The organism is Aliiroseovarius sp. F20344, assembly GCF_023016155.1.
GTDB lineage: Bacteria > Pseudomonadota > Alphaproteobacteria > Rhodobacterales > Rhodobacteraceae > Aliiroseovarius.
The window spans coordinates 1-54,803 of the sequence record NZ_JALKBG010000003.1 but is presented as its reverse complement, the minus strand read 5'-3'; the positions used below and the strand labels follow the sequence as shown (position 1 = coordinate 54,803).

Below are 54,803 nucleotides of genomic sequence, written 5' to 3'. Positions count from 1 at the left end.
AAGCAGCCTCGCCCCCATCCATCATCTTGCGGCCTACAAGGTCCATGGCCTGAATGCCGTTGGTGCCCTCGTAAATCGCGGTCACACGCACATCGCGGCAGTATTGCGCGGCACCTGTTTCTTCGATGAAGCCCATGCCACCATGGACCTGCACGCCCAGATGGCTGACCAGAATACCGGTTTCAGTCCCATAGGCTTTTACGATGGGCGTCAGAAGTGCCGCGCGGGCTTTCCAGGCGTCGTCACCAGTCGCTGTGGCCATGTCGATCGCCTTCGCAAGCGACAGGGACATCGCGCGCGTGGCGAACAGCTCGCAGCGCATCTGGGTCAGCATCCGGCGCACATCGGCAAAATCGATGATCATGCCAGTGCCCTTATCACCCAGAGGTGTGCGGCCCTGCTTGCGCTCCAGCGCATAAGTCAGTGCTTTTTGATACGCGCCCTCACCAGCGCCCAGCCCTTGAACTCCTACACCCAGACGGGCGTTGTTCATCATGGTAAACATTGCGGCCATGCCCTTGTGTGGCTCGCCGATCATCCAGCCCTTTGCGCCTTCGAATGACATTACCGCCGTCGGGCTGCCATGTAGGCCCATTTTGTGTTCCAGGCTGACAACGCGCAGGTCGTTCTTTTCGCCCGGATTGCCGTCCGCATCTGGGATCAGCTTGGGCACAAGGAAGAGCGAGATGCCCTTCGTGCCGGGTGCGCCATCAGGCAGACGGGCCAGCACAAGATGGCAGACATTTTCGGTGATGTCGTTGTCACCCCAACTGATGAAAATCTTCTGGCCAGTCACCGCATATGTGCCGTCGCCATTATCTTCGGCTTTCGAGGTTAGTGCGCCCACATCGGACCCGGCCTGCGCCTCGGTCAGGTTCATCGTGCCCGCCCATTCGCCAGAAATCAGCTTGGGCAGATAGAGTTCTTTGATCTCGTCCGAGGCATGATGCTCCAGCGCTTCGATCTGGCCTTGGCTCATCAACGGGCAAAGCTGCAAAGATAGATTTGCAGCCGACATCATGTCGTTTACGGCGGTCTGCAGCGTCAGCGGCAGGCCCATGCCGCCATATTCCGGGTCTGCGGCCATGCCGACCCAGCCACCCTCGGCAATCGCGGCGTAGCTGTCTGCGAAACCCGGCGACGTGCGCACAATGCCGTTTTCCAGAACGGCTGGCGTCAAATCGCCATCGCGGTGCGATGGGGCCAGCTTGTCTTCACACATCTTACCCGCTTCGGTCAAAACAGCCATGGCAACATCGCCTGTGGCTTCGGAAAAGCGGTCGGTGTTGGGAAGGTCGTCATAGCCGATGATATGGTCGAACAGGAACTGGAAGTCTTCGGTTGTTGCGCGGTAGGTCATGTTCGATCCTTGGCTTCTGGGCTTTGGCCCGTTAACTGGTCAATGATGATCCCTTACCGAAGGTCAGTAAGGCGGCAAAGGAAAACGCAGCGTCATGGCACAGCGCGAGTTGAAAACCGAGCATCTGAAGGCGGACGCAGCTGGTGTGGCGCGGGCGGCGGAATTGCTGCGTGCGGGCGCCTTGGTGTCCTTCCCGACCGAGACCGTTTACGGGCTAGGCGCGGACGCCACCAATGATACAGCCGTCGCGCGTATATTCGACGCAAAGGGGCGCCCGCATTTCAATCCGCTAATTGTACACGTGCCGTCTATCGTAGCGGTGTCAGATTATGCGGTTCTGGAAGGTAAGGCGCGGGATCTGGCCATGGCCTTTTGGCCCGGCCCTTTGACGCTTGTAATACCTTTGAAGCCAAACGGACCATTGTCGGCGCTTGTCTCGGCGGGGTTGCCTACGGTTGCGATTCGTGTGCCTGAACATCCCTTGGCACACGAACTTTTGACGGCAGTTGGTGTTCCGGTCGCTGCGCCTTCCGCAAATCCATCGGGTCGGATCAGCCCCTCGACCGCGCAACACGTGCTGGACGGGCTATCCGGGCGGATCGAGGCGGTTTTGGATGGCGGCCCCTGCGGTGTTGGCGTTGAAAGCACAATTGTAGGCTTCGATCCAGCACCCACTCTGTTGCGCCCCGGCGGCTTGCCGGTCGAGGCGTTGGAGGCCGCGACAGGCCAAGCGCTTGTCGTGCGGGGCGAAGATGCATCCATTACCGCGCCGGGGCAGTTGACGTCACATTATGCCCCCAATGCGCGCATGCGGCTGAATGCCTCTGAGGCACTTACCAACGAACGAATGCTCGGTTTCGGAGACGTCGAGGCTGATTTGAACCTGTCGCCGTCCGGTGATTTGGTCGAGGCTGCCGCAAATCTGTTTGGCTATCTGCACAAGATGGATGCCGAAGGCGATGCACCGATTGCGGTGTCGCCTATCCCGGATCATGGGTTGGGACGTGCCATTAATGATCGCTTGCGCCGGGCCGCAGCCCCACGGAACTGATCCAGTTCAGGCACTTCCGCCTTCTGCAGACAAAAGCAACGGATCAATGCCAAGTTTTGCCAAAGCAGCGGTCCATTTGCTTTTGTCATCCGCAGCGAACACGATGGCTTTCTCGGCGTCGCAGGTCAGCCACGCGTTTTGTTGGATCTCATCCTCGATCTGCCCCGGTGACCATCCGGCATAACCCAGCGCTGCCAAAGCCTCTTCCGGGCCTTCGCCATGGGCGATGGCCTCAAGAATATCACGCGTTGCCGTCATCGAAAACGCGTCATCCACTTTCAGCGTTGAGTCGTCGTTGTCATATTCGCCGGAATGCAGCACGAACCCACGCCCCCCTTCAACGGGACCGCCAAAGAAGATTTTCCCTGCTTTGGTGATCGAACTTGCATCGATTTCCAGTTGGGACAGAACATCCCCAAGGGACAAATCTTCAGACGGTTTGTTCACGATCAGACCCATCGCCCCTTCGGGCGAATGGGCACACATGAAAACAACGGATTTCTCAAATCTGGGATCCCCCATGCCGGGCATGGCAATCAACAGCTTTCCGCTCAGGTTCATTTCACTGTCATCAATGTCGCTCATACCTAATAGAAAAGCGGTCCGAGGGGTGGTTTGCAAGGGTTGGTCACAACTTATCTAGCATTTGTGATTTCACATGCAGGAATTGCTCACTATGTATTTGGGTATGAAGCTCAAGAATGCCTTTCTTTCTGCCTGCCTAAGTGTGATGGCCTTGGCGACTCCAGCAGTTGCCCAATCCGGCGCGCCCGTATCGCTTGAGGATGTGGCGCAGATTGATGTGTTGCCGGGGTGGCGCGATGCGTCAGGCACACATATGGCTGCGTTGCGTGTGCGCTTGGCCGATGGGTGGAAAACCTATTGGCGCAGCCCGGGCGAGGCCGGCATTCCCCCAAGTCTAGATTGGCGCGGGTCGGGTAATCTGGCAGGAGTAACATTCCATTGGCCGGTGCCCGAGGTCTTTGACACCGCTGGCATGCGAACCATTGGGTATTCCGGTGATCTTGTACTGCCGATGACATTGACCCCCGACATGGTTGGCCAGCCAATCAAGCTGAAAGGCAAGGTCAATCTGGGCGTCTGCAAAGATATCTGCATGCCGATGGATGCGCGGATATCTGTCACCCTTCCGGTTGATATGAAAAGCGCCGCACGCCCCATCAAACGCGCGCTCCGCGCCCGCCCTGATACGGCGTCCGAGGCAGGATTGCGCAGAGCCACTTGTCAGGTGGAACCGATCGCAGATGGATTGCGTCTGACGGCGCGGATCGATATGCCGCGCGTCGGACAGGGCGAGGTTGTGGTGGTTGAAACCGCTGATCCGTCCCTGTGGGTGAACACTCTGTCGACCGAACGTTCCGGTAAAACGCTGACCACCGTTGCCGAACTGGTGCCGACATCCGGCAAGCCCTTCCTGCTGAATCGCTCGGATGTGCGACTGACTGTGCTGGCGGCTGGTCGTGGTGTCGATATTCGCGGCTGCACGGGCGGCTAAAGCCTATTCCATCTACGAGATGTCGTCATTCGGCACTTCGGTGCCGCCTTTCCCATTGCGCTCACCCCGCTCGCTTTCTATAGAAAACCCAACGAAGCCCATAGGGCCAGAGAGGTTGGCTGTCGACGATCGACCCAGATAGGGGATCAGACGCAGCGTCGTTGAAGAAAAGAGGCAGCCTCTTTGCGCCCGCATTTTGCGTGAAAGGATGTCGCATGACCCGTCTTGCACTTGTTCTTCTTGGCCTATTGGCCGGCCCGGCCATCGCCCACCCCAGCCATATCGGAGAGGTCGCAGGACATGACCATATCGGTGCGATCATCTTGATCGGTTTGGCGGCGGGAATTGGACTTTGGGCGGCTTTGAAAGGCCGTAAAGATGACGAGGCCAAAGTCGAAGAGACCGAGGTGGACGAGACTGACAAAGAGCCGCAGGAGGCCTGATCTATGTCGAAAATTGGTGTGATGATTTGCGGGCACGGCTCGCGCAGCCAGGACGCTGTGGATCAGTTCGCAGTCCTAGCTGAAAAACTCCCGGCTTACTTCCCGGACGACTGGATGACCGATTACGGCTATCTGGAATTTGCTAACCCGGTGATCCGCGACGGCTTGGACCGTCTGCGCGAAGCAGGCTGTGACCGCATTCTGGCCGTGCCGGGTATGCTGTTTGCCGCGATGCACACCAAGAACGACATCCCGACGGTTCTGAACTCCTACGCTGAAAAGCATGGAATCGACGTGACCTATGGCCGCGAATTGGGCGTAGACCCCAAGATGATCGCGGCCGCGGGTGCGCGCATTCAGGAAGCCGTCGAAGCGGCGAATTCCGAAAAGGGGGAAGTGCCCTTGGAAGAAACCTGCCTTGTGGTCATTGGCCGTGGTGCCTCGGACCCCGACGCCAACGGCAACGTCGCAAAGGTGGCGCGCCTTTTGCAGGAAGGCATGGGCTTTGGTTGGTTGGAAGTGGGCTATTCCGGCGTGACCTTCCCGCTGGTTGAGCCTTGCCTGAACCACGTGACCAAGCTGGGGTACAAGCGCGTCATCGTCTTCCCGTACTTCCTGTTCTCGGGCATCCTGATCGACCGGATTTATGGCTTCACCGACAAGGTTGCCGCCGAAAACCCTGACATCCATTTCGTCAAAGCTGGCTATCTGAACGATCACCCGAAAGTGTTGGAAACCTTCGCCGAGCGTGTGACCGAGCAGCTGGGCGATGTGCGCCCGCCGAACTGCGGCACCTGTGGCTATCGTACGCAGGTTCTGGCCATGGATGGTGGAGAAGAGAAAACGATCTCGGTCGAGGATCGCGAGAAGCACCCGGCCTTTGCAGACGTCCCACCGCCCACCTGTGTGATGTGCAAATACCGCGTCGAGGTTTTGGGCTTTGAAGCTGAAGTTGGCGCCATTCAGGAAAGCCACCACCACCACGTCGAAGGGCAGGGGGCATCGGCGCCCGGCTCGAACGTGGCGGATTGCAAACTGTGTGACACCTTCTGCACCGGCGAATGCCGCTTGCATATGGGGCATCACCACCATCACCACGATCATGATCACCACGATCATGACCACCACCACGACCATGATCATTCACACGATCACGGGCATCACCATCATCACGGGCATGATCATGACCACGTGCACGCCGAATACCCCCATGCGAAACACCCGCACGGCCCAGAATCGGCACGTTCGAAATGAGCACGGGCCGCCCCCCCTTGCGCTACGAACGTGACCCAATGGCGATCTATGCCGAAAGCTTCGCGACCCTGCGCCGCGAAGCCCGGTTGGAGCGCTTTCCGGGTGGGATGGCGGCCTTGGCGACGCGCGTGATCCACGCCTGCGGTATGGTCGAGGTTGCGGATCGTTTGGCGTTTTCGGCTAATGCTTATGAGGTCGGACATGCCGCGCTCAAATCCGGCGCACCCGTGTTTTGTGACTGCGAAATGGTCGGCGCTGGCATCATCCGTCGCTACCTGCCCGCCGAGAACGAAGTGATCGTCACCCTGAACGACCCGCGCACGCCCCAGCTGGCGAAAGAGATCGGCAACACGCGCTCTGCCGCTGCGGTCGAGCTATGGGCGGACAGGTTGGAAGGTGCAGTTGTCGCCGTCGGCAACGCCCCCACCGCGCTCTTCCACCTGTTAGAGCTGATCGACGCAGGCGGGCCGAAACCCGCCGTGATCCTTGGCTTCCCTGTGGGCTTCGTGGGGGCTGCCGAAAGCAAAGCGGAACTGGCAAACAATCCACGCGGCTGCGAATTCGTTGCCCTGCGCGGACGGCGCGGCGGCTCGGCCATTGCCTCGGCCGCAGTGAACGCGCTGGCGGCGGGTTTGCCGGAGGAAAACGCATGACCCAACCATGGCTGCATATCATCGGCATCGGTGAAGATGGTGTGGACGGGCTGGCCCCGGCGACTCGCGCGGTTCTGGATGCGGCCGAGGTCATCGTGGGTGGTAAGCGTCATCACGATATGCTGGATACGCAGGCCGAGCGGCTGGCGTGGCCTTCACCATTCGACAGTTTGATTGCCGAGCTCGATGCCCGGCGTGGGAAGCGCGTGGCGGTTCTGGCAACAGGCGATCCATTGTGGTTCTCGGTCGGGGCGAAAATCGGACGGCATCTGAACCCGACTGAGATTGTTTATCACCCGCAGGTCGGCGCGTTCCAACTCGCTGCCGCTCGCATGGGCTGGTCGATGGCGGATCTGGAAACCCTGACGGTGCATGGCCGCCCGGTCGAGCAGATGATTGCGTTCATCCAACCTGATGCGCGGCTTCTGGTGCTGACAACGGGGTCCGAAACCCCCGGCCAGATCGCCGCTTTCCTGACGGAACGCGGTTTTGGCAAATCTCGCATGACCGTGCTGGCCCATATGGGCGGCGACAAGGAAGCGCGGTTTGATGGGTTGGCGGAAAGCTGGGACCACGAGGTGCCAGAATTCAACACGCTGGCCGTCGACTGTGTTGCCGCCCCAGACGCCGCCCTTCTGCCCCGCGTGCCGGGATTGGCGGACAAGCTGTTCCAATCCGACGGCACCATGACCAAGCAAGAGGTCCGCGCGATCACTCTGGCAAAGCTGATGCCCATGCGCGGCGCTTTGCTGTGGGATATCGGAACCGGATGTGGCTCGGTCGCGGTCGAGTGGATGCGCGGGGCACGCTATGCCCGCGCCATCGGGATTGAACCGAAGCCTGAACGCCGCGCTATGGCCGCTGCAAACGCACTGGCGCTGGGCGTGCCGCGACTGGAGCTTGTCGACGGCATGGTCCCCGCCGCGCTTGAGGGGTTGGACGCCCCGGACGCTGTGTTCATTGGCGGTGGCTTGACTGAAGAAACCTTCGATGCCGCATGGGCTGCCCTGCGCCCTCTGGGTCGGTTGGTTGCCAACGCAGTCACCATTGAAAGCGAAATGTGCCTGACCACGCTGCACAAGAAGCACGGCGGGCAGCTGGTGAAACTGTCTGTGGAACGCGCCGAAGAGCTGGGATCGATGTCTGGTTGGAAACCGCTGCGTCCCGTCACCCAATGGAGCCTGATCAAAAGATGAACGGAACCCTTTACGGGATCGGCCTTGGCCCGGGAGACCCCGAGCTGATGACGCTGAAGGCCGCGCGCCTGATCGCAGCAGCGAGGGTCATCGCCTATCCGACGCTCGAGAAGGGCGATAGCTTTGCCCGTGCGATTGCAGCTGATCTAATCTGTGATGACGTCGACGAGATCCGTATCCCCATCCCGATGAGCATCGAACGAGCGCCTGCGCAGGCCGCCTATGACGCCGGTGCTGTTGCAATTGCCGAACGTCTGGCCGCTGGCGACGATGTGGTTGTCCTGTGCGAAGGCGACCCGTTCTTCTATGGCTCGTTCATGTATCTGTTTGCCCGCCTCTCGAACCGGTTTGAGTGCGAAATTATCCCGGGCGTGACGTCGATCACCACGGTGGCTGCGCGGGCGAAAAAGCCCTTGGTTGCCCGCAATGAACGCCTGACTGTACTGCCCGGCCCGCTGGACGAGGCTGAACTTCGGTCGCGTATCGAAGGCGCAGAGTCGGTGGCGATTATGAAAGTGGGCCGCCACCTGCCCAAAATCCGCGCAGTCATAGAAGACCTCGGCTTGACGACGAAAGCCACTTATGTGGAGCGCGCCAGCCTGCCGGAAGAGGTCGTGTTGCCCCTGTCCGAAGCGCCTGAAAAGGCCCCTTATTTCTCGATGATCCTGCTTGCGAAAGGAACTGACCCATGGCTGTAACGCCTGTCGTAATTTGCCTGAACTCTTCGGGCGAGGCTTTGGCCCATCGGGTCGCCAAACATCTGGGCGCACAGGTCCATGGCCGTGAAGGCCGTGTCGAAAACGCTGATGCGTTCTTCCCCAACGCGCTGGATCACGTGCGCATGCTGTTTGCAGCAGGCACGCCGATTGTGGGCGTCTGCGCCGCAGGCATCCTAATCCGTGCCGTGGCTCCGATCCTTGCCAACAAACTGGCCGAGCCACCGGTTGTGGCCGTGGCAGATGATGGTTCCGCCGTGTTGCCTCTGCTGGGTGGGCATCGTGGGGCGAACCGTCTTGCCTCGCGGATTGCCACCGAGATCGGTGCGACGGCTGCTGTGACCACGGCCGGCGACGTGTCGATGGGCGTGGCGCTGGACGAGCCACCTGTGGGCTATCGTTTGGCCAATCAGAGCGACGCCAAAGAAGCCATGGCGGAACTCTTGTCTGGCGCTGGCGTGTCCATCGTGGGCGAGAACATTTTTGACATTGAAGACGCAGGCGGTTCGGTCGAATTGGTTGTGTCGGAAGCACCGGTCGACACCGGCTCGACCCGTCTGGCCTATCACCCGCAGCGCTTCGCGCTGGGCGTGGGTTGTGCGCGCAATGCCGACCCCGAAGAGCTGTGGCAGAACGTGTCCGAGCAATTGGCTGCTGCCAACATCGCACCCGAGGCAATTGCCTGCGTCACCTCGCTTGACCTGAAAGCGGACGAACGCGCAATGAACGATTTGGCCCGCCGTTTGGGTGTGCCCTTCCGCGTGTTTACCGCCGAAGAACTGGAAGCCGAGACCGCACGTCTGGGAAACCCCTCGGACGTAGTGTTCGAAGAGGTGGGGTGCCATGGCGTATCGGAAGGCGCGGCTCTGGCGGCAGCCGGACCGGATGCCGAACTGGTTGTCGAGAAGGTCAAAACCGCCAACACCACCTGCGCCATCGCACGTGCACCCCAACCGATCACCGAGATGCGCGGCCGCACCCGTGGCAAGCTGTCCATCGTCTCGATCGGGCCGGGCCAGCACACATGGCGCACACCGGAAGCCAGCCACCTGTTGCAAGAGGCCGAGGAGCTGGTGGGCTATGGCCTCTATATCGACCTAATCGGCCCGTTGGCCGCAGGCAAGACCCGGTCCGACTTCCCGCTGGGCGGCGAGGAAGACCGCTGCCGTTACGCGCTGGAACAGGCGGGCAAAGGCAAGAACGTGGCGCTGGTCTGTTCTGGTGACGCGGGCATCTATGCGATGGGCGCGCTGGTCTATGAACTTCTGGACCGCTCGGAAGACGAGAAGGGCGTGACCGATGCAGCGCGTCGGGTCGAAGTGGTTTCCACACCCGGCGTGTCCGCGCTGCAGGGTGCAGCCGCCCGTGCAGGCGCCCCGTTGGGCCACGACTTCTGCGCCATCTCTCTGTCGGATCTGCTGACCCATCGCGAGGATATCGTGAAGCGTCTGCATGCCGCGGCCGAGGGTGATTTCGTGATTGCCTTCTACAACCCGGTTTCTATGAAGCGCCGTACCCTGTTGGCCGAAGCCCGCGACATCCTGTTGAAGCACCGCCCGGCGGACACGCCTGTCATGCTGGCGTCGAACCTTGGCCGTCCGACCGAAAACATCCGCTATCGCCGTCTGGACGAATTGCAGGTGGATGAAGTCGACATGCTGACCGTCGTGCTGGTCGGATCGTCGAACTCGCGTCTGGCGCAACTGGGCGAAGGCCCCCGTATGTTTACCCCGCGCGGCTATGCCCGTCGCATTGATGGAGACCTGTCATGACCGTCTATTTCATTGGTGCCGGCCCCGGCGATCCCGAGCTTCTGACCTTGAAAGCCCAGCGAGTTATCGGCGAGTGTCCGGTGTGCCTCTACGCGGGGTCTCTGGTCCCGCCGCAGGTTGTCGCCTGTGCACCCGAAGGCGCGAAGGTCATGGACACCGCCGCGATGACGTTGGATGACACCCATGCCGAGATCAAAGCAGCGCATGCGCGTGGCGAAGACGTCGCCCGCGTGCATTCCGGCGACCCGTCGCTTTATGGTGCCATTGCTGAACAGATCCGTCGCTTGAACGCAGATGGCATCGACTATCAAGTCATTCCCGGCGTACCGGCCTATGCGGCTGCGGCTGCGGCTTTGGGACAGGAACTGACCATCCCGGAAATCGCACAGTCCATCGTTCTGACGCGTATGTCGATGCAGTCGACGTCGATGCCCGAGGGCGAAACTTTGGAAAACTTCGCCAAAACCGGCGCGACGTTGGCCATCCATCTGGCGGTGCGTAACATGCGTGAAATCGAGCGGGTGTTGGCGCCGTACTATGGCGAGGATTGCCCGGTCGTCGTCGCCTATCGTGTCGGCTGGTCGGACGAGATGTTCATTCGCGGCACCATCGCGGATATCCGCAAGAAAGTGCGCGCTGAGAAGATCACCCGCACCGCGTTGATTTTGGTTGGACCAGCACTGGATCGTGGTCGCGACTTCAAGGATTCAGCACTTTATGACCCGGCAAAGCCCCACGTGCTGCGTCCAGTGGTTGGGGTTGATCTGGTCGAGGATCACAATACCTGATCTAAATGCGGGGGCGGGACGTATACTCTATGTCCTACCTTTGAGGCCTCCATGAGCACGTCCCGCCCCGCAATCCTACTGTTCCGCAATGATCTGCGCTTGTCAGATCACGCTGCCCTAACCGCTGCAGCGATAGATGGAAAACCCGTCATTTGCCTTTATGTGAACGACCCTGACGCGCCCGACCCGATGGGCGGGGCGCAATTTTGGTGGCTGTTTCATTCTCTGGCCGTACTGGGCCGACAGGTTGCTGATCTTGGCGGGCAGCTTGTGCTGCGGGCGGGTAAGACGCAGGACGTGTTGGATGACGTTATCCGCGCGACAGGAGCGGATGCGGTTCATTGGTCCCGTCGTTATACGCCGAATGCCATCGCGGCGGATACGGCGTTGAAAGCGCATCTGCAAAATAAGAGCATCTTCGCGGAAAGCCATGCGGGAAGGTATTTGTTCGAGCCGTGGCAGGTTAAAACCAAAACGGGCACGCCGTTTCGCGTCTTTTCGCCCTTCTGGCGGGCCTGTCTGACGCAAATGGACATGGTTACGGCTCCATTGCCGGTGCCTAACGTAAAGTTTCTGCGGGATCTGTCTTCGGACGCCTTGGAGGGTTGGGGTTTCTACCCACACGCCCGAATTGGGCTGCAGGATTTGGGCCGCATTGGACGCCGGGCGAAGCCGGTGCAATGGCGCGGTTGGACGGTTTTTTGGAAACGCGCGCGAAGGGCTATGCGCAGGGCCGAGACTTCCCAGCGGCCGAGAACGTGTCGAATCTGTCGCCCCATTTGCAAACGGGTGAAATCACCCCGCGCCAGATCTTGGCAAGCCTACGCCGGGCCGAGGGGCTGGGAGATGTTGGGCAAAGGGACGGTGCTAAATTTCTGGCCGAAGTCGGCTGGCGAGAGTTCGCGGCCTATTTGCTGTTCCACAATCCAACTCTGGCTGCCGATGAATTCCAGCAGAAGTTTACCCCCTTCCCATGGCTTGATGATCCCAAAGATCTGGCCGCGTGGCAGCGGGGGCAGACCGGGTACCCAATCGTGGATGCGGGAATGCGCGAGCTGTGGCAGACCGGCACAATGCACAACCGCGTGCGGATGATCGTCGCCTCGTTCTTAATCAAGCATTTGCGGGTGAACTGGCGCGCGGGGCTTGCGTGGTTCCACGACACATTGTTGGATGCTGACGTGGCATCGAATGCTGCAAGCTGGCAATGGGTGGCGGGCTGCGGGGCGGATGCTGCTCCTTATTTTCGAATTTTCAATCCGATCACGCAGGCAATCAAGTTTGATCCGGATGGCGACTATATCCGCCGCTGGGTGCCTGAATTGGCGGATCTTCCTAACAAATACCTTGGAGCGCCTTGGCAAGCTCCGGGTCCGGTTTTGGACAATGCGAATGTAGCTTTGGGCTTCACCTATCCCCATCCCATTGTCGATCATGCCAGCGCCCGTGCGGCAGCGTTGGCTGCTTTTGAAACGTTGTAGGTCGAGCAGGAAGGCCGGGAAAAACGACACCAAGAATTCTGGCTAACTTGACCGTTACAATTCTTATGGCATGATGAACGCCTGCGATATGGGGATGGATGGATGCTTGAGTTTTTGCCGAAAGAGGTGCGCGAGGGGCTGGAAGCTGCACGCAAGAAAGACCTTAAAAAGAAAAGCCGTTTGCGTATTCGTGTGAACGAAGAAGTGTTTCCGGTGTTGAAGTTCTGGGAAACGGGATTCGCGCTGGACGCTGAACGTGCGCCGCATTTGCGTGGGCTGGTGGACCTGTATGACGGGTCACGGCATCTCTATCAGTGTCTGATCATCGCCTCGGAAGAGGAAGAGGGTCAGATGAAGTACGAATTCAAACGCAAGGCCGAAGCGCATGACGCTGTGCCCCGCGACTATGCCCGTGAAGACAACGCACCCGTTGCATTGATCGAAGGGCAGTAGCTCTGAAATACAAACAAAGGGCCCGCGCGTGCGAAAGCTGCGCGGGCCTTTTGTTTGTTACTGCAAATCCGAAAATGCACGCTGCATGCGGGCGACGGCGTCCTCGACCCGCGCGCCTTGTGTGGCCAGGTTGAAGCGTTGGAAGCCTTCGCCGCCTGTACCGAATGACGGCCCGGGACTCACAGCGATCTTTGCATCGTCGCGGATGCGCGCGATGACTTCATCATGGGTCATGCCGGTGTCCGAGAAATCGACCCACGCCAGATAGGTCGCTTGAAGTGGCATGGATTTAAGGCCCGGTATCGCATTGATGCCTTCATCAAAAATGGCTTTGTTGCGGGCAAGGTGATCCATTTGCGCATCCACCCATTTGGCGCCTTCAGGCGAATAAGCGGCAGTGATCATCGAAACGGCCAGCATGCCCGGCCCGTAGTCCATGGTGTATAGTTTCTTGCGCAATGCTTCACGCAAGGTCTCGTCTTCGATGATTACGTTCCCCGTGCGCTGACCTGCAATGTTGAATGTCTTGGAAGCCGCAGTCAGGGTCACCAAACGAGGCGTCGCCTCGGGTGCGGCGACTGCGGTTGGGATGAATGTATTGCCCGCATACACAAGGTCTTGGTGAATTTCGTCGGACACAAGCAGCAGGTCGTTCTTTTCGGCGAAGGCAGCGACAGCTTTCAGTTCGTCTTTTGTCCAAACGCGGCCTGACGGGTTTTGCGGCGAGCACCAGAGGATGATCTTTTCATTGCCGGTCAGCCGTGACTGGGCATCCTCAAGATCCAGCTCGTAACGATCGTTTTCCAGCTTAAGTGGGCATTCGACAACCTTGCGGTCATTCTTGCCGATCTTCATGGCGAACTCATGATAGACCGGGGTGAAGACAACCACACCCTCCCCCGGTTCGCTCCAAATCTGAATGGACAGTGCGACGGCATTGCCAAGGCCCTGCGTGCTAAGAACCCAGCTTGGATCGACGTCCCAGCCGTGACGTGTTTTCATCCACCATGCAACGGCCTCTTTATAAGCGTCGTATTCCCAGGAATAGCCGAAGACACCGTGATCAATGGCCTTTTGCGCGGCTGCTATGACGCAAGGGGCGGTCTGATAATCGCTATCGGCCGTCCACATCGACAACCCGTCTTTTTGTGACACGCCAAACAACTGTTCCATCTTGTCCCATTTCGACGAATAGGTGCCGCGACGTTCGATGATCTCGTCAAAATTCATAGTGCATTCCTTAAGGCCTGATCTTTCGCGCAGGTTAGCGGCTTTGCCCGCAGGTGCAAGCGGACCATTGCACCAGGCGAAAGCATGTCCTACATGCTGCACATGACCATCAAACCGATCCTTATTCACCCTGACCCGCGCCTGAAAAAGGTGGCTGAAGCTGTGCCTGACTTGTCTGACGACTTGCGGGTGCTGGCTGATGACATGTTGGAAACCATGTATGACGCACCGGGTATTGGCCTGGCCGCGCCGCAGATTGGCGTTCTGAAGCGGTTGATTGTGCTGGATTGCGTGCGCGACGAAAACGAACCACCGCAGCCCATGATCATGTTCAATCCCGAGGTCATTCAGTCCTCGGACGACCTGAATGTATACGAGGAAGGGTGCCTATCGATCCCGGAACAATTCGCAGAAGTGACCCGCCCGAAAGAGGTGAGCGTGCGCTGGCTGGATCGCGATGGGAACGTTCAGGAACGGGAATTCGATGGGTTGTGGGCCACCTGTGTGCAGCACGAGATCGACCACCTGAATGGCAAGCTGTTCATTGACTATCTGAAGCCACTGAAGCGCCAGATGATCACCCGCAAAATGCAAAAGCTGAAACGCGAGCTGGCGCGGTCGTGACCCACCGTCCTTATGTGAAATATCCGCACAAGTGTCTGCGCACCGCTGCCGAACCGGTTGAGGCCGTGACGGACGAAACTCGTGCCATTTGGGATGAGATGATCGAGGCAATGGACACCATGCCCGGCGTTGGTCTTGCGGCTCCGCAGCTTGGGATCATGCAGCGCCTTTGCGTTGTTGACGCTTCTGAAGAACGGGGGCAGGCCATCTGCATGGCAAACCCAGAGATTTTGCATGCCTCCACACAGGTGCGAGAGCATCAAGAGGCCAGCCCGAATCTTCCCGGAGTGTCGGCGGTCATCGAACGCCCTCGCGCTGTCACGGTGCGCTTTCTAAACGAACAAGGCGACGTTGAAGAGCGTGATTTCGTGAACATCTGGGCCACGTCCGTGCAGCACCAAATCGACCATCTGAACGGCAAAGTGTTTGTTGATCACCTGTCGCGTACCAAGCGCGAAATGCTGGTGAAAAAAGCAAGGAAGCTCAACCGATGAGACTTGTGTTCATGGGCTCTCCTGATTTCTCGGTCCCGGTGTTGGAAGCACTTGTCGAGGCTGGACATGATATCGCCGCCGTTTATTGCCAGCCCCCACGCCCTGCGGGTCGCGGCAAGAAAGATCGCCCCGGACCTGTGCACGCGCGTGCTCTGGAGCTGGGGCTGGACGTGCGTCATCCAGTGTCACTGAAGGGCGCGGAGGAACAATCCGCCTTCGCTGATCTGAACGCAGATGCGGCGGTGGTGGTGGCCTATGGCTTGATCCTACCCCAAGCCGTTCTAGATGCTCCGAAACATGGGTGTCTGAACATTCATGCCTCTCTTCTGCCGCGCTGGCGCGGGGCGGCTCCTATCCATCGTGCGATTATGGCCGGGGATGCGGAAACCGGGATCTGCATCATGCAGATGGAGGCCGGGTTGGACACTGGACCAGTCTTGCTGCGCGAAGTGACGCCGATTGGCGCCGAAGAAACCACAGCCCTGTTGCATGACCGCTTGTCCGCCATGGGTGCGCGTATGATCGTCGAGGCTTTGGCCAGACTGCCAGAGCTTTCTCCAGAAGTGCAGCCGGAAGATGGGGTCACCTATGCCCATAAGATCGACAAGGCTGAGGCCCAGATCGATTGGGCCCGCCCGGCGGTCGAGGTCGATCGCCTTATCCGTGGCCTATCGCCCTTTCCCGGCGCGAAATGCGTCATGGTAGGCGAGCAGGTGAAGCTTCTTGCCTCTCGCCTAGTGCAAGGGGACGGCGCGCCGGGACAGGTGTTGTCAGGTCTGACCATTGCTTGCGGCGAAGGAGCAGTTGAAGTGTTGCGCGCACAACGCCCCGGCAAAAGGGCAATGGATGCCGAAGACTTCCTACGTGGGTTTGAGATGCCAAATCAGGTCAGTTGACCCTTTCAATTCATCGGGTCTGACCCCATATTGATGCCATGCCGTTTTTGTTACTGATCATAGTTGGTGCTGCCGCGGGTTTTCTTGCCACGCGCATCATGGATGTACGAACTGACGTTCCTACAACGATTGCCATTGGTGTCGGCGGGGCATTGATCAGCGGGGTGCTGATGCGGTTCCTACTGGCCATCGGCAGCTTTGCATTCGGAGCCATTGGTGCCCTGCTAGGGGCGATTTTTGTCATCTGGCTGTGGCAGCGGTTTTCCGGGCGCAGTTAAGACACGGTTAACCTTCATTCCGCACAATCAGTTTCATGCGGATACGATGGATCATCCTCTCTTTGCCTTTTCTCAGCGTGACCCCCGTTCAGGCAATGGCTGGGGCATGGCCGCGCGAGAAAGGTGAGGTGTTCGTGTCTGCCATGGCAACGCAGGATACGGACCAGCTGCAAGGCTATCCGATTGGAACGGCCTATGTCGAATATGGGCTTCGCCACAACATCACAGTCGCGGGCAAGATCACTTATGATTTCGCTGTGCTGGAAGCGACCGAATATGAACTGTCGGCCCGATGGCATTTTCCCGACAACGACAAGCCATTGAAGAAAGCGATCAGCCTGACACTGGCCGGACCTGTCGAAGACCCACGGGTCGAACCAAGGTTTCATTTTGGCTACGGGTTTGACTCGCCCTTCGGGGCGGGTTGGGCAGATCTTGAAGTCTACGCGAGCGTTTCAACGCAAGGGCTGGAAACCGACTACGGCGGCTATGGTGTGTTGGGTTTGAAGCCGCATGATCGCTTGATGGCGATGCTTGGCGTGGATGTGATGGTGACGCCCGACAAGACCTTCGTGAAAGCGATACCGTCCGTTGCGTGGGAGCTCAATCCGAACCGTCATCTGACTATGCAATATACACGCGGCTTGCAGGGCATTGAAGAAAGCGAGTTTGGGATGGGGCTTTGGTTGCAGTTCTAAAGGCAAGACACTTCAGTCTTTAAACGGCGCCATTCCTGCCCGGGCCAGCTCATCCGCGCGCTCGTTTTCGGGGTGGCCAGCATGCCCTTTCACCCATTCCCAAGTGACGTGATGGCGGGATTGCGCCTCGTCCAGACGTTGCCAAAGTTCAGCATTTTTCACAGGCTTCTTCGCGGCGGTTCGCCAACCGTTCTTTTTCCATCCATGAATCCAGCCTGTGACGCCGTTCTTCACATAGGTGCTGTCTGTAATCACGGTGATAGCGCAGGGTTTGCCAAGGGTTTCAAGCGCAATGATGGCTGCCATAAGCTCCATCTGGTTGTTGGTGGTCAAAGCCTCGCCACCCTTTAACTCGCGCTCCTTGACGACGGTTTCACCTTCCTTTGCCTGAAGCAAAGTGCCCCAGCCCCCTGGGCCCGGATTGCCGGAACACGCCCCGTCTGTATATGCATAAAACTCAGCCATTCGCGTGCATCCAAATCCCTTGATACGCTTTGCCATCCAGGCCGACAGCATCTTCTGTTTCCCAAGCCTCGGGTGTAAAGCCAGCGGTTTCCAGCAAACCGATCAGCTCGTCAAGCGCGTAGTAGGTGTAATACCGGCCTATCGGATCGCGGGATTCTCCACTTCCCAGTTTCAGACCGATGTGCAGCTTGCCACCGGGCTTTAGGGCAGTGCGCAATCTGGCCAGATTGTCCGGCATATCGCTGCGCGCGGCGTGCAACAAGGAATAGCTGGCCCATATCCCGTCATAGGCATTTACTTGATCGATCTGATCAAACGTGGCTTGGCGCGCGTTGACGCCCAGCTCGCGCGTGAGGGCAACCATCGACGCGCTGGCATCCACGGCGTCAACGGTGAAACCAGCCTTCAGAAAGTGGACAGAGGCGTCGCCGGGGCCACAGCCAAGATCAAGCACATGCCCGCCTTGGCGAAGTTTGGGTGTGAAAACAGTCAGTCCGGGCTCGATGCGGTTTGCACGCCGGGCTGCATATTCTTTCGCTTGGGTGTCATACACCGCAATGGTCTTTGCGTCCAAACGGCTCATAAGCGTTTCAATGCCACGGACAACTGGTCAACCGTAGAGCCTGATGACGTCATGCGGCACCTGATGTCTCGCGCAGCACGCGGGGCACTTTGAACTCAATGTTTTCTTGCGCAGTTTCAACAAGCTCAACAGTCACATCATAGCGATCTTTGAACGCGTCAATGACTTCATCCACCAGCACCTGAGGGGCTGACGCGCCGGCCGTAAGTCCGACGGTGCGGATGCCTTCCAGCGAACGCCAATCAATTTCAGAGGCACGTTGAACAAGCATTGAATAGTCGCACCCGTTTGCGCGGGCGACTTCAACCAAGCGGCGCGAGTTCGAGCTGTTTGGCGCTCCGATTACCAGAAGCGCATCTGACTTCGGCGCAACCGCTTTGACCGCGTGTTGGCGGTTTGTCGTGGCGTAACAGATGTCTTCTTTGTGGGGGCCAACAATGGCGGGGAAGCGTTCGCGAAGGGCCGCGACGATTCCGGCTGTGTCATCCACAGACAAAGTGGTTTGCGTGATATAGGCCAGCTGTTCGGGGTCGCGTGGTGTCAAGGTGGCCACGTCTTCAACCGTTTCGACAAGCAGGACTTCACCGTCGGGCAATTGGCCCATGGTGCCGACTGTCTCGGGGTGGCCGGTATGTCCGATCATGACCATCTGCAGACCGGCTTCGTGGTGCCGTTCAGCCTCGATATGGACCTTTGAGACAAGCGGGCAGGTCGCGTCTACAAAGACCATTTCGCGGCGCGACGCTTCGGCGGGAACCGACTTTGCCACACCATGTGCTGAGAAGATGACCGGGCGGTCATCGGGGCATTCGGTCAGCTCTTCAACAAAAACAGCCCCCTTTTCACGCAAACCATCCACGACAAACTTGTTATGCACAATTTCATGGCGGACATAGATGGGCGCGCCCCATTTCTCGATCGCCATTTCGACAATCTTGATGGCGCGATCAACACCAGCGCAAAAGCCGTTTGGTGCGGCGAGATACAATGTCAGGGCGGGTTTGGTCATAGCGTCCTCCGATCAGCGTCAGAGGTAAGGGTTTTCGATCCGGGCGTCCAGAGCCACCCCAGAAAGGAAACAGGCCGAAGCGGTTGCTTCGGCCTGATCGGGATTAGTCTTGGTCTTCACCGCCATCAAACTCGCGCGGTGGTCGGCCTACAACATCTTTCAGCTCGTCCAGCTCGATGAAGTTATCGGCTTGGCGGCGCAGTTCGTCTGCAATCATCGGAGGCTGGCTGCGAATGGTGGACACGACCGAAACGCGCACACCTTTTCGCTGAAGTGCAGCGACAAGAGGGCGGAAATCGCCATCGCCTGAAAATAGGACCGCGTGGTCGATGTGGTCGGCCAGTTCAAGCGCATCCACGGCCAGTTCGATGTCCATGTTGCCTTTGACTTTCCGGCGCCCCATGGAATCGGTGTATTCCTTGGCGGGCTTCGTTACCATTGAGAAGCCGTTGTAATGCAGCCAGTCCACCAGCGGGCGAATGGGGGAATATTCGTCATTCTCCAGCAAGGCGGTATAGTAGAATGCGCGTAACAGCTTGCCACGCCGCATAAATTCTTGGCGAAGCAGCTTATAATCGATATCAAACCCCAGCGACTTGGCGGCCGCGTAAAGGTTGGATCCATCGATAAAAAGCGCAAGTCGCTCGTCGCGATAGAACATTAATTATCCTTTCTAATTCTCTTCGCCGAGCAATTCCGTGAGTGGTAGGATTGAAATCACTTAACGAAGCAAACACTTAATGCAATCTAGGGAACGCGCGCTGTGCCGCAAGCAAAAAATCCTCAAAAAACCTATACAAAAGCGTTAGTTCTTCTGGGAAGTAACGTAACGTTTGCGCTATCGGATTCTGCGCGTCTTGTACGCGATGCCTTAAATAGTTTTGCAGATCGAGGCCTGAGAATCACCTCCAATAGTAGATATTATAGCACAGCTTGCTTTCCGGCGGGTGCCGGGCCGGATTTCATCAATGTCGCTGCGCTATTAGAGGTGGAAATTTCGGCTGAAATTCTACTGAAAAAGCTGCACGAAATTGAAGATGAGTTTGGGCGGGAAAGACCCTCACGTTGGTCGCAGAGGACGCTGGATATCGATCTCATTGCCTATGAAGAACTGGTCCTGCCGGATCGTGATGCGTTCAGCTATTGGATGAACTTGCCAATTGAAGAGCAAATGAAGCAAGCGCCAGAGCAGTTGATTTTGCCCCATCCGCGCCTTCAAGATCGGGCGTTTGCTCTGATTCCTCTGGCCGAAGTATGGCCGGATTGGCGGCATCCAGTTCTGGGTCAAACCATCAAAGATATGGCAGATGCGCTGTCCGATGCCGCAAAAAGTGAGGTTTCACCCTTTGAATTGACGTGAAATCGGGCGTTTGGGCTTGTCATTGCGTTTTCAGAGTCATAGACAGACGTTTCACATCCCCTTGCAAGGAATAGAGCTGACATGGCCCGTGTGACGGTTGAAGATTGCGTAGATAAAGTGCCGAACCGGTTTGATCTGGTGATGCTGGCATCGCATCGTGCGCGTGAAATTTCGGCAGGTGCCGAGATCACTGTTGATCGCGACAATGATAAGAACCCCGTTGTGGCGCTGCGCGAAATCGCAGATGAAACCCAGACGGCGGACGAGCTGCGCGAACGCATGATCGAAAACCACCAGACTCAGATCGAGGTGGATGAACCCGAAGAAGACAGCATGGCGCTGCTTATGGGTGCTGAATCTGCTGATAAGCCAGCAGACGATGATATGTCGGAAGAAAAGCTGCTGCGTGCGCTGATGGAAGCGCAGGGTCAGGGCTAAGCGAAAGCGAACGGGGGCGTCACGAGTGACGAGCTGGAAAGACGAGCTTGTTGATCTCGATATCGACGGTCTGATCGAACGCATTTCGACCTACAATCCAAAGTCCAACTCGGACCTGCTTATGGCCGCCTTTGAATATGGCGGCCAAATGCATTTTGGGCAGTATCGCCATTCCGGCGATCCCTATTACACGCATCCCTTCGCGGTGGCCGAAATTCTGGCGGATATGCAGTTGGACGACGCAACGATCGTCACTGCCTTTTTGCACGACACGATTGAAGATACCGGGTCGACCTATGGCGAAGTCGCTGAACTGTTTGGCAAAGAGATTGCCGAGCTGGTCGATGGTGTCACCAAGCTAACCAATCTTCAGCTGTCTTCGTCCGAGACGAAACAGGCTGAAAACTTCCGCAAGCTCTTTATGGCCATGTCCAAGGACATGCGCGTGATCTTGGTGAAGCTCGCCGACCGTCTGCACAATATGCGCACGATCAAGGCCATGCGCCCGGACAAGCAAGTGCAGAAATCGCGCGAAACGATGGACATCTACGCCCCTCTTGCTGGTCGCATGGGGATGCAGTGGATGCGGGAAGAGCTGGAGGATTTGGCGTTTCACGTTCTGAACCCGGAAGGGCGCAGTTCAATCATGCGACGCTTTCTTCGCCTTCAGAAGGAAAGCGGTGATGTGATCGAAAAGATCACCGGTGACATTCGGCTGGAGCTTGATAAAGCAGGCATCGAAGCGACGGTGTTTGGGCGTGCGAAAAAGCCCTACTCCATCTGGCGTAAGATGGAGGAGAAAGGGCAGAGCTTCTCGCGCCTGTCTGACACATATGGGTTCCGTGTGATCACCGAAACCAATGCAGATTGCTATCGTGTGCTTGGCGCGATCCACCAACGCTGGCGCGCTGTTCCAGGCCGTTTCAAAGACTACATCAGCCAACCGAAATCCAATGGCTACCGGTCGATCCACACCACAGTGTCTGGCCGCGACGGCAAACGTGTTGAAGTTCAGATCCGTACACGCGAGATGCATGAGGTTGCCGAAACCGGGGTGGCGGCACATTGGTCATACCGCGACGGGATCAGGGTGGAAAACCCGTTTGCCGTTGATCCGGCCAAGTGGATCTCGTCCCTTACCGAACGGTTTGAAGCAGCCGACGACCACGACGAATTCCTCGAGCATGTGAAGCTTGAGATGTACCAAGACCAAGTGTTCTGCTTCACCCCGAAGGGTGAAGTGGTCAAACTGCCGCGCGGAGCGACACCTTTGGACTTCGCCTATGCCATCCACACGCGCATTGGCGACAGTTGCGTTGGTGCCAAAGTCGATGGCATTCGCGTACCACTCTGGACCCGCATCAAGAACGGTCAGTCGGTCGAGATTATGACCGCAGAAGGCCAAAGCCCGCAGGCGACATGGATCGATATTGTTGTGACCGGTCGTGCCAAGGCTGCGATCCGCAAGAAGTTGCGCAACGACGACCGCGAACGCTATGTTCGCTTGGGCCACGAACTTGCGCGCCTAGCGTTTGAACATGTTGGACGGAAAGTGAGCGATAAGGCCCTTTCCACCGCCGCCAAACAGTTGCGACTGAAAGATACGGACGAGCTTTTGGCCCGTCTTGGCTCGGCTGAACTTCAGGCGCGCGATGTTGTCGGCATTCTGTATCCCGAAGCGGATCAGGAAGGTGACGAAATCGACGGTGATGTCGCCGTGGTTGGTCTGGCCGCCGGTCAGGACTTCGCCCCGGCCCAATGCTGCCAACCGGTGCCGGGCGAACGAATTGTCGGTATTTCGTATCGCGGTAAGGGTGTGATGGTGCACACGATCGACTGCGACGCCTTGGCCGAACTTGATGATGACAGCTCGCGCTGGGTGGATCTGCATTGGCATTCGGGCAAGCACCCAGCCATCCACATCGTAAGCATCGAATTAACGATTTCGAATGACGCTGGGGTACTTGGGCGCATCTGCACCTTGATTGGCGAACAGAAGGCCAATATCTCGGACCTACGGTTTGAGGACCGGAAACCGGATTTCTACCGCCTGATCGTCGATGTTCAGCTTAGGGATGTCGAACATTTACATGCCATCATGCTTGCGCTTGAGGCAGACAGCGACGTGGCGACGGTGCAGCGGCATCGGGATATTACACGTAAACCATAATCAACCCGCTAGGGCAGGCCAAAGGAAGCACAGGTGTTTAAACGAAACCCGCGATCGTATTTGCGAATCGTAGCGGAGTTCTTCTATCCGCGCGGCGGGTGGTATCGTGCAGCACAATATGTGATCCATCGGCTTCGACGCCTTCCTGATCCTGCGCATCGGATCTCGCGCGGGATCGCAGCTGGTGTGTTTGCGTCATTCACCCCGTTTTACGGGCTACACTTTCTGACAGCGGCCATTCTGTCATGGCTTTTGCGCGGAAATGTACTCGCTTCACTATTGGCGACCTTCATTGGCAACCCCATCACTTTCCCGCTGATTGCTGAACTGTCGGTCAATCTGGGTCATGCTATGTTGGGGCACGAGGTTACGGTCCATCTTCCTGAAATCGTTTCCAGTTTCGCCGCCGCTACCAATGATTTATGGAGCAACCTCAAAGCGATGTTCACCGAAGCCTCCGCGGATTGGTCAAAGCTGAGCCGCTTTTATGATCGGGTTTTTCTGCCGTATCTGGTGGGCTGTCTAATCCCCGGATTTGTTGCTGGCATTTCCGCCTACATCCTGGCCAATCCTCTGATCCATGCCTATCAGCGCCGCCGGATCAAGAAGCTGAAGGCCCGATATGAAAAACGTATGGCCGAACGGTTTTCCGGGGATGGCGGTCCCACGAAAAACGAGTAACACTTTTCCAAACGGAACTAGTTTAGGAACACGGATATGACTCAGACAGCTGACAAGCTTCGGCTTGGCGTGAACATTGACCACGTGGCGACTGTGCGCAACGCACGTGGGTCAGCTTATCCTGATCCGGTGCGTTCGGCCGAGCTGGCGCAAGAGGCCGGCGCAGATGGCATTACAGCACATCTGCGCGAAGACCGCCGCCATATTCGCGACGAAGACATCGATGGCCTGATGGCCGCCTTGACGGTGCCTTTGAACTTTGAATGTGCCGCAACTGATGAAATGCAGGCGATTGCGCTACGCTACAAACCCCATGCGGTCTGCCTCGTGCCCGAAAAGCGCGAGGAACTGACGACTGAGGGGGGGTTGGACGTTGCACGCAATGACAATCGTTTGGGGGACTATATCGTACCGCTGCGGGACGCTGGGTGCCGTGTGTCCATGTTCATTGATGCAGATGCCGATCAGATCAAGGCCTCGGCCCAGATTGGGGCTGCAGTTGTCGAGCTACACACTGGGGCCTATTGCGATTTCCACGCAGAAGGCGAGTTCGAAAAACGTGACGCAGAACTAGAACGCTTGCGTGAAGGCGCGGCGTTTGCGCATTCACTGGGTCTTGAAGTTCACGCGGGCCACGGCCTGACATATGACACGGTGGCGCCCATCGCGGCCATGCCAGAAGTGGTTGAATTGAACATCGGCCATTTCCTAATTGGCGAATCCATTTTTCGCGGATTGCCCGATGCCATCGCCGAAATGCGCCGCCTGATGGATGAGGCGCGGGGATGAGTGGGTTCGAGCTTGCCATCGTATGGGTCGGATGGGTCTTGGCCGGAGCCTCGCCCGGGCCAGCGACGCTGGGTATTGCAGCGACCTCGATGTCAGAAGGACGGCAACAAGGTGTTGCATTTGCTTTGGGCATCCTAGCTGGCGGCGCTTTCTGGGGAATTACAGCGGCTCTCGGGATGGGAGCGCTGATGCTGTCTTATGGTTGGCTGTTCGCAACCATTAAATATGCAGGCGCTGCCTATCTGCTGTATCTTGCAATCAGGTCCCTGAGGTCCGCATTTACTGTGAATACTATTGATGAAGGTGCCGTCGCCAAAGGATCGCGAGTAGCTGCTTTCAAAAAGGGTGCTCTGGTACATTTGACCAACCCCAAAGCGATTTTGTCGTGGGGGGCGGTTTTCTCAATCATCCTGCCTCCGTCCGCACCGGGAGCGCATATCGCTGGCATGTTTGCCTTTCTTTATACCGGGGGCATTCTGGTTTTCATTGGATACGCATATCTGTTCTCTACCCCAAAAGCTGTCTCGATATACCGTGATGCACGGCGTTGGTTTGAGCTCGCGTTCGCAGCTCTGTTTGGAGCGGCAAGTTTGAAAATACTAACGGTGCGTACCGAATGATCCTTGGCATCGGTACAGACCTTGCGAATATCGAACGGATTCAGGGTACTCTGGAACGCTTCGGCGATCGTTTCCGCAATCGTGTCTTTACCGAACGCGAATTGGCCAAAGCCGCGCGTCGCAAAGATGAAGCTGGAACGCTTGCCAAGCGTTGGGCGGCGAAAGAGGCGTGTTCCAAAGCGCTTGGAACTGGGCTTGCCATGGGGATCAGCTGGCGCGACATGGCGGTTTCAAACCTGCGTTCAGGCCAACCTGTGATGGAGGTGACAGGCTGGGCCAAGGAACGTTTGGACGAGATGACGCCAGACGGGCACGAGGCCGTGATTCACGTCACCCTAACGGATGATCACCCTTGGGCGCAGGCATTTGTGGTGATTGAGGCGCGACCCGCTTAAAACCCCGGCCAAAGCCGCCTAATCGGCGGGCGAAACTTGACTCCTGCCCCCCATCCGCCCATATCGCCCACAACAGATTTCGGCCCCTGTGGCCTGACAGATAAAAGGCAGCTACATGACCGAGAAGCAGAAAGATGGCCTGTGGGAGAACGTTAAGACGATCTTCTGGGCGCTGATCATCGCCGGAATCTTCCGCACGCTGTTTTTTCAACCATTCTGGATCCCCTCGGGGTCGATGAAAGATACCCTGCTGATTGGCGACTTTCTGTTCGTGAACAAAATGGCCTATGGCTATTCCAAGCATTCCTGCCCGTTCTCAAGCTGCCCGATCTCGGGACGCATTTTCGCCGGAGAGCCTGAGCGCGGCGATGTGGTGGTGTTCCGCCATCCGACGCTAAATGTCGATTACGTTAAGCGCGTTATTGGTTTGCCGGGTGACAAGGTCCAAGTGAAAAACGGGGTTGTGTTCGTGAATGGGGAAGAAGCGGTTCAAACACCTGACGGAACTTTCTCGGAGTTGAAGCAGCCCCAGGGGCGATTTGGCAATTATCCACAGTGTCACAATTCCCCGGTTGGCGACGGGGCTGAATGCCTAAAAGAAAAGTCTATCGAAACATTGCCCGGTGGCGTAGAACACTCGGTTCTCAACATCAGAGATCAGTCTTCAGACAACACGAACGTCAGCACTGTGCCAGAAGGACATTATTTCTTTATGGGCGATAACCGGGACAATTCGGTGGACAGCCGAGTTCACCGAAATCGAGGCGGCGTAGGCTTCGTGCCCGCTGAATACCTTCTGGGCCGTGCGGATCGCGTGATGTTTTCGTCTGCCGGCAAAAGATTGGTATATTTCTGGACGTGGCGTTCAGACCGCTTCTTCAAGGAAATCGAGTGAAGCTCTCGGCGGATCTTCAAGCCTTCGCGGCGCGTATCGGGCATGAGTTTTCGAAACCCGACCTGTTGATCCGCGCCCTCACACATGGGTCGATTTCATCGGTCACGCGGCCTGACAACCAACGGCTGGAGTTTCTTGGTGACCGGGTGCTTGGACTGGTTATGTCCGAGAAGCTTTTGGCAGATGATCCAAATGCGCCCGAAGGAACGCTTGCCCCGCGCTACAATGCATTGGTGCGGAAGGAAACCTGTGCAGACGTTGCCCGTCAGGTTGATCTGGGCGATGTGCTGAAACTGGGCCGGTCTGAAATGAAGACCGGCGGGCGGCGCAAGCTGGCGCTGCTTGGGGATGCAATGGAAGCCGTCATCGCTGCGGTCTATCTTGATGGTGGGCTGGATCCTGCCCGCGATATGATCCTTCGCCTCTGGGGTGACCGCATTCACAAGGTTGAAGCAGATGCGCGTGATGCAAAAACCGCGCTTCAGGAATGGGCGCAAGCACGCAAGATGTCGGTGCCGAAATATGTTGAAACTGGGCGCGAAGGCCCGGACCACGCGCCAATGTTCACCATTGAGGTGCAGCTGGCTGATGGGAAATCTGCCACGGCGCAAGCCAATTCGAAACGTGCCGCCGAACAGGCTGCCGCAAAGGCGCTTTTGGCGCAGGTTGAAGGATAAAAAACATGTCAGATGCTCAGACACGCGCGGGATTTGTCGCCCTGATCGGCGAACCCAATGCGGGCAAGTCGACGCTGACCAATCACATGGTTGGGGCCAAGGTCTCGATCGTGACGCATAAGGTTCAAACGACCCGCGCACGCATCCGTGGCGTGGCAATCGAAGGCGATGCACAGATCGTGTTTGTGGACACGCCGGGGCTGTTTCAACCACGTCGCCGGTTGGACCGCGCCATGGTGGCCGCCGCTTGGGGCGGGGCATCTGATGCGGATGTCATCGTCCTGTTGGTTGAAGCGCATCGCGGTGTTACCGACGGCGTGAAGCGTATCCTTGAAGGTTTGGAAGAGATCGGGAAGGGCCGCACCGTGGCGCTTGCGATCAACAAGATCGATAGGGTGCAATCAGAGGCTCTGTTGGCGCTGGCGAAAGACCTGAACGAGCGGTACAATTTTTCTGAGACATTTATGATCTCGGCCGAAAAAGGTCATGGTGTGAAAGACCTTCGCACATGGCTGGCCGATCACTTGCCGGAAGGCCCGTGGCTCTACCCGGAAGACCAGATCGCCGACCTGCCCATGCGCATGATTGCAGCCGAGATGACACGCGAGAAACTGACCCTGCGCCTACATCAGGAACTGCCCTATCAGCTGACGGTTGAGACCGAAAACTGGGAAGAGCGCAAAGATGGATCGGCCCGCGTCGACCAGATCATCTATGTCGCCCGCGATGGCCACAAAGGCATCATTCTGGGAAAGAAGGGCGAGACGATCAAAGCCGTCAGTCAATCCGCCCGTGCCGAGCTAGAAGAGTTTATGGGCCGCAAGATCCATCTGTTTTTGCAGGTGAAGGTTCGTCCCAACTGGCTTGAAGAAAAAGAGCGCTACTCGGAAATGGGGCTAGATTTCCGCGACGGGAATAAGTGATGCGCCTGACCGCGGATGTCTGGGTCTCGGCCTATCTGACGCGTTTGCGTTTGCAAGATATCCCGGCCTTCATCACCCAAAAGGGCGACGCGACTGCCGGGGCCGTTTTGGTCAAGATGAACACCCTCGACGGGCAGGCGGTGGCTTATCAGCGCAGCTTTGACCTAATGACGGGCGAGCGCTGTTGGATGGTACTGTCTGAGGGGGACGAGGCTGACGTCGATGCCGCCCTTACCCGGCAAAAGGGCTTTGATCCTGACCTTTGGGTGATTGAAGTCGAGGACCGCGGAGGCCGCCATTTGCTGGATGAACCGGGCCTTTCCGACTGACCCTACTGCGTCTATGGTCCTTTCAGGAGGATGAGCGATGGATTGGCGGGATCAAGGGGCGCTTTTGTCCGTGCGCAAACACGGCGAAACCTCCGCCATCATTGAGGTGTTCACCAAAGAACACGGGCGTCACGCGGGTGTCGTGCGTGGGGGTGTTAGTCGCAAGATTGCTCCGATCCTACAGCCTGGCGCTCAGCTCGATGTTGCATGGCGCGCGCGTCTTGAAGAGCATATTGGCAGCTACACTGTGGAACCTTTGCGCAGTCGCGCCTTGGTCATGTCTGACCGCACAGCGTTGGCCGGGTTGAATGCGATCACCGCCCTTCTGGGCTTTGCTCTGCCCGAGCGTGAACCCCACCCCGTCCTATACGAACGCACCCAATCCATGCTGGATCTTCTTGGCGTGAACGAAGCGTGGCCCACGGCCTATTTAAAATGGGAACTGGCGTTGCTGGAGGAACTGGGGTTTGGGCTGGACTTGTCCGAATGCGCAGTCACTGGGGGTCGGGATGAATTGGCGTATGTCTCACCCAACACTGGCCGCGCTGTGTCCGCAGAAGGGGCAGGGGAATGGGCAGACAAGCTTTTGCCGTTACCGCCAGAGCTCTTAGGGGCTGGGGATGGTACACTCACGAATGTGCTGGATGGTTTGACAACAACAGGTCACTTCCTGACACACGGGGTGGCGCACGCCTTGGGAGACAGGCCTTTGCCAGAAGCGCGCGCGCGCTTTCTGGACCGCCTAAAACGCGACTCGATCAAGGAAGAGCGGACGTAAACACCATCTCACTCCCTGCCTCGCTGGACAGGATCAGCGTGTTGCCCGAGACCTCGGAAATTTGCATCTGACTTAGGGCTTCGAAGAAAGCGCTCTCAGCCTCAAGATCGGAGCACGCCATCTTTGTCGATGCGATTGGACCCGTTTCAAACCAAGGATAGGGGGCTTTTTGAGCCGTCGAAAAGCTGTTGCAGGGCGCTTTCCCGGCGATGCGGCCTTTTTCTGGAAAGGTGATCGTGGCGCGGGCGGGAAACGTATCCCCATCAAGCTCGACCAGCCGCCATTCTGCATCCGCGTCGGCATATCCCGATATGGTTTCGTCCTTGCAACCCATTAGGGTAGCGGTCGCTGCAATGAATAGAAGTAATCTCATGCGTTTCAAAATGGGGGCAAACCCGGATGTTTTCCAGTCTTAGGCATCACGCAGGGCCAAAAGGGCGGCCAAAAGTGTACTCATCGCGCTTTGATTGTCTGCTCCATCTTTGGCCGACAAGGTGCCCATGCCGATATAGGCCCCGTAAATCATGCGCGTAAAATCGGGATTGGTCAGGCCCAGATCGGACAGAATGCCCGAGAGATACTCCATGCGCTTACGGTCGACACGCTCTACGGCATTCGCTACCGTATGGTTGCTTTGCGCCCATGCGCGAATAGCAGGTTCTACCGCGTCGCCGCCATGTTCTTCATCGGTCGAAGTCGAGATATCACCAAGCATGTAAAGCCTGCGGACTGGATCGGTCTCGGCGTCTAGGAAGTGCGTGATGTCATCAACGGCTCTCTCCTCCCACAGGATAAGCATGGCTTCGTGAAATGCGGGTACATCTTTGAAATGCCAATAAAAAGACCCCTTAGTTGCGCCAACTTCGCGCGCAAGGGGTTCTGCCTTTAAGGCTTGTGGACCGGATCGGGCAAGGGCACGAAACCCGGCAAGGATCCAGCTTTCTGCGCTTAGTTTTTCTTTTGAATTCGCCACTGTTCAAGCTCCATACGCAAGCGTATTGACAACTTAGCAACGACATGCACCATACGCAAGCGTATGTATGTAAGGGAAGGCTGAAATGCAAACGATTCTACTAATTCTCACCTATGCGATATTGATTGGAGCTGCGGGCGTACATGTGCTGTGGGCCTTGGGGGTCTGGTGGCCTGTCCGGGATGAAGCAGCGCTTGCGCGCACAGTGGTTGGCGCGCCGGGGATTACAAGAATGCCGCCGGGCTGGGCATCAGGATTGGTTGCCTTTGCTTTGCTAAATGCTGCGTTGATTTTGTACGGCATCAGCAACGGGTCAGCCATGGCACCAATCTGGCTGCTGAACCTAATGGGTTGGGGATTGGTGGCCGTTTTCGGCCTGCGCGGACTAGTCAGCTATGTACTTCCGTCACTTGGCGTTCGCATGGAAGAGCCGTTTGCACGGCTCAACCTGATTTTCTACAGCCCACTTTGCCTAATTCTGGCCTTGGGTTTCTGGTCTGCGCTTTAGCCCAAAAGGCGTCGTGCGATGACTTGGGCCTGAATTTCTGCAGCACCTTCGAAGATGTTCAGGATACGCGCGTCACACAATACGCGGCTGATTTGGTACTCCAGCGCGAAGCCGTTGCCGCCATGGATCTGAAGCGCGTTGTCCGCACAGGCCCATGCGATACGCGCGCCCAGAAGCTTGGCCATACCAGCTTCAAGGTCACAGCGATGGCCGTGGTCCTTTTCCCAAGCCGAGAAATAGGTCAGCTGACGTGCGACCATGATTTCGACCGCCATCATGGCAAGCTTGTTGGCCACGCGAGGGAAGTTGATCAGCGATTTGCCGAACTGTTTGCGGTCTTCGGCATATTGCATGCCGATTTCCAGCGCGTTCTGAGCCACACCGATCGCACGGGCGGCGGTTTGAATGCGGGCTGCTTCGAAGGTTTTCATCAGCTGCTTGAAGCCCTGACCTTCAACGCCACCCAAAAGGTTCTCACCCTTCACCTTGAAGCCGTCAAAGCCCAGCTCGAATTCCTTCATACCGCGATAGCCCAGAACCTCGATCTCGCCGCCGGTCATACCTTCGGTCGGGAATGGGTTTTCGTCGTCGCCGGGGGTTTTCTCGGCCAGGAACATCGACAGACCGCGGTGGTCTTTGCTGTCTGGGTCGGTGCGCGCCAGCAGCGTCATTACGTGGGTCCGCGCTGCGTGGGTGATCCAGGTCTTGTTGCCAGTCACTTCATAGTCGCCATCAGAATTCTTGACTGCGCGAGTGCGCAGTGAACCAAGGTCCGAGCCAGTGTTGGGTTCAGTGAACACGGCGGTCGGCAGGATTTCTGCGCTGGCCAGCTTGGGCAGCCAGTGTTGCTTTTGTTCCTCGGTACCGCCGGCCTCGACCAGTTCGGCGGCGATTTCCGAGCGGGTGCCCAACGAGCCCACACCGATATAGCCGCGCGACAGCTCTTCCGAGACCACAACCATCGAGGCTTTCGACAGGCCCAGCCCGCCGTATTCCTCGGGGATGGTCAGGCCGAAGACGCCCATCTCGGCCAGCTCTTCCAGAATTTCCAGCGGGATGTATTCGTCCTTCAGGTGCCACTCATGGGCGTTCGGGACAACGCGTTCATCCGCGTAACGACGGAACTGTTCGCGGATCATCTCAAGTTCTTCATCCAGCCCGGTCGCGCCGAAGGTCGCGTGGCCTGCATTGTCTTGCATCAGTTCGACCAGACGGGTGCGGGCAGCTTGATTGTTGCCCTCTGCCACCAACGTGTTGATCGCGTCGGTGTCCAGTGTCGCGCCATCAACGCCCATATCAGCCAGACGCGCCATTTCGTTCTGGCTCATCATCATGCCGCCCTTCATCTGGGCAAGATATTCACCAAAGGCAATCTGCAGGATCAGCTTTTCCATCTCGCCTAAGCGACCATCGTCGTTAAGGCGGCTGGCCCAAGCGTTCATCTGGCGCAGGCTTTCGGCATAGGTGGCAAGCCAAGCCAGAGCGTGCGCCGCGGCTTGGTGTTCTTCCAGCTTGGCACCAGAAACACGGTCGCCATCCGAAACAAGTGCCCGGACATTTTCCTTTGCGGCCTCAAATGTAGCTTCAACCGGGGCAACGGCCGCACCGGTCAGGTCAAGAAGGTTGTCGATCAGGGCGCTGGTCATGGAAAACTCCTGTCACACACGGCCGGGATTCGGCTGCTTATTTTGCGTCTGCAGAGAAATAATCCTTTTGCAGTTGCAGCGCAATAAAAATACAACAATGGACTTCAAATCGAACGAAAGTGACGTTGCGATTTGTTGGGTGCGTCTCAAATACCGCTCTTGTAAAAGAGAGATGTAACAGGAGAAACGCTTTGGGCATACTTGCCGATCTACCCATCTTGACGCTGGTACTTGCATTCAGCGTGACCCTTTTCGGAGGGTTCGTGAAGGGGGTCGTTGGATTTGGAATGCCGTTGATCATGATATCCGGTCTGGCAACGGTCTTGTCTGCCGAGGTTGCGTTGGCGGCACTTATCCTACCGACAGTTCTTAGCAATGGGATGCAAGCGATCCGTCAGGGCACAAGCGCTGTTTGGCACGCCGTCACGAGATTTCGCCTGTTCCTTGTTGTCCTTGTCGTCATGCTTGCTTTAAGCGCGCAGATTGTAAGCTTTGTCCCGACGAATTTGATGTTCATCGCAATCGGGATTTCGGTGGTAGCGTTCTGTTTGATGCAACTTGCCGGCTGGATCCCACGCCTCAAACCTGAAAACCGTGCTCGTGACGAGGGTATCGCAGCAGCGCTGGCAGGGTTCGTTGGTGGCTTTTCGGGGATATGGGGGCCGCCGACGGTGGCTTACCTGACAGCGATTGAGACACCGAAGGCCGAGCAAATGCGCGCGCAAGGGGTGGTCTATGGCATTGGGGCCGTTGTGCTATTTGCAGCGCATATCAAATCCGGCGTCGTGAATCCTTATACAGTCCCATTGTCCCTTGCGATGCTCTTACCAGCCTTCTTAGGCATGATGCTTGGGGGGCGATTGCACGACCAGATGCCGCAGAAATTGTTCAAGCGGGCGACTTTGATTGTGCTGACCATCGCGGGACTGAATCTGATCCGCAAGGGCCTGATCGGCTAGGCGATCAGCGCAGGCCAAACCTTGGCGTTCTCGTGTCGGAAAACGTCAACATGCCCAACTTTTCTCAACCCAAACTGCTGTGGTGTGAGTGCAAGATGCTCTGTATCATTGCCGGGATAAAGCTCTGTCATGCGCTCCACTGCAACCGGCGGAACTGATGTGTCATCTGACATCGACACCGTGCGAACAGGACATGAAAACGCGGCCAGCGGGGCGGCTGGGATCAAGGGGTCCTTTGCAGGGTATCCGCGTGTCGTGCACCAGCGTTTCCATTGTTTGAAAACCGGGCCGGGAATATCTGTGCCCAGGCCCGAGAATTGCTTGGGCACATATCCAAAGGTTGCCGTGGAAAGAGGGCCTACCGCAAACCACAACGCGCGCACCGTGGCTTGAAAGGGCCATGGATGATCCGTGGTGTGGACGGGGCCTGTGCAAACGGTGATTACCCGCGCAATGTCCTTAGTTCGTTCTTGCCGCGCCAGCATAAGCCCACCTAAAGAGTGGCCCATCAGCCAAAGAGGCAAGCCCTTCGCCCGAGTTTCCAGCCAATTACGTGCCGCTTGGGTGTCGTGCAGCCCCCAATCCAGCATCGAAGCTGTTACATCCCGAACCGGGCCGCGCGACGAAGCGCCGAAATCGCGGTAATCGTAGGTTAAACAGGACACGCCCTGTGTCTCGGCCAACCACGCGGCAAAGTGGCGATAGAATCTGTGCGGTACTCCGGTAGCACCGTTCAAGACAGCAAATGCGCGCGGTTGCGTTGCTGCGAAGAAGCTGCCGGTTAATGGCGCGGGGCCGGGTATGGTGACGGTTTCAACCATAGAGACATGCAAGCGCAAACTTGACGTGCGCGTAAAGCATGACCGCGCGTCAGCCAAAACGAAAACGCCCCAGCCTTGGCCAGGGCGTTTGTAAGCTAAAGAGCCGTATTCTTAGCCGATAGCGACAGCTTTCACGTCGTCATCAATGTCGCCTTCGTATTGAACGAAGTTGTCCGAGAACATCTTGACCAGCTTGGCGGCTTGGGCGTCATAGGCTGCGGTGTCCTGCCAGGTGCGGCGCGGGTCAAGCAGCAGATCGGCTACGCCTTCTACCTTCACCGGAACCTCGAAGCCGAAGTTTTCATCCTTGCGGAATTTTGCTTCAGCCAGAGAGCCATCCAGAGCAGCGGTCAGCAGGGCGCGCGTTGCACGGATTGGCATCCGCGAACCTGTGCCGTAAGCGCCGCCAGTCCAACCGGTGTTCACCAGCCAGCAGGTAGCACCGTGCTTTGCGATCTTGTCACGCAGCAACGCACCATACTCGGCCGGGCGGCGCGGCATGAAGGGCGCACCAAAGCAGGTCGAGAAAGTCGGCTCAGGCTCGGTCACACCTTTTTCGGTGCCAGCCACTTTTGAGGTGAAGCCCGACAAGAAGTGATACATCGCCTGCGCAGGTGTCAGGCGCGCGATCGGAGGCAGAACACCAAACGCATCGCAGGTCAGCATGATGATGTTCTTGGGGTGTCCGCCGATGGCGGTGTCCGAAGCGTTGGCAATGTAGTGCAGCGGATAGGCGCAACGCATGTTGGCCGTCAGGCTGTCATCTTCAAAGTCCAGCTCTTTGGTCTCTTCGTCATAGACCATGTTCTCGATCACAGTCGCGAACTTCTGGGTCGTGGCGTAGATTTCGGGCTCGGCTTCAGCTGACAGGTTGATCGTCTTGGCATAGCAGCCGCCTTCGAAGTTGAAGGTGCCGGTGTCTGACCAGCCATGTTCGTCATCACCGATCAGCGTGCGTTCTGGGTCAGCCGACAGAGTGGTCTTACCGGTGCCCGACAGGCCAAAGAAGATGGCAGTGTCGACCGGATTGCCCGTGGCGTGGTTGGCCGAGCAGTGCATCGGCATGATGCCCTTTTCGGGCAGCATGTAGTTCAGAAGCGTAAAGACCGATTTCTTGTTTTCGCCAGCGTATTCAGTGCCGCCGATCAGGATCAGCTTGCGGTCGAAGTTCAGCGCGATCACTGTTTCCGAACGACAGCCATGACGCTTGGCATCGGCCAAGAAGGTCGGGCAGTTGATGATGGTGAACTGCGGGTCAAACTCGTCCAGCTCGTCGCGGTCGGGGCGGCGCAGCAGGTGACGGATGAACAGGTTGTGCCATGCCAGCTCAGACACGACACGTACATCCAAACGGTGCGCAGGATCGGCGCCACCAAAAAGGTCCTGAACGTAATAGTCCTTGCCTTTCATGTGCTCCAGCATGTCTTCGTAGAGAACGTCAAACTTGGCCGGATCCATCGGCGGGTTGTTTTCCCACCAGATGTGTGGCTCGACGCTGGGAGTCTTGACGACAAATTTGTCTTTGGGAGAACGGCCAGTGTGTTTGCCGGTCTCAACCAGGAAGGTGCCGCCTTGTCCAAGCTTGCCTTCGCCGCGGTCCAGTGCGGCTTCGATCAGAGCTGGCTCCATCAGGTTGTAATAGACATTGCCCAGCCCGGTGATGCCTTGATCTTCCAAGCGGCGCGCTGGGTTTACCCGTCCAGTGGTCATTTATATGCTCCTGTCGCCGGTCCGTCTGTTCCCCGGCGTATCTGTTTCACATGAGAGCGCAGAGAAATCCCCGCACGCCAACCCTCATGTGAACGAGGGCCGGTGATCGGCCTATAGCACGACGGTATTCCGATGGAACAGCGCACATTGTCCAGTTAGCGCAACCAAGACCGTGTTTGCGCAATCAAGAGGTTTCGAACCTCTGTCGAAGGCTCGCTATAATCATGTAGAATTCTGGCTTGTGGCGTAAGAAAGCTGCGATGGTGGGGTGCGATTCGTAATTCTCAGTTGATTCGTCGCGGAGAACGCGAGAATATGTTAATAGAATTCGCGAAGTAATATCGCGCGAGCAGTGCGGGGAACTTTCAAAATGTCCAGGATTGCCTTGGTAGATGATGACAGGAACATCCTGACATCAGTATCCATCACCCTCGAAGCAGAAGGCTTTGAGGTTGAAACTTATAATGATGGCCAAAGTGCGCTTGATGCTTTTTCCAAGCGACTACCAGATTTGGCTGTGTTCGACATCAAGATGCCGCGCATGGACGGAATGGATTTGTTGCAGCGCGTTCGGCAAAAGACGTCGACGTTGCCGGTCATTTTCCTGACCTCTAAAGATGACGAAATTGACGAAGTTCTGGGTTTGCGAATGGGGGCGGATGACTACGTCACCAAGCCATTTAGCCAGCGCCTTTTGGTCGAACGCATCCGCGCCTTGTTGCGCCGCAATGAAGTTATTGCGAACGACGATGCCGGCGAAGTCGAAGAAGGCCGCGTATTGGAACGGGGCGAGCTGCGCATGGACCCCTTGCGTCACGCTGTTTCTTGGAAGGGTAACGACGTTTCACTGACAGTGACCGAGTTCCTTCTTTTACAGGCCTTGGCCCAGCGGCCCGGATTCGTAAAAAGCCGCGATCAATTGATGGATGTGGCGTATGATGATCAGGTCTATGTTGATGATCGAACCATCGACAGTCACATCAAGCGCCTTCGCAAGAAAATGCGTACGGCAGATGGGGAATTCTCAGCGATCGAAACGCTTTATGGTATTGGATACCGATACAACGAGGAATGACGCGAGTTTAATGCGTCACGCAGGAAGTAAGAGCGTTTGAGGGCCAGTAAGAAAAAAGCATCGGAAAGCGATGTCGTCCTTGGGGAAGACTGGATGTCTCCTCAGGATGATTTTGATACCGCTTTGCACGATACCCGGGCAAAGCGCGGATTCATTTCAATCAACAGATCGCCACTTGCGCGCAAAATCATCACCTTCAACCTTTTTGGATTGGTGGTTTTGGTGGCAGGTGTTCTGTACCTTAATCCATTTCGAGACAGTCTTTTGTTCCAGCGCGAACGCGGATTGGTGGTCGAAGCCGAATTGATAGCCGATGTTTTTGAGGCACAGCTTGCACAAGCGGAAGAGTCCGCCCGCATCGTTGAAGAGACACTGTCGGAAGCATCAGATAGTGTGTCGCCCAGTGACGTGGCGGCAGAGCAAGAAACAATCGAGACTCTGGAAACAGATCTGGTTGAATCTGCCCCCTCAGAATTTGCCAATACACTTTCGAACCTTCACCTTCCCGTGGGGCTGGAAGTCTTTGTTTTTGATGAGAAAGAAGTTCTGCTGGCCACTTCGGTTGGGCGTGATCGGGGGGAGACCACGCCGGTGGACGGTCTTCAACGGGATGTTGGTTCGACGGTGATCACGGACATGCTCAACTCGGTCTGGGAGTCCGTGTCAGGTTTCGCCAACACAGGTCTTGGAAAAGACCAACCGCTTGATACGGAAAGCATGGCTCGAAGCCTCTATTTCCGCGCTATGCTTGGCGCAACACAGGTTGCCAATGGTGTGGACCCAGACGGCGGAACCGTTTTCACAGTTGCGACTCCCATTTTACTTGATGGTGCGCCGAAAGGTGTGGTCGCAATTACCAGTGCGGCAGGTGAGCTTGATCTTCTTGTACGTGCGGAACGCGAACAGCTGTTGCAGATGTTTGTAATTGCCATTTTGGTGTCCATCGGGCTGAGCTTGGTGTTGGCATCTACGATTGCTAACCCGTTGTCTGATCTGGCGAGAGCGGCTGAACTGAGTGGCGAGAATGACCCACGCAATGTGAAAACGAGGCGCGTCCGTATTCCTGATCTGACAGGACGCCCGGACGAAATCGGCAGGCTTTCCGGTGCATTACGTGGTATGGTGACAGCCTTGTATGATCGCATTGACGCCAATGAACAATTTGCTGCTGACGTCGCGCACGAAATCAAGAACCCTCTTGCCAGTTTGCGGTCTGCGGTGGGAACGTTGCGTTTGGCCAACAAAGAAGAGCAGCGCGAACGACTGTTGGATGTGATCGAACACGACACCCGCAGGCTTGATCGCTTGGTCAGTGATATTTCGAATGCCTCACGTCTGGACAGTGAACTGGTTCGCGAGGACGAAGAAGAATTCGATCTGTTGAAGATGCTGCGTAGCCTGTCTGACTATCTGGGCGGCGAGGCGCAGGAAAAGGGTATCGACTTCATTACGGATCTGCCGGACAGCCCAATCATGACAAGTGGACTTGAGGCGCGGCTGGCGCAGGTCTTTGTGAACCTCATAACAAATGCGCTGAGTTTCTGTGAAAGCGGCGACGCCATTCGCGTTTGGGCCCGTCGGCGCGAAAACCGTGTGTTGGTTGTGGTCGAAGATACTGGCCCCGGCATTCCGGATCAGGCGCTTGGAAAGATCTTTAATCGCTTCTATTCCGAACGCCCTCAGAACCAATTTGGCAACAACTCGGGTTTGGGCTTGGCAATCTCAAAGCAAATTGTTGAAGCGCATGGCGGCGTTATCTGGGCCGAAAACATTCGCCCGACCGATGCTGATCTTATGTCAGAGCCTCTGGGCGCACGTTTCGTGGTTGGACTGCCAGTATGAGCGATACCCCAGTCACCGCACGGTATCATGCAACAACCGTTGCGGTTGACGGTGCGGCGGTGATGATCACAGGCCCATCGGGATCTGGAAAATCTGCTTTGGCGCTGGAGCTGATTGGGTTGGGGGCCAGCCTTGTGGCAGACGATCTAAGCCAAATTGAAATTCAGGATGGCGAACCATATGCAGTTGCGCCCCCAGAAATGGCCGGTGTGATTGAGGCGCGTGGTGTTGGGCTGATCAACGTCTCCCACTGCTCCAAAGCCCACCTGCGACTTGTTGTGGACATGGGGCAGATTGAAACGGCGCGGCTTCCGTCTTCACCCGCAGTCACAGATGTTAACGGATGCGCGATCGAGTGTCTGTTTCGCGTGGATGCACCTTATTTTGCAATTGCCATCGTCAATCTGCTACGAAACGGTCGTCGCGCCATACAAAACTGAAGTGGCTATATGCGGTGTGTCTCGAATGGCAACTTAGATCGCCTGTTCCAAAGGAATGACCATGACGGATAAGAAACCCGAGCCAGAACAGAAGATCGTATTGGTCACCGGTCCTTCCGGGGCAGGTCGGACGACGGCCATCAGGGTGCTTGAGGATATCGGGTATGAAGTCATCGACAACCTGCCTCTGTCCCTCATTGAACGGATGCTGTCCGGGCCGACTTTGACACGCCCCTTGGCGCTGGGCGTTGATGTGCGAAACCGCGATTTCTCGACCGAGATGCTGTTGCAGGTGATCGAGGATCTGCGCGAAGACGAAGCGTTTTCTGTTGAAGTTCTGTATCTGGATTGCTCTCGCGACGTGTTGGTGCGTCGATATTCGGAAACCCGCCGGCGCCACCCGCTTGCGCCTGATGAAACGCCCGAACTGGGCATCACTCGAGAGATAGAGCTGCTGGTCCCAATTCGAGGTCGTGCGGATGTGCTGATTGATACCTCGGAACTGTCTCCACATGATCTGAAGGACGAGATCATGCGATGGCTTTCGGTGTCAGGCGCGGAAGAGCTTGCCGTTTCCGTGCATTCGTTTTCCTACAAGCGCGGAGTGCCACGGGGATTGGACATGGTTTTCGACGCTCGCTTTCTTCGCAACCCGCATTGGGAGCCCGCTTTGCGCGCCCTAGACGGCCGCAACGACGAAGTCTCGGACTACGTTGCAGGGGATTCGCGCTTTGATCAGTTCTTCACCCAGGTGCAGAACTTGGTCGAATTCCTGATCCCTGCCTTCGGCGAAGAAGGAAAAGCACACCTTTCGATTGGGTTTGGGTGCACCGGTGGGCAACATAGGTCGGTTGCCCTAGCGGAAAACTTGGCAAAGTCGCTTGCAACTAAGGGGTGGCAGGTGTCAATTAGGCATCGGGAATTAGAACGCCGCGCCGGGACAGCAGCGGCATCAACATCGAGGGTATAGCGTGATCGGTATCGTGATCGTCGCGCATGGCGGGCTTGCAAAAGAATATCTGGCGGCGGTCGAACATGTGGTCGGCAAGCAGCCCGGCATGCGTGCGATCTCGACCGCAGCGGAATGTGACCGCGAGGATAAGCGGTCCGAAATCAGCCAAGCCGCCGACAGCGTCGATCAAGGGGACGGCGTCGTGATTGTCGTCGACATGTTCGGAGGATCACCTGCCAATCTGTCGCTTCCTGCCTGTTGTAAATCCGATCGTAAAATCCTGTATGGTGCCAATCTTCCCATGCTATTGAAGTTGGCCAAAACCCGACATCTCTCAGTTGAAGCATCGACCCAGAAAGCACTGGCTGCGGGCCGTAAGTATATTGACTGCATTGATGTGAGCGAGGATTGAAAACGTATGAGTACGAACCGCGAGCTTGAAATAATCAATGTGAAGGGCCTGCATGCGCGGGCCTCGGCTAAATTTGTCGATACTGTTGAAAATCATGATGCCCGTGCGCGCGTGTCCAAGGACGGGTTGGATGCAGATGGGGATTCGATTATGGGACTCCTGATGCTTGCTGCGTCGCAAGGAACAAGCATCAAGGTAGAGACTTCTGGGCCACAAGCTGTAGAGTTGATGAATGCGCTCGAAGCGCTGGTTGCCGACAAGTTCGGCGAAGGTATGTAAGCTGGCTCAAGGCTAGAGGTAAGTTCAACGTGACGCATGAAGCGGAAAACCAAATGGCAGAGGCCAATTCTAACGTTGCGGTCCCTCAGCACTATGACCGCCGTAGCCTGACCTATGCCAACTCGTTTAACAATCCGCTCCAGGGATTGATCATTCGCAGTGTCGAATGGGGGACCGGGAAGATCTCGATCCTGCGCATGGTGCGTAATCTTGAACGCCGCGGAGCGCCCAAAGGGCAGGCATTCTGGGGTGCCTGTCTTGATGTGATGGGCGTGAATATCCAAACGCCGGATGATCAGCTGAACAATATTCCAGCCGAAGGACCGGTTGTTGCGGTTGCAAACCATCCGCATGGGTTGACTGATGGCATGGTTCTGGCCGAACTGATTGGCCGCCGCCGAGAGGATTATCGCATTTTGACCCGCTCCATTCTGGACGGATTGGACGAGGTTGCGTCGTCTTACATGATCCCCGTTCCATTCCCACATGACCCTGATGCTCAGGAAAAGATGGTCGAGATGCGGGCGCAAGCGATGGCGCATCTGAAGCAGGGTGGCCTGATAACATTGTTCCCGTCGGGCGTTGTGGCATCCTCAGACAGTCTGATGGGCCCCGCGATCGAACGTGAATGGAACGTGTTTACAGCACAGCTTATTCGGCGCTCGGGCGCGCGGGTCGTGCCGATCTTTTTTCCCGGCGCGAACTCCCGTTGGTATCAGATTGCCAATCGCCTATCTGCCACCATGCGTCAGGCGCTTTTGCTGCATGAGATTGTCAAAAGCTGTAACCGAGACCATTCGCCTGTCGTCGGTAAAGAACTGACAGAGGAACAATTGGCAACAGTGAAATCAGATCCGCGCGGGTTCATGGCTTGGCTTCGCGAGCACACACTGGAGCTGTCAGGCAAGTAAAGAAAAGGCCCGAACGGGGCCTTTCGTGTCTTGTGTTGAGGGACGGCTATTATCGGGTCGGAACGGGTGTTTCCCCGCGATAATCGTAGAACCCGCGTCCAGCTTTACGTCCAACCCACCCGGCCTCGACATATTTCACCAAAAGCGGGCAGGGGCGGTATTTGGTATCCGCCAGCCCGTCATGCAACACGTTCATGATCGCCAAACAGGTGTCCAAACCGATGAAGTCGCCCAGCTCGAGCGGACCCATCGGGTGGTTCGCTCCTAGCTTCATGGAGGCGTCAATGGATGAGACCGAACCAACGCCCTCGTATAGCGCATAGCAGGCTTCGTTGATCATAGGGATCAGGATGCGGTTCACGATGAAAGCCGGATAGTCCTCGGCACTGGCGGCGGTTTTCCCCAGCTTCTCGACGACGCTCAGACAGGCCTGATAGGTGGGCTCGTCCGTGGCAATGCCGCGGATCAGCTCGACCAGCTTCATCAAAGGCACCGGGTTCATGAAATGGAACCCCATGAAACGCTCGGGACGGTCGGTTCCACTGGCTAGGCGAGTGATCGAAATCGATGATGTGTTCGAGGTCAGAATAGTGTCGGGCGAGAGATGCGGCAGAAGCGTATCGAAAATCTGCTTCTTGAGCCCTTCATTTTCCGTCGCGGCTTCGATCACAAGGTCAGATGGGCCAAGATCCGGCAGCGACAATGTGGTGCTGATACGCTTCATCGCGTCACCCATATCTTGCGCCGAAATCAGCTCGCGCGAGACCTGGCGCTCCATGTTCTTGGTGATCCGGGCAATTGCGGTATCCAGACTGTCTTGGCTGATGTCGTTCAGGCGGACTTCGTATCCGGCAAGGGCCAGAACATGTGCAATTCCGTTACCCATCTGCCCGGCGCCTACAACGCCCACTGTCTCGATGCTCATATGTCTTTCCTTCTGGTCACGCCGCCCAGGCATGGCCCCGCGTTACGTTTGGTTATGCCCAGACTATGCGCCGCGTGGTTCCGGGTGCAAGCGTTAAGCAGAAGCTAATGAAACCTCAGGCATTCTAAGTTTAGCATTTTGGCAAGGCTTTGGGCGCACAGTGCTATTCGGGTGAAATAATTGGAGTGGGTGGCATGGCCTATGAGAAACTTGGGAAAGGGTCGTTGGACTATTTCCCGTGCCGTTACAAAACATCGAAAATTCTGTTCCGCGGACCAAAGCGAAGTTTGGACGGCCCCTATGTTGCGGTGCTTGGTGGGACCGAAACGTATGGCCGTTTCAACAAACAACCTTACCCCGATTTACTGGAAGAGCGGATGGGGCGAACGGTGGTGAACTTCGGCTGTCCAAATGCTGGGCTGGACGTGTATCTGCGTGATCCAGCCCTGTTGAAGCTATGTAACAATGCCTCTGAGATTATCGTTCAGCTACCGGGCGCGCAGAACCTTTCAAACAGGTTCTATGCTGTTCACCCGCGCCGCAATGATCGGTTTCTGCGGGCATCCAGCATGCTCAAATACCTGTATCCAGAGATGGATTTCACTGACTATCATTTTACACGCCACCTGCTAGGGGCGCTTCAGTCAACTTGCGAACAGCGCTTCGCCTTTGTGCGTAAAGAGCTGAAAGGAGCCTGGATTGGACGCATGAAGGCACTGCTGTCCCGGTTGGACACGCGAGTCACACTTGTATGGTTGGCGGGTCATGCGATTGCAAGCAGCGCTGCCGATGAAGCGTTTGGGTCGGATCCTTTGTTTGTGGATCAAGATATGGTCGATAATGTTCGTCCCTTTGTCCGTGATTTGGTCGAGGTGGTTGTGACCCCAAACGAGATCGCCAAAGGGCAGGTCGGTTTGATCCACTCGGAAATGGATGCACCGATGGCACAGAAAATGCTGGGAACCGTCGCGCATGAGCGTGTGGCGATGGAACTAGAGCAAGCGCTGTCTTGCAATCATCTTTGACCGCAGCTTCACGTTGATCTGCGCAAATGAAAAGGCCCGCCAACCTGGCGGGCCTTTCGTAGTCTCGTTCTAACGTTCAGATCAAACGGCGTCGGTTAGGGCCGGCACAGCTTCGAACAGGTCAGCAACTAGGCCGAAGTCAGCCACTTGGAAGATCGGAGCCTCTTCGTCTTTGTTGATCGCAACGATGATCTTCGAGTCTTTCATGCCAGCCAAGTGCTGGATGGCGCCCGAGATGCCGATGGCGATATACAGTTCCGGGGCAACAACCTTACCGGTCTGACCCACCTGCAGATCGTTCGGAGCATAGCCCGAGTCAACCGCAGCACGCGACGCACCAACTGCGGCGCCCAGCTTGTCAGCCAGTTTCTCGATCAGAGCGAAGTCCTCTTCCGAACCAACGCCGCGGCCACCCGAAACAACAACGCCAGCCGATGTCAGCTCGGGGCGGTCGCTTGCAGCAACTTTGTCCTCAACCCATTCCGACAGGCCGGGGTTGTCAGCAGCGCCGATTGTCTCAACGCCAGCCGAACCGCCTTCAGCAGCGGCATCAAATGTCGACGTACGGAAGGTGATGACCTTCTTGGCGTCTTTCGACTTAACGGTCTGCATGGCATTGCCGGCATAGATCGGACGCTCAAACGTGTCGCCGTCGACAACTGCGGTCACGTCCGACAGAACCATCACGTCCAGCAGCGCGGCAACGCGCGGCATTACGTTCTTGGCGTCGGTGGTGGCCGGAGCAACGATGTGCTCGTAATCGCCAGCCAGCGATACGATCAGGGCTGCGGTCGGCTCGGCCAGGCGGTGACCCAGCGATGCGTCTTCGGCAACCAGAACCTTGGCCACGCCGTCGATCTTGGCCGCAGCGTCTCCAGCAGCGGCGGCAGATGCGCCAGCGGCCAGAACGGTCACGTCACCTAGTGCTTTCGCAGCAGTGACAGCTTTGGCGGTGGCGTCCATCGCCAGTTCGCCATTGGTGACTTCAGCAAGAAGTAGAACAGCCATTATACAGCCCCCGCTTCCTTGAGTTTCGATACAAGCTCGTCAACCGAGCCAACGATGATGCCAGCGGCGCGTTCGGCCGGCTCCGAGGTCTTCACGATCTCGAGGCGCGGTGTCACATCAACGCCGTAGTCAGCAGCGGTCTTTTCGTCCAGCGGCTTCTTCTTGGCTTTCATGATGTTCGGCAGCGACGCATAGCGCGGCTCGTTCAGGCGCAGGTCAACGGTAATGATGGTTGGCATCGAAACCTTGATGGTCTGCAGGCCGCCGTCCACTTCGCGGGTCACAACGGCGTTGTCGCCATCAATGTCCAGCTCAGACGCAAAGGTGCCTTGCGACCAGCCCAGCAGGGCCGACAGCATCTGGCCGGTGGCGTTCATGTCGTTGTCGATGGCTTGCTTGCCCGCCAGAACGATGCCCGGCTGCTCTTCTTCAACAACTTTTGCCAGGATCTTGGCAACGGCCAGCGGCTCGATGTCTTCGTGGACATCGTCAGCGGCGTTTACCAGGATGGCGCGGTCAGCACCCATGGCCAAAGCCGTGCGCAGGGTTTCCTGAGCCTGCTTCACACCGATGGACACAACGACGATCTCTTCAGCCTTCCCGGCCTCTTTCAGGCGGATGGCCTCTTCGACGGCAATCTCGTCAAATGGGTTCATCGACATTTTTACGTTGGCAAGATCGACACCGCTTCCATCCGCTTTCACACGAACTTTCACGTTATAGTCGATCACGCGCTTTACAGGCACAAGCACCTTCATTGGCGTGTATCTCCCAGTTATGCCCACAAGGGGCGGTAATGCTCTCGCGACACGTTTAACGAAATGCTGCATGTGAAAACAGCGTAAAATCGTCACGTCCTAGCCCACGGACGTCGCGTTCTTTCGTTTTGAGGGGGATTCTTTGCAAGAATGTTGCCGTGTGGCCAGATTGCTTTGGCGGCAGGGGGCGTGCATCCTGAACTGAGAATCACAGGAGAACTGCCATGACACAATCCGAAACCGTCGAATTGGTTCACGCGCCGTCGCGTATAATCGCAGGGCGTTCGGGGCGGTATTCGATGGAAACTCGTAACCAGATCCCGGGCCTTTGGCAGCAGTTCTTTACTGAGCCGCCCGAGATCGAGAACGTGATCGAAGGGGCATTTTACGGCGTATCCTATGGGATGACGTCGGGCGGAGAATTCGACTATGCCGTCGGGCTTGAAGTGCCTTCAACGGGCGAAGCTCTGCCGGAAGGTTGCTGCCATGTCACCTTGTCGGAAGGCGACTATCTGGTACTGCGCACATTCGGACCCGTTGCGGAACTTCCGCAGCAATTTGACCGCGTGTTCAGTGAACTGATCCCCGCAAATTCGCTGGTCCCGCGTGAAGGCGCGGTGTTCGAACGCTATCCGCATGATGAGCGAAACACGCTCGAGGCAATGGCTTACGAGATTTGGGCTCCTGTAAAGGCTACCGCCTAACGATTCGCTCCCGGTACCCACAGCACATCCGCTTTGCCACCGTCATTCGCCACGCGGGCGGCGACAAAGCACCAGTCGGACAGGCGGTTCAGGTATTTCACCGCTACCGGGTTCAAATCTTCAACGGTGGCCAATTCTGTGGCCAGACGTTCGGCGCGCCGTGACACAGTGCGCGACAGGTGCAGGTGGGCTGCAAGGGGCGATCCACCGGGCAGGATGAAGCTGCGGAGCGGTTCCAGCGCTTTGTTCATCGCGTCGATCTCAGTTTCCAACCGATCCACTTGTTCCTGTGCCATGCGCAACGGTGGGTATTCAGCCTCGGCATCTTTCGCCATTTCGGGGCGACAAAGATCAGCGCCAAGGTCAAAGAGGTCGTTCTGAATGCACGCTAAAGCGGCGTCCATATCCCCTTCGGAGTGAAGGCGCGCCAGCCCAATCGTGGAGTTGGTTTCGTCCACAGTCCCATAGGCATCCACCCGCGCGTCATGCTTCGGACGGCGCGATCCATCGCCCAAAGCGGTCTCGCCCTTGTCGCCGGTCCGCGTGTAAATCTTGTTTAAAACAACCATCAGTTTCCTCCGCGCAGCCAGACGAATAGTAAGATCAAGGCGATTGCCACAGCCTGTGCCCCAATCCGCCAGCGCATTAGTTTGTTCGAGTATTTATGGGCAGTTTTGCCACCAACACCAAAAGATCCGATGCCCAGCATCAGGATGACCAAAACGGCAGCGCAAGCCACCACAATGAAAAGGAACAGGGGATCGTCTGCCATAATGTCTCTCACTTCGTGTTGGGTCTGAGATAGACCCATTCCCCCGGTTTTACGAGGGACAATTGAGCGCGCCTATCCCTTTGGCGTGACGCGATCCCCCATGCGTGTTGACAAAAGGCGTCGCCCAATCCCGGCGATATAGGTCGCCGTGGTCACGTAATAACGTGGCTTCGGCTTTGGATGTTCCAACGCGTGGATCAGTTTTTTTGTTACGGCAGAAGCAGGCAACTCGAACGTGTCCAGTTCTCCGCTGTCATCGTAAAGTCGCTCGCGCAATTTGGCATAGAGGTTCCGGCGCGGGCTGTTTTCCCAGTCGATCCAACGTTCAAAATGCGGTTGCGCGTTTTCGCGGATCTTGGTGGTGATCGGGCCGGGTTCGATCAGGATGATATCAATCGGCTGATCGCGCATCTCAAGGCGCAACGTGTCCATCAGCCCTTCCAAGGCAAACTTGGTCGAAGAATAAGCCCCGCGCCACGGCATGGCCGCAAACCCAAGCACAGAAGAGTTGTGGATCACCCGCCCATGGCCTTGCGCGCGCATGATCGGCAGAACCAGACGGGTCATGTGGTGGTATCCGAAGAAGTTAGATTCAAAGATCGTGCGCAGGGCATCCGTGGGCAGGTCTTCAACACCGCCGGGAATCGCATAAGCACCATTGTTAAACAGCGCGTCCAACGTGCCGCCGGTGCGGGTCAGGACTTCGTCCATGGCGGCTTCCATGCTGGCCTCATCGGCATGGTCCAGCAGAAAGCTTTCCAGCCCCTCGCCACGCAGCCGTTCGCAATCCTCTTCCTTGCGACAGGTGGCGAAAACGCGCCAGCCGCGTTTGGCAAGTGTGTGGGCGGCATCATAGCCAATGCCGGAAGAACATCCGGTAATCAGAATGGATTTTTGGGTCATTTATTTCTCCTGCCTCGCGCCCATTTGGGTAAGGGCAGGGGGCTGAGCTGGTCAACAAAAAAAGAGGTGCCACGAATGACACCTCAGTTGATTCTCTTGAAAGGGATGCGCTTGTTAAAGCTGCGGTTTAAGGAATCTTGATGCGATGAAGCCGCGTGCGCCGGTATCGACGACTTTGATCTGGCTCCAACCACTGTCAATTTGCCCGGTTTCGACAACTTCAGTGCCGCGGGTCAAGCGGGCAACGACACCATGCTGGGTCGACGGACCACCGCGCATGTTCACGGTGGTGCCGCTCACAAACAGGGTGGGAAAATCAGTGCTCAGGCTTGTAGGTTGCGCTTCCCCTTCGTCGGAAGGGGCTGGCGCGCTGGCGGCCATCTTGCGCGCTGCAGCCTCGGCCAATGCTGCGGGGCTGGCAACATCGTCTACAGTGGCAGCTGCTTTGACGATGAATGAGGGGGTGCTTTCGGCTATGTCTGCAGAAACAGCGACGACGGGAACGACGGCAGCAGTGTCCGTTTCTTCAACCTTGGCGGACACGGCAACAATGGTGTCCTGCTTTATGGTTGGCTCACGGCCAATGCGGTCTGTTGGCAGATTGTCATCACGGCCATAATGCATCATGGCAGCGCCCATGACGCCAACCGTAAGCAATGACATTCGAATAATACTCATACTATCCCCCTTAATCGTTCACCAGCTAACACTTTGCTTCAAAAATAATCGCGGGGAATGTAATTCGAATTTCCCCCGGAAACTCGCGGTGGCAGCTTTACGCGAGTCGTCCTCAAGGATACACAAAAACCATGAATGATGTAACCGACAATCCCGAGTCAGCGGGCAGCGAACTGGCAGAGCCACTGCGCCGTGCCATCGGCGACCGCTATTTAACCTATGCGCTTTCCACAATTATGCACCGCGCGCTTCCCGATGCGCGTGATGGGTTGAAGCCTGTTCACCGCCGCATCTTGTATGCGATGAGCCGCTTGAAACTGGCATCCGGTGGTAAATTTCTGAAGTCGGCGAAGATTTCGGGCGACACGATGGGGGATTTCCACCCGCATGGGGATGCCGCGATCTATGATGCAATGGCGCGATTGGCGCAGGACTTTGCCGTACGCTATCCGCTTGTCGATGGGCAGGGAAACTTCGGCAACATCGATGGTGATAACCCGGCCGCCAGCCGCTATACGGAAGCGCGCATGACTTTCGTAGCGGAAGCCATGTTGCAAGGCTTGGACGAAAACGCGGTCGATTTCCGGGACAACTATGATGGTCGCCTGACCGAGCCAGTGGTCCTTCCGGCTGAGTTTCCGAACCTTCTGGCCAACGGCTCGTCAGGGATCGCCGTGGGGATGGCGACGAACATTCCGCCACACAATATCTCGGAATTGATCGATGCCTGTCTGCATTTGATCAAGACGCCGGACGCGCGCGACGACACGCTTCTGAATTACGTGCCGGGACCGGACTTCCCGACGGGTGGCGTGATTGTCGAGCCCAAGGAAAACATCGCCAACGCGTATCGCACGGGCCGGGGCTCGTTCCGTCTGCGTTGTAAGTACGAGATCGAGGATATGGGCCGCGGCCAGTGGCAGATCGTTGTGACCGAAATTCCGTACCAGGTTCAGAAGTCAAAACTGATCGAGAAGATTGCCGAGCTGATCCAGACCAAGAAGGTTCCGATTCTGGGTGACATTCGCGATGAGAGTGCCGATGACATCCGTATCGTACTTGAGCCGAAGTCCAAGAACGTCGATCCCGAGCTTCTGATGGGTCTGATGTACCGAAACTCGGACCTTGAAACGCGGTTTAGCCTGAACATGAACGTGCTGATCGACGGCGTGACGCCGAAGGTTTGTTCGATGAAAGAAGTGCTGCGCGCCTTCCTTGATCACCGCCGTGACGTCCTACAACGTCGCTCGCGTTACCGGATGGATAAGATTGATCACCGTCTCGAAGTGCTGGAAGGCTTTATTGTTGCCTTCCTGAACCTCGATCGCGTGATTGATATCATCCGTTACGACGATGACCCCAAAGCCGCCCTGATGCGCGAGGATTGGAGCATCGATCACGTGCGTGCGACGGACGAAAGCGACTATAGCAGCCCTGCCCCAGGTGAGGGTGAGCTGTCCGAGGTTCAAGCCGACGCGATCTTGAATATGCGCCTGCGCAGCTTGCGTCGTCTTGAAGAGATGGAACTGGTGCGTGAACGGGATGAGCTGATGGAAGAACGTGCCTCGCTTGAGGATCTTCTGGACAGCGAAGACCTGCAATGGGGCAAGATCTCGGATCAGCTGCGCGAGTCGAAAAAGCTATTTGGTAAAGACTTTGAGGGCGGTCAGCGTCGTACACAGTTTGCCGAAGTGGGTGAAGTCGAAGACGTGCCGCTTGAGGCGATGATCGAACGTGAACCGATCACCGTGGTCTGCTCGCAAATGGGGTGGATCCGCGCCATGTCGGGCCATATCGACCTTAGCCGCGAGCTGAAGTTCCGCGATGGTGACGGCCCACGTTTCATCTTCCACGCCGAAACGACCGATCGCCTGCTGGCCTTCGATTCTAACGGCAAGTTTTTCACCCTGTCCTGCGCCAATCTGCCCGGCGGGCGCGGCATGGGTGAGCCCCTGCGTCTGATGGTCGATCTGCCGAACGAAGCTGAAATCGTTGATCTGTTCATCCACCAGCCCGACCGAAAGGTTCTGGTCGCCTCGAACGAAGGCAATGGCTTTATCGTGAATGAAAACGATGTGCTGGCGCAGACCAAGAACGGCAAGCAGGTTCTGAATGTTGGTGATGCAACTGCAAAGATCTGTGCTCCGGTCAGCGGGGATCACGTGGCAATCATCTCGGAAAACCGCCGCTTGCTTGTCTTCCCTGTGTCCGAAATCAACGAAATGACACGCGGCAAGGGTGTTCGGTTGCAGAAGTATAACTCGGCCCGTGGAAAGCAAGGTATTCTCGAGCTGGATGGTGGTCTGTCCGATGTGAAGACCTTCAACCTGGAGGAAGGCTTGTCTTGGCCCGCGTCAGGGGATCGAACCCGCACCGAACCCGACATGTCGCCATGGTTGGGGAAACGTGCTGGTGTCGGCAAAGCCCCACCCCATGGGTTCCCCCGCAACAACAAGTTCGAGTGAATTGGTTTGCCCCCTAGCTTCTTAAGCATCTCATATTCTGGCGAGAAGGGACCGATCTTCTGGCTGGCTCTGCGCACCAGTATCCTGACGGTTCTGACCCTTGGCTTCTATCGCTTCTGGGCCAAGACACGGCTGCGGCGGTATTATTGGAGCGCAATTCGACCCGGAGGTGCCCCGCTGGAGTATGTGGGCGATCCGCTTGAAAAACTGCTGGGTTTTCTGGTCGCTGTGGTCTTCATGGCGTTTTACATCGGGATCGTGAACCTGATCCTGATGTATTTCAGCTTTGCCCTGTTCAATGCAAACTATGCGGCATATGGCCTGAGCTTTCTGGGGCTGACACCGATTATCTTTTTCGCCCAATACCGTGCGCGCAGATACATTCTGGCGCGCACCCGTTGGCGCGGTATTCGTTTTGGGCTGGAACCCGGCGCATGGGGGTATTGCTGGCGCGCGATCATCCACTGGATTGTTGCAATTTGCACCTTGGGTCTGTTGTGGCCGCTGACCACCTTGTGGCTCGAGAAGTACCGGGTTTCGCGCACCTATTATGGGGACCAGAGGTTTGTGCAGGGAGGCTCAAAGGGCCTTTTGTTTGGGGCGATGAAGCACGTGTATTACGCAGTTGGTCTTAGCGCCGTCGCCTCGGTCATGCTTGCGCTTTATGAGAATCCCAGCTGGCTTCTGATGTACCTGCTTACTCTGCCTTGGTTGGTCTATGGGCTGGCGTATTGGCGGGCAGAGAGCTTCAAGCGCATGTCTGAGACGAAGGAACTGGGCGACATCCGTTTTACGGCCGCTCCACGCCCTTGGCGGATCATTGGGATCTACGCGCTGGGCGGTTTGATGTTGAACATAGTGATGTCGGGTCTGTTCATGATCGTGTTTATGCTTATCGCCCTGGTGGGCGGAACCGCGGATTTGGAAAACATTGATGTCGACGTGATGGAAGGCGCATTTACAGCACTACTTCCAGCGATAGTACTTGTCTACTTTCTGCTCATTGTTGTGACACGTGCCATGACACAAGCGTGGATCACATTGCCTTTGGCGCAGCACTTTGCGGAAGTGACAAAAATCGTGAACACGCAGAACATCGCGCAAATTGTACAGCGTGATCGCGACGAATTCGCCGAGGCAGAAGGCTTTGCAGAAGCCTTGGATGTGGGGGCCGCGATATGAACGTAACGGCAACTGACTTGCATTTCGCCGATCTTGCACAAGGGGAACGTGCCCACCTGACCCGTGTTGAGGTTGTCGTGGATGCGACCGGCTTGACGCTACGCCTGCCAGATGGCGACGAAACCATCTGGCGCTGGTCAGATATGCGACGAGTGCGTGATCAGGCGGATCGCCGTGTCATGGTTTTGGCGCGCAAGGGCGATCCGGTCACACGCCTATATCTGGCAGACAAATCTACACAAGACTATGTCACGCAGAATGCGAAAGCACTGGGTAAGCGCGATCAAAGCACCCCTCTGTCCAAAGTGGCGTTGTGGGCGGCTGGGGCGGTTGCGTCTGTTGCGGCCATCATCTTTCTGCTCGTGCCGCTTATGGCTTCACAGCTTGCCGAAATTCTGCCGCCGGAAGGTGAAAAAGCGTTGGGCGATACGACGTTCGAACAGATACGAACCGCGCTTTCTGAAACGGGCTTCGAAGACCAACTAAGGATCTGTGATGACCCGGCGGGCAATGAAGCGATGCAGGCCATGTACGCAAGTCTGAACCCCGATGCGGATCTTCCATATGATGTGCAGGTCCATATTTTGGATCACCCCATGGTCAACGCCTTCGCACTTCCAGGGGGACGAATTGTCTTCTTCCGTGGGCTGATTGAGGAAGCGCAAAACCCAGATGAAGTTGCCGCCGTGCTCGCGCATGAGATTGGCCATGTTGTGAACAGGGATCCTACCCGCGACGCGCTGCGTTCCGCCGGTTCGCTTGGGGTGTTGGGGCTGTTGTTTGGTGACTTCGCCGGTGGGACCATTGCGCTGTTCCTGGCCAATCAACTGATTAACGCCTCGTATAGCCAAGCTGCCGAGACCGTAGCGGATGACTATGCACATGGTCTATTGGAAAAGGCCAACATCTCGCCTGTTGCCTTGGGGACGTTCTTTGAACGCCTGCACGAGGAACACGGCGACGCAGAGGGGTTGGTAGCTCATCTGGCATCACATCCGCAGATGACTGATCGCATCGCAGCCGCCAAAGCGGCTGTGGATCTGGAACGTGAATATGACTCGATTCTAGATGACGTTTCTTGGCTCGCGCTCCAGACCGCCTGTGGTGGTGAAAGCAATGTCACGTCGGATATGCAAACCCCCGAAAAGAAGGCGTGGCCCTCGACAGAGTGAAGCCTGAAATCTGTGGGTAATCCAATGAATTTGTTGCGGTTAAGATCCGGGTCGCCGGGTTTCGCGGTTTTCCTTGCGCTGGAGCGCATGCAAGCCTTGATTTTCTTTCACCAAAGCATTAGCTAGCCCGCGATATTGAACCACGGGGTCAGTGACCCCCCCAGACACGAGGCGTAGGGCTCATGGCTAAGGAAAAGTTTGAACGCGGTAAACCGCACGTTAACATCGGCACGATTGGTCACGTTGACCACGGCAAGACCACTCTGACGGCAGCGATCACCAAATTCTTTGGTGACTTCAAAGCATACGACGAGATCGATGGTGCGCCGGAAGAGAAAGCCCGCGGGATCACCATCTCGACTGCTCACGTTGAGTACGAGACTGACAACCGCCACTATGCGCACGTTGACTGCCCCGGCCACGCCGACTACGTCAAGAACATGATCACCGGTGCGGCCCAGATGGACGGCGGCATTCTGGTTGTGAACGCAGCTGATGGCCCCATGCCTCAGACCCGCGAGCACATCCTGCTGGCGCGTCAGGTTGGTGTACCTGCGCTGGTTGTTTTCATGAACAAAGTTGACCAGGTAGACGACGAAGAGCTGCTCGAGCTGGTTGAGATGGAAGTTCGTGAACTGATGAACGAATACGACTTCCCGGGCGACGACATGCCGATCATCGCGGGTTCCGCGCTGGCCGCTATGGAAGATCGTGACCCTGAAATCGGTGAGAACAAAATCCGCGAGCTGATGGCTGCTGTGGACGAGTACATCCCGACCCCGGATCGTCCGGTTGACGGCGACTTCCTGCTGCCGATCGAAGACGTGTTCTCGATTTCGGGCCGCGGTACTGTTGTAACCGGCCGTGTTGAGCGTGGCGTTGTGAATGTTGGCGACGAGATTGAAATCGTTGGCATCAAGGACACTCAGAAAACCACCTGTACCGGTGTTGAAATGTTCCGCAAGCTGCTTGATCGCGGTGAAGCAGGCGACAACGTTGGTGTTCTTCTGCGCGGTATCGACCGTGAAGCTGTTGAGCGTGGCCAGGTTCTGTGTAAGCCGGGTTCGGTTAACCCGCACACCAAGTTCGAAGCCGAGGTCTATATCCTGACCAAGGAAGAGGGTGGCCGTCACACGCCGTTCTTCGCGAACTACCGTCCGCAGTTCTACTTCCGTACGACTGACGTGACCGGCACGGTTGAACTGCCTGCTGGCACCGAGATGGTGATGCCGGGCGACAACCTGAAGTTCAACGTTGAACTGATCGCTCCGATCGCGATGGAAGAGAAACTGCGCTTCGCGATCCGCGAAGGCGGCCGTACCGTTGGTTCGGGCGTTGTCTCGAAAATCATCGACTAAGAACACCCAGCGTTCTTAGGGCGACAGGGTATTCGCGCAATCGCGCGAATGTCCCGAGAGCCAAAGAGACAGAAGATAAGAAAAGGGCTGCCATCAGGCGGCCCTTTTTTGCGTCAGCGAAACGCATTGAGTGGGTGGCAGGTGAATTGCGAAGCAAATCGCCGAGAACCCACCTGCTCACAAACTAAAAAAGGCCCCGCAACACGAAGGGCCTTATCTTTTTGGGCGACAGGTGCATTTACGAAGTCAAATCGCCGAGAGCCAGAGAGAGAAATGAATAGAAAGGGGCGCTCGCAGGAGCGCCCCTTTT

General features: G+C 56.9%; 64 protein-coding genes (1 of these 64 running past the window's edge). 43 read left to right on the top strand and 21 right to left on the bottom strand.

What is annotated here, in order from left to right; translation table 11 throughout:
• Positions 1-1,360, bottom strand: the 5' portion of a protein-coding gene (locus MWU55_RS00835; RefSeq protein WP_246933808.1) for an acyl-CoA dehydrogenase. It extends 362 nt beyond the left edge of the window; 1,360 of the gene's 1,722 nt are visible here — the first part of the coding sequence; it begins with the start codon at positions 1,358-1,360; the stop codon falls past the left edge of the window.
• Between the two features lie 94 nt (positions 1,361-1,454).
• Between MWU55_RS00835 and MWU55_RS00830 the strand changes: the two genes are divergently transcribed.
• A complete protein-coding gene (locus MWU55_RS00830) occupies positions 1,455-2,411 on the top strand; it encodes an L-threonylcarbamoyladenylate synthase (protein WP_246933807.1) in 957 nt (318 codons plus the stop codon).
• A 6-nt stretch (positions 2,412-2,417) separates the two neighbouring features.
• Here MWU55_RS00830 and MWU55_RS00825 read toward each other — a convergent pair whose 3' ends face one another.
• Positions 2,418-2,996, bottom strand: a complete 579-nt coding sequence (locus MWU55_RS00825) for a YqgE/AlgH family protein (protein WP_246933806.1) — start codon at positions 2,994-2,996, stop codon at positions 2,418-2,420.
• A gap of 103 nt (positions 2,997-3,099) precedes the next feature.
• Between MWU55_RS00825 and MWU55_RS00820 the strand changes: the two genes are divergently transcribed.
• A complete protein-coding gene (locus tag MWU55_RS00820; RefSeq protein ID WP_246933805.1) occupies positions 3,100-3,927 on the top strand; it encodes a protein-disulfide reductase DsbD domain-containing protein in 828 nt (275 codons plus the stop codon).
• 12 nt (positions 3,928-3,939) lie between these two features.
• Here the strand turns inward: MWU55_RS00820 and MWU55_RS00815 are convergent, their stop codons facing one another.
• Positions 3,940-4,122 (bottom strand): hypothetical protein, encoded by a 183-nt coding sequence (locus MWU55_RS00815; RefSeq protein ID WP_246933804.1) that lies wholly within the window; start codon positions 4,120-4,122, stop codon positions 3,940-3,942.
• A gap of 20 nt (positions 4,123-4,142) precedes the next feature.
• Here MWU55_RS00815 and MWU55_RS00810 point away from each other — a divergent pair, with 20 nt between their 5' ends.
• Genes MWU55_RS00810 through cobM form a run of 7 tightly spaced genes read left to right on the top strand, consistent with a single transcriptional unit; the run spans position 4,143 to position 10,749 of the window.
• Positions 4,143-4,370 carry a DUF6732 family protein gene (locus MWU55_RS00810; RefSeq protein ID WP_246933803.1) on the top strand — a complete coding sequence of 76 codons (228 nt, stop codon included), beginning with the start codon at positions 4,143-4,145 and terminating at the stop codon, positions 4,368-4,370.
• A 3-nt stretch (positions 4,371-4,373) separates the two neighbouring features.
• A complete protein-coding gene (locus MWU55_RS00805) occupies positions 4,374-5,624 on the top strand; it encodes a sirohydrochlorin chelatase (RefSeq protein WP_246933802.1) in 1,251 nt (416 codons plus the stop codon).
• Positions 5,621-6,277, top strand: a complete 657-nt coding sequence (locus MWU55_RS00800) for a precorrin-8X methylmutase (RefSeq protein ID WP_246933801.1) — start codon at positions 5,621-5,623, stop codon at positions 6,275-6,277. Before MWU55_RS00805 ends, MWU55_RS00800 begins: the two co-directional genes overlap by 4 nt.
• Positions 6,274-7,473, top strand: a complete 1,200-nt coding sequence (gene cbiE, locus MWU55_RS00795; RefSeq protein WP_246933800.1) for a precorrin-6y C5,15-methyltransferase (decarboxylating) subunit CbiE — start codon at positions 6,274-6,276, stop codon at positions 7,471-7,473. Before MWU55_RS00800 ends, cbiE begins: the two co-directional genes overlap by 4 nt.
• On the top strand, positions 7,470-8,171 hold the full coding sequence (gene cobI, locus MWU55_RS00790) for a precorrin-2 C(20)-methyltransferase (RefSeq protein WP_246933799.1): 702 nt from the start codon (positions 7,470-7,472) through the stop codon (positions 8,169-8,171). The genes cbiE and cobI overlap by 4 nt, the downstream gene beginning before the upstream one ends.
• Positions 8,162-9,961 (top strand): precorrin-3B C(17)-methyltransferase, encoded by a 1,800-nt coding sequence (gene cobJ, locus MWU55_RS00785; protein ID WP_246933798.1) that lies wholly within the window; start codon positions 8,162-8,164, stop codon positions 9,959-9,961. Before cobI ends, cobJ begins: the two co-directional genes overlap by 10 nt.
• Entirely contained in the window at positions 9,958-10,749 is a 792-nt protein-coding gene (cobM, locus tag MWU55_RS00780) for a precorrin-4 C(11)-methyltransferase (RefSeq protein WP_246933797.1), read from the top strand. The genes cobJ and cobM overlap by 4 nt, the downstream gene beginning before the upstream one ends.
• 117 nt (positions 10,750-10,866) lie before the next feature.
• Here cobM and MWU55_RS00775 read toward each other — a convergent pair whose 3' ends face one another.
• The gene (locus MWU55_RS00775; protein WP_246933796.1) at positions 10,867-11,181 is read right to left on the bottom strand and encodes a hypothetical protein; all 315 of its coding nucleotides are present in this window, start codon (positions 11,179-11,181) and stop codon (positions 10,867-10,869) included.
• A gap of 173 nt (positions 11,182-11,354) precedes the next feature.
• Between MWU55_RS00775 and MWU55_RS00770 the strand changes: the two genes are divergently transcribed.
• On the top strand, positions 11,355-12,230 hold the full coding sequence (locus tag MWU55_RS00770) for a deoxyribodipyrimidine photo-lyase (RefSeq protein WP_246933795.1): 876 nt from the start codon (positions 11,355-11,357) through the stop codon (positions 12,228-12,230).
• A 102-nt stretch (positions 12,231-12,332) separates the two neighbouring features.
• Positions 12,333-12,683: a hypothetical protein gene (locus MWU55_RS00765; RefSeq protein ID WP_246933794.1), complete on the top strand. Its 351-nt coding sequence runs from the start codon at positions 12,333-12,335 to the stop codon at positions 12,681-12,683.
• A 57-nt stretch (positions 12,684-12,740) separates the two neighbouring features.
• Here MWU55_RS00765 and MWU55_RS00760 read toward each other — a convergent pair whose 3' ends face one another.
• Positions 12,741-13,913: a MalY/PatB family protein gene (locus MWU55_RS00760; RefSeq protein ID WP_246933793.1), complete on the bottom strand. Its 1,173-nt coding sequence runs from the start codon at positions 13,911-13,913 to the stop codon at positions 12,741-12,743.
• A gap of 102 nt (positions 13,914-14,015) precedes the next feature.
• On the opposite strand from MWU55_RS00760, the gene def (MWU55_RS00755) reads away from it, so the two are divergent.
• Genes def (MWU55_RS00755) through MWU55_RS00735 form a run of 5 tightly spaced genes read left to right on the top strand, consistent with a single transcriptional unit; the run spans position 14,016 to position 16,903 of the window.
• A complete protein-coding gene (gene def / locus MWU55_RS00755) occupies positions 14,016-14,537 on the top strand; it encodes a peptide deformylase (RefSeq protein ID WP_246933792.1) in 522 nt (173 codons plus the stop codon).
• Positions 14,534-15,031, top strand: a complete 498-nt coding sequence (gene def, locus MWU55_RS00750; protein WP_246933791.1) for a peptide deformylase — start codon at positions 14,534-14,536, stop codon at positions 15,029-15,031. The genes def (MWU55_RS00755) and def (MWU55_RS00750) overlap by 4 nt, the downstream gene beginning before the upstream one ends.
• Positions 15,028-15,927 (top strand): methionyl-tRNA formyltransferase, encoded by a 900-nt coding sequence (gene fmt / locus MWU55_RS00745; RefSeq protein ID WP_246933790.1) that lies wholly within the window; start codon positions 15,028-15,030, stop codon positions 15,925-15,927. The genes def (MWU55_RS00750) and fmt overlap by 4 nt, the downstream gene beginning before the upstream one ends.
• Positions 15,928-15,965: 38 nt before the next feature.
• Complete coding sequence (locus MWU55_RS00740; protein WP_246933789.1) at positions 15,966-16,205, top strand: GlsB/YeaQ/YmgE family stress response membrane protein; 240 nt, start codon at positions 15,966-15,968, stop codon at positions 16,203-16,205.
• A gap of 35 nt (positions 16,206-16,240) precedes the next feature.
• Positions 16,241-16,903, top strand: coding sequence for a hypothetical protein (locus tag MWU55_RS00735; protein ID WP_246933788.1), 663 nt, complete (start codon positions 16,241-16,243; stop codon positions 16,901-16,903).
• A 12-nt stretch (positions 16,904-16,915) separates the two neighbouring features.
• Here the strand turns inward: MWU55_RS00735 and rnhA are convergent, their stop codons facing one another.
• The 4 genes from rnhA to MWU55_RS00715 form a co-directional block, all read right to left on the bottom strand.
• The gene (gene rnhA, locus MWU55_RS00730; protein ID WP_246933787.1) at positions 16,916-17,368 is read right to left on the bottom strand and encodes a ribonuclease HI; all 453 of its coding nucleotides are present in this window, start codon (positions 17,366-17,368) and stop codon (positions 16,916-16,918) included.
• Positions 17,361-17,951: a class I SAM-dependent methyltransferase gene (locus tag MWU55_RS00725; RefSeq protein WP_246933786.1), complete on the bottom strand. Its 591-nt coding sequence runs from the start codon at positions 17,949-17,951 to the stop codon at positions 17,361-17,363. Before MWU55_RS00725 ends, rnhA begins: the two co-directional genes overlap by 8 nt.
• 49 nt (positions 17,952-18,000) lie before the next feature.
• Positions 18,001-18,960, bottom strand: a complete 960-nt coding sequence (ispH, locus tag MWU55_RS00720; RefSeq protein WP_246933785.1) for a 4-hydroxy-3-methylbut-2-enyl diphosphate reductase — start codon at positions 18,958-18,960, stop codon at positions 18,001-18,003.
• Between the two features lie 103 nt (positions 18,961-19,063).
• Positions 19,064-19,621 (bottom strand): NYN domain-containing protein, encoded by a 558-nt coding sequence (locus MWU55_RS00715; protein ID WP_246933784.1) that lies wholly within the window; start codon positions 19,619-19,621, stop codon positions 19,064-19,066.
• A 102-nt stretch (positions 19,622-19,723) separates the two neighbouring features.
• On the opposite strand from MWU55_RS00715, the gene folK reads away from it, so the two are divergent.
• The 12 genes from folK (at position 19,724) to recO (ending at position 29,015) form a co-directional block, all read left to right on the top strand.
• Positions 19,724-20,320 carry a 2-amino-4-hydroxy-6-hydroxymethyldihydropteridine diphosphokinase gene (gene folK, locus MWU55_RS00710; RefSeq protein WP_246933783.1) on the top strand — a complete coding sequence of 199 codons (597 nt, stop codon included), beginning with the start codon at positions 19,724-19,726 and terminating at the stop codon, positions 20,318-20,320.
• 81 nt (positions 20,321-20,401) lie between these two features.
• Positions 20,402-20,758: a DNA-directed RNA polymerase subunit omega gene (rpoZ, locus tag MWU55_RS00705; protein ID WP_246933782.1), complete on the top strand. Its 357-nt coding sequence runs from the start codon at positions 20,402-20,404 to the stop codon at positions 20,756-20,758.
• 61 nt (positions 20,759-20,819) lie between these two features.
• Entirely contained in the window at positions 20,820-22,928 is a 2,109-nt protein-coding gene (locus MWU55_RS00700; RefSeq protein WP_246934461.1) for a bifunctional (p)ppGpp synthetase/guanosine-3',5'-bis(diphosphate) 3'-pyrophosphohydrolase, read from the top strand.
• A gap of 33 nt (positions 22,929-22,961) precedes the next feature.
• Positions 22,962-23,609 (top strand): DUF2062 domain-containing protein, encoded by a 648-nt coding sequence (locus MWU55_RS00695; RefSeq protein WP_246933781.1) that lies wholly within the window; start codon positions 22,962-22,964, stop codon positions 23,607-23,609.
• Positions 23,610-23,645: 36 nt separating this feature from the next.
• Positions 23,646-24,398 carry a pyridoxine 5'-phosphate synthase gene (locus tag MWU55_RS00690; RefSeq protein WP_246933780.1) on the top strand — a complete coding sequence of 251 codons (753 nt, stop codon included), beginning with the start codon at positions 23,646-23,648 and terminating at the stop codon, positions 24,396-24,398.
• Positions 24,395-25,018 (top strand): LysE family translocator, encoded by a 624-nt coding sequence (locus MWU55_RS00685; RefSeq protein WP_246933779.1) that lies wholly within the window; start codon positions 24,395-24,397, stop codon positions 25,016-25,018. The genes MWU55_RS00690 and MWU55_RS00685 overlap by 4 nt, the downstream gene beginning before the upstream one ends.
• On the top strand, positions 25,015-25,413 hold the full coding sequence (gene acpS, locus MWU55_RS00680; protein ID WP_246933778.1) for a holo-ACP synthase: 399 nt from the start codon (positions 25,015-25,017) through the stop codon (positions 25,411-25,413). Before MWU55_RS00685 ends, acpS begins: the two co-directional genes overlap by 4 nt.
• 115 nt (positions 25,414-25,528) lie before the next feature.
• The gene (gene lepB, locus MWU55_RS00675) at positions 25,529-26,308 is read left to right on the top strand and encodes a signal peptidase I (protein WP_246933777.1); all 780 of its coding nucleotides are present in this window, start codon (positions 25,529-25,531) and stop codon (positions 26,306-26,308) included.
• A complete protein-coding gene (rnc, locus tag MWU55_RS00670; protein WP_246933776.1) occupies positions 26,305-26,985 on the top strand; it encodes a ribonuclease III in 681 nt (226 codons plus the stop codon). Before lepB ends, rnc begins: the two co-directional genes overlap by 4 nt.
• Before the next feature lie 5 nt (positions 26,986-26,990).
• Entirely contained in the window at positions 26,991-27,908 is a 918-nt protein-coding gene (gene era, locus MWU55_RS00665; protein WP_246933775.1) for a GTPase Era, read from the top strand.
• The gene (locus MWU55_RS00660; protein ID WP_246933774.1) at positions 27,908-28,237 is read left to right on the top strand and encodes a DUF1491 family protein; all 330 of its coding nucleotides are present in this window, start codon (positions 27,908-27,910) and stop codon (positions 28,235-28,237) included. The genes era and MWU55_RS00660 overlap by 1 nt, the downstream gene beginning before the upstream one ends.
• 37 nt (positions 28,238-28,274) lie before the next feature.
• Positions 28,275-29,015: a DNA repair protein RecO gene (gene recO, locus MWU55_RS00655; RefSeq protein ID WP_246933773.1), complete on the top strand. Its 741-nt coding sequence runs from the start codon at positions 28,275-28,277 to the stop codon at positions 29,013-29,015.
• Here recO and MWU55_RS00650 read toward each other — a convergent pair.
• Positions 28,996-29,388, bottom strand: coding sequence for an META domain-containing protein (locus tag MWU55_RS00650; protein WP_246933772.1), 393 nt, complete (start codon positions 29,386-29,388; stop codon positions 28,996-28,998). The genes recO and MWU55_RS00650 overlap by 20 nt on opposite strands.
• A gap of 39 nt (positions 29,389-29,427) precedes the next feature.
• Positions 29,428-29,988: a TetR/AcrR family transcriptional regulator gene (locus MWU55_RS00645; RefSeq protein WP_246933771.1), complete on the bottom strand. Its 561-nt coding sequence runs from the start codon at positions 29,986-29,988 to the stop codon at positions 29,428-29,430.
• 85 nt (positions 29,989-30,073) lie between these two features.
• Here MWU55_RS00645 and MWU55_RS00640 point away from each other — a divergent pair, with 85 nt between their 5' ends.
• Positions 30,074-30,496: a DUF3995 domain-containing protein gene (locus MWU55_RS00640; RefSeq protein WP_246933770.1), complete on the top strand. Its 423-nt coding sequence runs from the start codon at positions 30,074-30,076 to the stop codon at positions 30,494-30,496.
• Here MWU55_RS00640 and MWU55_RS00635 read toward each other — a convergent pair.
• Entirely contained in the window at positions 30,493-32,142 is a 1,650-nt protein-coding gene (locus MWU55_RS00635; protein WP_246933769.1) for an acyl-CoA dehydrogenase family protein, read from the bottom strand. The genes MWU55_RS00640 and MWU55_RS00635 overlap by 4 nt on opposite strands.
• Before the next feature lie 191 nt (positions 32,143-32,333).
• On the opposite strand from MWU55_RS00635, the gene MWU55_RS00630 reads away from it, so the two are divergent.
• Positions 32,334-33,101 (top strand): sulfite exporter TauE/SafE family protein, encoded by a 768-nt coding sequence (locus tag MWU55_RS00630; protein ID WP_246933768.1) that lies wholly within the window; start codon positions 32,334-32,336, stop codon positions 33,099-33,101.
• Here MWU55_RS00630 and MWU55_RS00625 read toward each other — a convergent pair.
• Positions 33,098-33,922 (bottom strand): alpha/beta fold hydrolase, encoded by an 825-nt coding sequence (locus MWU55_RS00625; RefSeq protein ID WP_246933767.1) that lies wholly within the window; start codon positions 33,920-33,922, stop codon positions 33,098-33,100. The two genes, MWU55_RS00630 and MWU55_RS00625, sit on opposite strands and share 4 nt — an antisense overlap.
• Positions 33,923-34,033: 111 nt before the next feature.
• On the bottom strand, positions 34,034-35,632 hold the full coding sequence (locus MWU55_RS00620; protein WP_246933766.1) for a phosphoenolpyruvate carboxykinase: 1,599 nt from the start codon (positions 35,630-35,632) through the stop codon (positions 34,034-34,036).
• A 370-nt stretch (positions 35,633-36,002) separates the two neighbouring features.
• On the opposite strand from MWU55_RS00620, the gene MWU55_RS00615 reads away from it, so the two are divergent.
• The 7 genes from MWU55_RS00615 (at position 36,003) to MWU55_RS00585 (ending at position 41,543) form a co-directional block, all read left to right on the top strand.
• Positions 36,003-36,707, top strand: coding sequence for a response regulator transcription factor (locus MWU55_RS00615; protein ID WP_246933765.1), 705 nt, complete (start codon positions 36,003-36,005; stop codon positions 36,705-36,707).
• Positions 36,708-36,800: 93 nt separating this feature from the next.
• Positions 36,801-38,549 carry a sensor histidine kinase gene (locus tag MWU55_RS00610; RefSeq protein WP_246933764.1) on the top strand — a complete coding sequence of 583 codons (1,749 nt, stop codon included), beginning with the start codon at positions 36,801-36,803 and terminating at the stop codon, positions 38,547-38,549.
• Positions 38,546-38,989: a serine kinase gene (locus MWU55_RS00605; protein ID WP_246933763.1), complete on the top strand. Its 444-nt coding sequence runs from the start codon at positions 38,546-38,548 to the stop codon at positions 38,987-38,989. The genes MWU55_RS00610 and MWU55_RS00605 overlap by 4 nt, the downstream gene beginning before the upstream one ends.
• 61 nt (positions 38,990-39,050) lie before the next feature.
• Positions 39,051-39,959, top strand: a complete 909-nt coding sequence (gene rapZ / locus MWU55_RS00600; protein ID WP_246933762.1) for an RNase adapter RapZ — start codon at positions 39,051-39,053, stop codon at positions 39,957-39,959.
• Between the two features lies 1 nt (position 39,960).
• Positions 39,961-40,353, top strand: coding sequence for a PTS fructose transporter subunit IIA (locus MWU55_RS00595; RefSeq protein WP_246933760.1), 393 nt, complete (start codon positions 39,961-39,963; stop codon positions 40,351-40,353).
• A 6-nt stretch (positions 40,354-40,359) separates the two neighbouring features.
• Complete coding sequence (locus tag MWU55_RS00590; RefSeq protein ID WP_246933758.1) at positions 40,360-40,632, top strand: HPr family phosphocarrier protein; 273 nt, start codon at positions 40,360-40,362, stop codon at positions 40,630-40,632.
• 53 nt (positions 40,633-40,685) lie between these two features.
• Positions 40,686-41,543: a lysophospholipid acyltransferase family protein gene (locus MWU55_RS00585; RefSeq protein WP_246933756.1), complete on the top strand. Its 858-nt coding sequence runs from the start codon at positions 40,686-40,688 to the stop codon at positions 41,541-41,543.
• A gap of 49 nt (positions 41,544-41,592) precedes the next feature.
• On the opposite strand, the gene MWU55_RS00580 is transcribed toward MWU55_RS00585, so the two are convergent.
• Positions 41,593-42,468, bottom strand: coding sequence for a 3-hydroxybutyryl-CoA dehydrogenase (locus MWU55_RS00580; RefSeq protein ID WP_246933753.1), 876 nt, complete (start codon positions 42,466-42,468; stop codon positions 41,593-41,595).
• 194 nt (positions 42,469-42,662) lie between these two features.
• On the opposite strand from MWU55_RS00580, the gene MWU55_RS00575 reads away from it, so the two are divergent.
• Entirely contained in the window at positions 42,663-43,493 is an 831-nt protein-coding gene (locus tag MWU55_RS00575) for a DUF6473 family protein (protein ID WP_246933749.1), read from the top strand.
• A gap of 81 nt (positions 43,494-43,574) precedes the next feature.
• On the opposite strand, the gene MWU55_RS00570 is transcribed toward MWU55_RS00575, so the two are convergent.
• On the bottom strand, positions 43,575-44,501 hold the full coding sequence (locus tag MWU55_RS00570; RefSeq protein WP_246933748.1) for an FAD-binding protein: 927 nt from the start codon (positions 44,499-44,501) through the stop codon (positions 43,575-43,577).
• Entirely contained in the window at positions 44,501-45,259 is a 759-nt protein-coding gene (locus tag MWU55_RS00565) for an electron transfer flavoprotein subunit beta/FixA family protein (RefSeq protein WP_246933747.1), read from the bottom strand. The genes MWU55_RS00570 and MWU55_RS00565 overlap by 1 nt, the downstream gene beginning before the upstream one ends.
• Positions 45,260-45,483: 224 nt before the next feature.
• Between MWU55_RS00565 and MWU55_RS00560 the strand changes: the two genes are divergently transcribed.
• Positions 45,484-45,963 (top strand): GyrI-like domain-containing protein, encoded by a 480-nt coding sequence (locus MWU55_RS00560; protein WP_246933746.1) that lies wholly within the window; start codon positions 45,484-45,486, stop codon positions 45,961-45,963.
• Here MWU55_RS00560 and MWU55_RS00555 read toward each other — a convergent pair.
• From MWU55_RS00555 to MWU55_RS00540, 4 genes are all read right to left on the bottom strand, one after another.
• The gene (locus tag MWU55_RS00555; RefSeq protein WP_246933745.1) at positions 45,960-46,532 is read right to left on the bottom strand and encodes a cob(I)yrinic acid a,c-diamide adenosyltransferase; all 573 of its coding nucleotides are present in this window, start codon (positions 46,530-46,532) and stop codon (positions 45,960-45,962) included. The genes MWU55_RS00560 and MWU55_RS00555 overlap by 4 nt on opposite strands.
• Entirely contained in the window at positions 46,532-46,735 is a 204-nt protein-coding gene (locus tag MWU55_RS00550; protein WP_246933743.1) for a twin transmembrane helix small protein, read from the bottom strand. The genes MWU55_RS00555 and MWU55_RS00550 overlap by 1 nt, the downstream gene beginning before the upstream one ends.
• 72 nt (positions 46,736-46,807) lie before the next feature.
• Positions 46,808-47,638: an SDR family NAD(P)-dependent oxidoreductase gene (locus MWU55_RS00545; RefSeq protein WP_246933741.1), complete on the bottom strand. Its 831-nt coding sequence runs from the start codon at positions 47,636-47,638 to the stop codon at positions 46,808-46,810.
• A gap of 114 nt (positions 47,639-47,752) precedes the next feature.
• Positions 47,753-48,316, bottom strand: a complete 564-nt coding sequence (locus MWU55_RS00540) for an SH3 domain-containing protein (RefSeq protein ID WP_246933739.1) — start codon at positions 48,314-48,316, stop codon at positions 47,753-47,755.
• A gap of 131 nt (positions 48,317-48,447) precedes the next feature.
• On the opposite strand from MWU55_RS00540, the gene parC reads away from it, so the two are divergent.
• The 4 genes from parC to tuf all read left to right on the top strand — a co-directional run bounded on the left by parC (position 48,448) and on the right by tuf (position 54,493).
• Positions 48,448-50,781 (top strand): DNA topoisomerase IV subunit A, encoded by a 2,334-nt coding sequence (gene parC, locus MWU55_RS00535; RefSeq protein ID WP_246933737.1) that lies wholly within the window; start codon positions 48,448-48,450, stop codon positions 50,779-50,781.
• Between the two features lie 6 nt (positions 50,782-50,787).
• Positions 50,788-51,963 (top strand): DUF898 family protein, encoded by a 1,176-nt coding sequence (locus MWU55_RS00530; RefSeq protein ID WP_246933736.1) that lies wholly within the window; start codon positions 50,788-50,790, stop codon positions 51,961-51,963.
• Positions 51,960-53,135: a M48 family metallopeptidase gene (locus MWU55_RS00525; protein ID WP_246933734.1), complete on the top strand. Its 1,176-nt coding sequence runs from the start codon at positions 51,960-51,962 to the stop codon at positions 53,133-53,135. Before MWU55_RS00530 ends, MWU55_RS00525 begins: the two co-directional genes overlap by 4 nt.
• A 182-nt stretch (positions 53,136-53,317) precedes the next feature.
• The gene (tuf, locus tag MWU55_RS00520) at positions 53,318-54,493 is read left to right on the top strand and encodes an elongation factor Tu (RefSeq protein WP_246933733.1); all 1,176 of its coding nucleotides are present in this window, start codon (positions 53,318-53,320) and stop codon (positions 54,491-54,493) included.
• Positions 54,494-54,803 lie beyond the last annotated feature (310 nt).

Bases quoted from the DNA above. Each gene is read 5' to 3' on its own strand.
- MWU55_RS00830 (WP_246933807.1), top strand. From the start codon at position 1,455: ATGGCACAGCGCGAGTTGAAAACCGAGCATCTGAAGGCGGACGCAGCT.
- MWU55_RS00825 (WP_246933806.1), bottom strand. From the start codon at position 2,996: ATGAGCGACATTGATGACAGTGAAATGAACCTGAGCGGAAAGCTGTTG.
- MWU55_RS00820 (WP_246933805.1), top strand. From the start codon at position 3,100: ATGAAGCTCAAGAATGCCTTTCTTTCTGCCTGCCTAAGTGTGATGGCC.
- MWU55_RS00815 (WP_246933804.1), bottom strand. From the start codon at position 4,122: ATGCGGGCGCAAAGAGGCTGCCTCTTTTCTTCAACGACGCTGCGTCTG.
- MWU55_RS00810 (WP_246933803.1), top strand. From the start codon at position 4,143: ATGACCCGTCTTGCACTTGTTCTTCTTGGCCTATTGGCCGGCCCGGCC.
- MWU55_RS00805 (WP_246933802.1), top strand. From the start codon at position 4,374: ATGTCGAAAATTGGTGTGATGATTTGCGGGCACGGCTCGCGCAGCCAG.
- MWU55_RS00800 (WP_246933801.1), top strand. From the start codon at position 5,621: ATGAGCACGGGCCGCCCCCCCTTGCGCTACGAACGTGACCCAATGGCG.
- cbiE (WP_246933800.1), top strand. From the start codon at position 6,274: ATGACCCAACCATGGCTGCATATCATCGGCATCGGTGAAGATGGTGTG.
- cobI (WP_246933799.1), top strand. From the start codon at position 7,470: ATGAACGGAACCCTTTACGGGATCGGCCTTGGCCCGGGAGACCCCGAG.
- cobJ (WP_246933798.1), top strand. From the start codon at position 8,162: ATGGCTGTAACGCCTGTCGTAATTTGCCTGAACTCTTCGGGCGAGGCT.
- cobM (WP_246933797.1), top strand. From the start codon at position 9,958: ATGACCGTCTATTTCATTGGTGCCGGCCCCGGCGATCCCGAGCTTCTG.
- MWU55_RS00775 (WP_246933796.1), bottom strand. From the start codon at position 11,181: ATGGCTTTCCGCGAAGATGCTCTTATTTTGCAGATGCGCTTTCAACGC.
- MWU55_RS00765 (WP_246933794.1), top strand. From the start codon at position 12,333: ATGCTTGAGTTTTTGCCGAAAGAGGTGCGCGAGGGGCTGGAAGCTGCA.
- MWU55_RS00760 (WP_246933793.1), bottom strand. From the start codon at position 13,913: ATGAATTTTGACGAGATCATCGAACGTCGCGGCACCTATTCGTCGAAA.
- def (WP_246933792.1), top strand. From the start codon at position 14,016: ATGACCATCAAACCGATCCTTATTCACCCTGACCCGCGCCTGAAAAAG.
- fmt (WP_246933790.1), top strand. From the start codon at position 15,028: ATGAGACTTGTGTTCATGGGCTCTCCTGATTTCTCGGTCCCGGTGTTG.
- MWU55_RS00740 (WP_246933789.1), top strand. From the start codon at position 15,966: ATGCCGTTTTTGTTACTGATCATAGTTGGTGCTGCCGCGGGTTTTCTT.
- MWU55_RS00735 (WP_246933788.1), top strand. From the start codon at position 16,241: ATGCGGATACGATGGATCATCCTCTCTTTGCCTTTTCTCAGCGTGACC.
- rnhA (WP_246933787.1), bottom strand. From the start codon at position 17,368: ATGGCTGAGTTTTATGCATATACAGACGGGGCGTGTTCCGGCAATCCG.
- MWU55_RS00725 (WP_246933786.1), bottom strand. From the start codon at position 17,951: ATGAGCCGTTTGGACGCAAAGACCATTGCGGTGTATGACACCCAAGCG.
- ispH (WP_246933785.1), bottom strand. From the start codon at position 18,960: ATGACCAAACCCGCCCTGACATTGTATCTCGCCGCACCAAACGGCTTT.
- MWU55_RS00715 (WP_246933784.1), bottom strand. From the start codon at position 19,621: ATGTTCTATCGCGACGAGCGACTTGCGCTTTTTATCGATGGATCCAAC.
- rpoZ (WP_246933782.1), top strand. From the start codon at position 20,402: ATGGCCCGTGTGACGGTTGAAGATTGCGTAGATAAAGTGCCGAACCGG.
- MWU55_RS00690 (WP_246933780.1), top strand. From the start codon at position 23,646: ATGACTCAGACAGCTGACAAGCTTCGGCTTGGCGTGAACATTGACCAC.
- MWU55_RS00685 (WP_246933779.1), top strand. From the start codon at position 24,395: ATGAGTGGGTTCGAGCTTGCCATCGTATGGGTCGGATGGGTCTTGGCC.
- acpS (WP_246933778.1), top strand. From the start codon at position 25,015: ATGATCCTTGGCATCGGTACAGACCTTGCGAATATCGAACGGATTCAG.
- lepB (WP_246933777.1), top strand. From the start codon at position 25,529: ATGACCGAGAAGCAGAAAGATGGCCTGTGGGAGAACGTTAAGACGATC.
- era (WP_246933775.1), top strand. From the start codon at position 26,991: ATGTCAGATGCTCAGACACGCGCGGGATTTGTCGCCCTGATCGGCGAA.
- MWU55_RS00660 (WP_246933774.1), top strand. From the start codon at position 27,908: ATGCGCCTGACCGCGGATGTCTGGGTCTCGGCCTATCTGACGCGTTTG.
- recO (WP_246933773.1), top strand. From the start codon at position 28,275: ATGGATTGGCGGGATCAAGGGGCGCTTTTGTCCGTGCGCAAACACGGC.
- MWU55_RS00650 (WP_246933772.1), bottom strand. From the start codon at position 29,388: ATGAGATTACTTCTATTCATTGCAGCGACCGCTACCCTAATGGGTTGC.
- MWU55_RS00640 (WP_246933770.1), top strand. From the start codon at position 30,074: ATGCAAACGATTCTACTAATTCTCACCTATGCGATATTGATTGGAGCT.
- MWU55_RS00635 (WP_246933769.1), bottom strand. From the start codon at position 32,142: ATGACCAGCGCCCTGATCGACAACCTTCTTGACCTGACCGGTGCGGCC.
- MWU55_RS00625 (WP_246933767.1), bottom strand. From the start codon at position 33,922: ATGGTTGAAACCGTCACCATACCCGGCCCCGCGCCATTAACCGGCAGC.
- MWU55_RS00620 (WP_246933766.1), bottom strand. From the start codon at position 35,632: ATGACCACTGGACGGGTAAACCCAGCGCGCCGCTTGGAAGATCAAGGC.
- MWU55_RS00615 (WP_246933765.1), top strand. From the start codon at position 36,003: ATGTCCAGGATTGCCTTGGTAGATGATGACAGGAACATCCTGACATCA.
- MWU55_RS00610 (WP_246933764.1), top strand. From the start codon at position 36,801: ATGTCTCCTCAGGATGATTTTGATACCGCTTTGCACGATACCCGGGCA.
- MWU55_RS00605 (WP_246933763.1), top strand. From the start codon at position 38,546: ATGAGCGATACCCCAGTCACCGCACGGTATCATGCAACAACCGTTGCG.
- rapZ (WP_246933762.1), top strand. From the start codon at position 39,051: ATGACGGATAAGAAACCCGAGCCAGAACAGAAGATCGTATTGGTCACC.
- MWU55_RS00590 (WP_246933758.1), top strand. From the start codon at position 40,360: ATGAGTACGAACCGCGAGCTTGAAATAATCAATGTGAAGGGCCTGCAT.
- MWU55_RS00585 (WP_246933756.1), top strand. From the start codon at position 40,686: ATGGCAGAGGCCAATTCTAACGTTGCGGTCCCTCAGCACTATGACCGC.
- MWU55_RS00580 (WP_246933753.1), bottom strand. From the start codon at position 42,468: ATGAGCATCGAGACAGTGGGCGTTGTAGGCGCCGGGCAGATGGGTAAC.
- MWU55_RS00575 (WP_246933749.1), top strand. From the start codon at position 42,663: ATGGCCTATGAGAAACTTGGGAAAGGGTCGTTGGACTATTTCCCGTGC.
- MWU55_RS00570 (WP_246933748.1), bottom strand. From the start codon at position 44,501: ATGGCTGTTCTACTTCTTGCTGAAGTCACCAATGGCGAACTGGCGATG.
- MWU55_RS00565 (WP_246933747.1), bottom strand. From the start codon at position 45,259: ATGAAGGTGCTTGTGCCTGTAAAGCGCGTGATCGACTATAACGTGAAA.
- MWU55_RS00560 (WP_246933746.1), top strand. From the start codon at position 45,484: ATGACACAATCCGAAACCGTCGAATTGGTTCACGCGCCGTCGCGTATA.
- MWU55_RS00555 (WP_246933745.1), bottom strand. From the start codon at position 46,532: ATGGTTGTTTTAAACAAGATTTACACGCGGACCGGCGACAAGGGCGAG.
- MWU55_RS00550 (WP_246933743.1), bottom strand. From the start codon at position 46,735: ATGGCAGACGATCCCCTGTTCCTTTTCATTGTGGTGGCTTGCGCTGCC.
- MWU55_RS00545 (WP_246933741.1), bottom strand. From the start codon at position 47,638: ATGACCCAAAAATCCATTCTGATTACCGGATGTTCTTCCGGCATTGGC.
- MWU55_RS00540 (WP_246933739.1), bottom strand. From the start codon at position 48,316: ATGAGTATTATTCGAATGTCATTGCTTACGGTTGGCGTCATGGGCGCT.
- parC (WP_246933737.1), top strand. From the start codon at position 48,448: ATGAATGATGTAACCGACAATCCCGAGTCAGCGGGCAGCGAACTGGCA.
- MWU55_RS00525 (WP_246933734.1), top strand. From the start codon at position 51,960: ATGAACGTAACGGCAACTGACTTGCATTTCGCCGATCTTGCACAAGGG.
- tuf (WP_246933733.1), top strand. From the start codon at position 53,318: ATGGCTAAGGAAAAGTTTGAACGCGGTAAACCGCACGTTAACATCGGC.